The sequence below is a fragment of the Paenibacillus silviterrae genome (genome assembly GCF_030167925.1).
GTDB classification, from domain to species: domain Bacteria; phylum Bacillota; class Bacilli; order Paenibacillales; family NBRC-103111; genus Paenibacillus_G; species Paenibacillus_G silviterrae.
Genome location: NZ_JASKUT010000001.1, coordinates 2,883,577 through 2,941,247, shown reverse-complemented (window position 1 = coordinate 2,941,247; position 57,671 = coordinate 2,883,577). Strand labels below are relative to the sequence as shown.

Sequence of the window (57,671 nt, the reverse complement as noted above, 5' to 3'; positions counted from 1 at the left end):
AACGCTCATAGAGGTCAGTAATAAACCGGTTGCGGCGTGCGAGATGCTTGTCCTCGCGCCATTGGTTGTAAATATCGTCTCGAACCTCTGCAGAGCAAACACTGTCCAGAATGTAAGAGTAGCTCTGGCTGTGAACGGCTTCCTGGAACGTCTGAACGGTGAGGCAAAGATTTACTTCAGGCGCCGTAATGTACTCATTGATGTTCGGCAGGTTGGCTGTTTGAAGCGAATCCAGGAAAATCAGGAAGCTGATGATTTTATCGTAGCTTTGGCGCTCTTCCGGCGACAGGAACTTGTAGTCCTTCGCATCCTGGGCCAAAGGAATTTCTTCGGGGATCCAGAAGTTGTTCATCATAGTACGGTACATTTTGGTAGCCCAATCGTACTTCACGTTGTTGAGCTCAATCAGGTTGGTTGTGTTTCCGCCGATCATGCGGCGCTTGCCCCAGTCACGGTCGCCATCCTCGTTAAAAAGCTTTTTCTTTTGCAAATCCAAGGCTGAGTCATCCCTTTCCATCCGCCTGTCTTGGCATCTCGTGACAAAGGCGGTCCTATTGTTACTTATACATCATGTAATGCAAGGGCCGCTTATCGTATGGGAAGTCCCCTGCCTAGCGGCAAGGGACTTCCTGATACAAGCACTACGTTAGAGTGACCCGTGATCACGTTGAACATTCGTTTCTCCAAGGCTGGCGCGATTTCAGCCGCGCCACTCCACTATTCCACTGCTCCGTCGATTGAAGTAGTGCTGGCTGGTGTGGAGAGGAATGTCCATTTGCCGCGAGTTTTGCACCCCATCCATACCTTCCAATCTAATCAAAGGATGGGGTGCAACTGTTTGAGCTTAGGGCAAATGGATATTTCCTCGGAACACCGGCGCGTAGCACTACTTCAATTGCCTTACGCCGAGCAGCTCACACAATCTTCCACTTCCAGGCTCTTATTGCGGCAGTAATATACGGTCTTCAAGCCGTGCTTCCATGCTGCCATGTAGAGCTCCAGGAATTCCTTCGCCGAAAGCTCCGGAGTAATGTACAGGTTGAACGACTGCGACTGGTCGATATGGCGCTGGCGGGCGCCGGCTGCCTTGATGCTCCAGTGCTGGTCGATGCGATGCGCTTCCTTGTAAAACCACATGGTCTCCGGTCCGAGGTTCGGTGCCGTTTGCGGAATAACCGCGTTCTTCTTCTCTTCCACGAAAAACTTGTTGAAGATCGGATCGATCCCTGCGGTAGAGCCGGCGATCAGAGATGTCGAAGCCGTAGGGGCGATAGCGAACATCCAGCCGTTGCGGACGCCGTACTGCTTCACCTGCTCCTTCAGCTCCTGCCATTCGGAGCCGGTGTAGCCGCGCTGGTCGAAGTAGGAGCCATCCTGCCACTCGCTGCCTTCGAAAGCAGGGTAAGGGCCTTTTTCCTTAGCAATCTCCATGGAAGCCTTGATCGCGCAATAGTTCATCCACTCATAGATCTCGTTAGCCTTATCCACGTGCTCGTCGGATTCCCATTGAATCTTCATCTGAGCGAGCATTTGATGGTAGCCGCTGGAGCCGAGGCCGACGGCACGGTACTTCTTATTCGTAATTTCCGCTTGCGGAATCGGATAGTAGTTCAAGTCGATGACATTGTCCATCATGCGCATTTGGGTTGTAACTACGCGCTCAATGTCTTCCTTTGTATAGGTGCGTCCCAGATTCGTAGAGGACAGGTTGCACACGACGAAGTCGCCGCTCTTCATTTTGGTAGTAATAATGCCGTCTTCATGAGTGGTCTGCTCCAGCTCGGTGGCACTCATGTTTTGGCAAATTTCCGTACACAGGTTGGAGCAATAAATCATGCCTGCATGCTTGTTCGGATTCGCACGGTTGACCGTATCACGGAAGAACAGGAACGGCGTGCCGGTCTCGAAGGAGCTCGTCAAGATCCGCTTCATAATGTCAATGGCAGGAACCTCGTCCTTGGACAGCTTCTCGTCATTTACGCAATCCCAATAGCGCTGCTCGAATTCCTCACCCCACGAGTCTTCGATGGAATAGCCTTTCAGCTTGCGCACCTCGTGCGGATCGAACAGGTACCAGCTTTGACGCTCTTCGACAGCCTTCATGAAGATGTCCGGGATACAAACGCCAGGGAAGATGTCGTGCGCCTTCATGCGGTCGTCACCGTTGTTCGTCTTCAGGTTCAGGAAATCGAAAATATCCTTATGCCACACATCCAAATAGACGGCTACCGCACCGGAACGAACGCCGAGCTGGTCTACCGCGATCGCGGTATTGTTGTAATTTTTGATCCAAGGCACAACGCCACCGGCTACGTTCTTAAAGCCACGGATGTTCGAGCCGCGGCTGCGCACCTTGCCGACGTAGATGCCCATGCCGCCGCCATGCTTGGATACCTGTGCGAAGCTTTGATCGACGTTGTAAATACCCCAGAGGTTATCCGGAACGGTATCGATGAAGCAGCTGGACAGCTGGTGCAACGGCTTGCGTGCATTTGCGAGTGTCGGCGTTGCCACAGTCATCTCCAGCTTGCTGAGCACATCGTAGAATTGCTTGGCCCAGTGAAGCTTGTCCTGCTCCTTCATGGCCAGATGCATCGCTACGCCCATGAACAGCTCCTGGGGCAGCTCCAGCACTTCCTTGTCCAAGCCGCGAATGAGGTAGCGGTCGGATAAGGTTTTCAAACCGATATAATTTATCAGATAGTCGCGCTCAGGCTTAATATAAGCGCCTAGCTGAGAGATTTCGTCCTTGGTGTAATGCTCAAGAATATATTTGCCGTAGAGGCCCATATCCGTTAAGTAAGTAATGAGAGAATAAAGATCTCCATAGCCGAAGTGCCCGTATTTACGGTTCAGGCGGGCTTCTTTATAAAGATCGTAAGTAAGGAGCTTCGCGGCGACATATTGCCAGTTCGGTTGCTCGACGCTGGTTTTCTCTACCGCTACTTGGATCAGGAGACGCTGGATTTCTTTGGTGGTGATGCCGTTGCGGAATAAAGGCAGCAACGCGGTTTCGAGCTCGAGCGGGTCGCATTCCGGATAGCCCTCGCAGGCGAAATCGATAACCTTCTTCATTTTGGAGAATACTAGCTCTTCCTTCGTGCCGTCGCGTTTGACGATGATCATGAGTACTTATCTCCCTTTCCTTCGCAAATAAAAAGCATGCCCTCCGCCCGGGTGGCGGATACATGCAGATTGCCCTTCACTCTGGTTGTCGCTCATGCGTCTAGCGCATAAGTTCGTGCCGATATGACAAAAAATTACGAATCTCGGATTATCCTTCGTTATGCAGTCATAGTGAAATTAGTTTCCACACTGTTCCGTGACAGTCACACAATATATCGTAGGTCGTTGTTCCTAACAACACTATATATTGTTTCCGTCGAAGGCCGTAAGAAGAATTTACCTCATTTGCACCACCCCTGTCAATCTCTTAAATTTGCCTAAAATTTCGACATTTCGGTAGATTCCTAGGTGCATCAAGGGGTTTCGCCGATTCATGAAAATAAATGAAAATAAAAAAGGATCCGTCTCGGAAATATACCGAGCTCGAACCCTATACAAGCTAGCCGCCCCACCTGCGGCGGAACCGGAACAGCGCATACCCGGCGAAATTAAGAAGGGAGAACAGGAGCACCCATGCCAAGGAAAGTCTTCGTTGATGGTAGGCGGTAATGATTCCCCAAAGAGCGAACAGCACCCAATATACGGCGAAGAAGGGCAGACTCCAGCCCTGACGGTAGCCGGTATGCAGAGCAGGGTCTGTCTGAGATTGCATAGCCCATTCCGGACCGCTACCGCCGCCCGCGCCATGATATTCGTCGTATACCGCATCCCGCGGGTACAGATAGACCGCCTTCTCCAGCGCGGTAGGGAACGGATCCTCCAGCAGCGTTTCCGCGCGAAAGAGAGCGATATATTCGGTCCCGTACAAATTCTCGGAAGCCAGGCGATCGAGCTGCTCGCGCAGCTGCGGCGTGATTTCCGTTTGACCTTTAAGGAGCTCCCATACACCTGTATCCAGCTTGGATTTCTGAGCCATGTGCAGCTGCTCTTGAGCGAAGAAATATCCGAAGATCAAGACACCGATCAGAGCGAATGCCATTGACACATACAGCAGCCTGCGCGCGAACACATGCTGCACGGAGAGGGTACTCAGCATTTCATGCTGAAGCTGCTTCCCGCTGCCGAATCGCTCAAGAGCGAGCGACACGCCGGCCTCCTCCGATAGCCCCTCCTCCTGCAGCTCCTTTACGGCTTCCAGCAGATGGACTCGCATCTCCTCCTTGAGCTCCTCCAGTTCCTGGGGATCCCCCTCGAACCCTCGAAATACACTTTGTATGTAGTCTTCAATTCGAAGCTTTGTCTTGTCGTTCATTCCCGGCTCCTCCTTCGAAAAAAGTATCCATAATCTCGCGCATAAATCGCCACTCCGCCTGTTTCTGCAGGAAACGTTCTTCTCCGGGAGGGAGGAGGCGGTAATACTTGCGTCTCCCGCCCCCGGACTCGGCCTCCTCGCCCCAGAAAGCCTCGATATAGCCGTGCTTTTCCAGACGCTTTAGTGCAAGGTAAAGCGTTCCTTCCTTCAGCTCGAACTGTCCACGGCTCTTCTCGCGAACCCGCTTGGCGAGCTCGTAGCCATACATGGGCTTGTCCAGAAGGAGAGAGAGCAGCATCGAATCGATATTTCCTTTCAAAAGCTCCTTGTCAACCTCCACCGCCGTCAAACCTCGCCTTCATATGATTAAGTACATAATAATATAGAGTACCAAGTTATGCAACGGTTAAGTGTAAATTTGGTTTGTATCTCTGGAATATGCTACATTTATTATATTGAAGAGAGAGGAAGAGAAGGTATGCAGGAAAAAGATACCCTCATTCGTTTCGGTATTTCTATGCCGCAGACGTTAATGGAGCAGTTTGATGCGAGGATTGTCGAACAGGGTTACGATAACCGCTCGGAGGCAATTCGCGATCTGGTCCGCAAGGCGCTTCTTGAGCCTTCGCTGATCCGTGGGGATCAACTGGCGGCGGGGACTATCGTGATGGTGTACGACCACCACATCAGCGATTTGCCGATGGTGCTTACGGAGCTCCAGCACGATTACCATCGTGAGGTCAACTCTACCCTTCACATTCATCTGAATGCGAAGCAGTGTCTGGAGGTCATCGTCGTTCGCGGCATCGTTAGCCGTCTGCGCGAGCTCCAGCAAAGGATTCAGGTTCAGAAGGGCGTATATTATGCGGAATTATCCGTAACTCATGTGGAGGGCGGCATGGAGGATCATACCCACGACCATCCGCACTCGCATTCTCATCACCACGAACATCACCATGGACATGGCTATGGGCAAGGCCAAGGACATGAGGGGGAGCCGTCGTTATGAAGAAATATTTTACACGGGAGGAAGCTGACGCGCTTCTCCCGACAATTAAGCTGGACTTATACCAGATTCAGAAGGTAAAGCACCGCTTCGAGGCCAAGTACTCTCAGCTTAAGGCATTGAAAGCGCATGTGAAAAGGCATGGCATGACGGAGGGGGAGGATCCTTTCTTCACGCTGGAGGCAGAGCTCGAGTTTATGCAGATGGAGGCGGACACCCTGCTGCAGAGCTTCCGTATGAAGGGTGTGCAGCTGAAGGATATCGATTCCGGACTGATCGATTTCCCTGCGGTCATGAACGGGGGAGAGGTTCTGTTATGCTGGCGGCTTGGCGAGGAGCGGGTGGAGCATTATCATGGGATGCATGACGGCTTCGCCGGGCGGAAGAAGCTGACGGGGGATGCGCAGAATGAGACATAGCCGTATGGGAAGCACAGCAAAAATCGTAGGCAGATGGCTGCTTGTCATGCTCCTGGTCCTGATGGTTCCGATCGGGAGTCTCGCCGGCGGCACCGCTGCCGATGCGCATGCTTCGCTGCTCGAAGCCCTCCCTGCTGCCGATAGCGAACTCTCCAGCCCGCCGAAGCAGGTCGTTCTTACCTTTAATGAACGTCTGGAAGAAAGCTTGTATTCATTACGCGTACTGGACCGTAACAAAAAGAGCGTCACCGATCGACCACCGGTAATGAGCCAGAACCGCATGCAGCTCTCCCTGGAGCTTCCGCCGTTGAATCCAGGGACGTATGTCGTCACGTATCGCGTCATTTCCGCTGACGGACATCCGGTCGAGGGGACTTACGTTTTTGCCTCCGGCACCTCGCTGGACAAGCCGTCCGTAGGGGCAGCTCCGCAGCTGGAGCATACGCACAGGCAAGAGGGGGCACCGTTTCAATCTTCCGGCTGGAAGGATCAACTGACCTATGCCGTTCGAATCCTTTATTATTTCATACTCCTTTCCTTTACCGGATGGCTGCTCTGGCTCCGCTGGCTGCCGAAGGACGTTTCCGCGTCCGGCAAAGAGCGGCTCCAAGGCATAGGTACACGCCTGCAGCAGGCTTATCTGCTGGTGTTTATCGTATTTATGTGGGTACACTTATTTGCTCTCATTGGAGACGGCGGGCGTGAAGCGCTGCTCAGTCTCTTTACCCGTACGTCGATCGGTCCTGCGTGGCTGGGGGGCCTGATTCTGGCGCTAGTGTCCTTCCTTATGCTGCATAGAAGCAGCGTACTGGATTATATCTGGGTCGCTTTGGCGTGGTTCTGCAAGGCGCTGCTTGGTCACGCCGCCGCATTCGAACCCGTAGGCGAGACACTGACATTGGACTGGCTGCATTTGGCCTCCGCGTCCATATGGACAGGCGGGCTGCTGATGCTGCTATTCTTGTGGCGTTATAGCCGAGACGATGCGAAGCGGCTGTATCCTTCCTTCTCCGCCGTTGCGCTGCTTAGTATTCTGCTTCTAGCGGTATCCGGTGTGTTGTCGGTGTTTCTTTTTCTCCCGGATGTAAGGTATGTCGTGGAGACGGGCTGGGGTCAATTTGTTATAGCCAAAACCGTATTGGTTCTCGCCGTCGTTATGACTGCTTTCCTTATAAGAAGGGGGATCCGCAAGGGGGATGAACGGTCGCCCGGCGTCCTGATGATGGCCGATGGGGTGCTGATGAGTCTGATCGTGGTCATTGTCGGTATCTTCACTTACTTGTCTCCCTTGCCGCCGAACAAGCCGCTTCAATGGCATGTAATGGGGGAACGCATTCATATGACGACGCAGATAACGCCGAATGCACCGGGTGTGAACGATTTTACAGTCAAGGTATGGCTGCCTGAAGAGCTGGGGAAGCCGAAGCAGGTGATCCTTAAGCTGCAGGAGAGAAATTCTTCTAAGGAAATCGCTCCGCTTATGGTGCCTCTTCAGCCTGTGGAAGATACAAGCGCGGACGAATCCTACGGAATGCCCAAACATACGTACAAAGCGAGGGGGCCTTACTTGCCTTATCCAGGGCACTGGAAGGTGGAGGTTCGCGTTATGGATCGGGAAGACAATGAAACGGTGTACGAGCAAGAAATGCGCGTTTACTAAAATATGAAGTGTGAGGGCTCCTTTCGACAATATTCGAAGGAGTCTTTTGCTGTATTATTAGGACTTAGGAACTAAATGCTCGCTTGTCCTTTTATAATCCTAACGTTACAATAGAGATACTATTCGTTTTATATGAAGATGAGGGTCCCTATGTCGAAAATAACACGAGCAACATTCGTCGATACTTGGCAGCATTCTCCGCCGGAGCGACCCCAATTTCTTTGCTTATTGACGGTGCTGATCAGCACGGAATTGATTTTCCTGCTATTCCGGCATATGATCGGGCAGCCAGGCGATCGGCTGGATTATTTGGTATCTGCTGTGATCGCACTGCTATTGAGCGGTGTGCTTATGATAGGGGCAAAGCATGGCTCGTCTCGGGGCATTCGCTATATCCCGTTTTTGGTGCTGATTTTTGTGGGTATGGCAGGCGCTGAGATGGCGCTTCGGTTGAACGGCGGCATGGGCGGTGTTTCTAGGGGAGATTGGCTGGAGGCATCCGCGAGGCTTTTGATTACCGTTCCGCTTCTGTACTTTCTGTTCTCGGTTCTGAGACAGAGGGAGATTACGGAGCAGAAGCTCCATTACTTGTCACAGCATGACCAGCTGACCGGGCTGCCCAATCGAGGCATGTTCCAATCCATGGTGCAGAAGGCGATCAGTCAGGCTAAGCAAGATGATAGTATGCTCGGTGTCATGTTTATTGACTTGGACCGGTTTAAGAACATCAATGATACATTCGGTCATGAGATTGGCGACCAGCTGCTGATGGAGGCGGCGGAACGGCTCAGGCAAGGGCTGCACTCCACGGACTGGATATCGCGGCAGGGCGGCGACGAGTTCACGGTGGTGGCGGTCGAGTTGACGCATGAGGAGGATGCCGAGAAGGTTGCCCGTAAAATCATCGACCTGCTCAGCAGACCGTTCCGAATCGAAGGTCATGAGCTTCGGATCGGCTGCAGCATTGGAATTTCGCTTTATCCTTCGGATGGTGAAGACGCGGTAACGCTGATGAAAAATGCGGATACCGCTATGTATCGTGTGAAAGAGCAGGGGAAAAACCATTACATAAGGTATAAGCCGGAAATGAACGATTCCGTGATCCGCAAGCTGGTGCTGGAGGAGTGGCTCAACAAGGCGCTCGATCAGGAAGAATTTATGGTGTACTACCAGCCTCAGGTGGACATTGATGTCGGCGGCATTAACGGAATGGAGGCGCTTCTGCGCTGGAATCATCCGGGAGTCGGATATATTTCGCCGGCGGAGTTCATTCCTTTAGCGGAAGAGACGGGATTGATCGTTCCCATAGGCAAATGGGTGCTGCGCACCGCATGCCAACAGAATAAGGCTTGGCAGCGTGCCGGTTATGAGCCATTGAAGATTGCGGTGAACATTTCGCCGATTCAATTTTACCAGCAGGACTTCGTACAGGTTGTCGTTGATGCGCTGCGGGAGAGCGAGCTGGATCCTCAATATTTGGAGCTGGAGATCACGGAAGGCGTCGCCATGTACCAGGTGGATCAAGTGATTGAGAAGCTGAACGAGCTGCGGACGCTGGGAGTTCAAATTTCCATTGACGATTTCGGGACAGGTTACTCTTCCTTGACTTATCTGAAGAAGTTCCCGATTCAGAAGCTGAAGATTGCCCAGCAATTTGTCCGAGACGTTACGTTTGACGCGGACGATGCCGCGATCGTACAGGCGATCATGGCGCTGGCCCACAGCCTCAAGCTGAAGGTCATCGCGGAGGGTGTAGAGACGGAGGAGCAGCTGCAGTTCCTGACCGGGATGCGCTGCAAGGAAGTGCAGGGGTACATCTATAGCCGGCCAATTCCGGCTCAAGAATTTACTGCGCTGATGGAGCGCAGAAGTGCATAAGTGCGTAAGTGAGTAAGTGCATCAGGAATGGATAAGCGCCTTCGGATCCGGTAACAGCTGTGTGCTGCGGGTTCGGGAGGCGCTTTTTTTGTGTGCGGCGGGAGGAAATAGGTGGAGAGGATTGGGGGCCTATCCCTGTGGCTCAGAAGAGAGGTGTGTTGCAATTGCGTTTGGGTTTTATCCCGGTGGCTCAGAAGAGAGGGGTGTAGCAGTTGCGTTTGGGTCATATCCCTGTGGCTCAGAAGAGAGGGGTGTAGCAGTTGCGTTTGGGTCTTATCCCTGTGGCTCAGAAATAGATGGGTCGCAGTTGCGTTGGGGGCCTATCCCTGTGGCTCAGAAGAGAGGGGTGTAGCAGTTGCGTTGGGTGAATATCGCTATTGCTCAAATGTGTTGGAGAGGGGAGGATGGGTTCGTAGTGTAAAGGTGTCGGAAGCACATCAGCTTTTTCAAAATAACGATGAATCGCGCAAGTACGTGCTAAAGCGGAAAGAGACGAAATAATGGCAACTATGCGATAACAGACATCGAAAGTGCCAGAATAACACCAGCAGTAGCAAAAATGCGATTACACGCCGATTTTGGCTTCCCGGAGAGCGGAAAGAGATGAAATAAGGGCATATCTGCCACTACAGACATCGAAAGTGCCGGAATAACACCAGCAGTAGCAAAAATGCGATTACACACCGAGTTTGGCTTCCCGGAGAGCGGAAAGAGATGAAATAAGGTCATATCTGCCACTACAGGCACCGAAAGTGACGGAATAACACCAGTAGTAGCAGAACTGCGATTACACTCCGATTTGGCTTCCCGGATAGCGGAAAGAGACGAAACAAGGGCATATCTGCCACTACAGGCACCGAAAATGCCGGAATATCACCAGCAGTAGCAAAAATGCAATTACACAACCGAGTTAGGCTTCCTGGAGAGCGGAGGGTCCTACCCACCCCCTACCTCCCTGCCTGAACCCCCGAACCAGCCGCCTCGAGCGTACCCGCAGGTGCTGCTGCTTCCGAAGGCTGGAAGGCAAAGTACATAACCAAACGGCTGACCGCAATGACCACAAAGCAGCCCCACAGCGGAAGGACGGCGATCAAAGCACCGGCGAGCAGCGCCCCGACGGCATTACCTGCATTCATGACCAGCTGGAAGTCGGAAAAGTAAGCCATCTCCTTTTTGTGCTTGGCCGCCTCGTTCATCATGATGGAGTTGGAGGCTACCTCGTATATGGCCAGGCAAAGCCCCAGCCAGCCTTGCACGATGAGCAGCGCCCAGAAGGAATTGATCCATCCGTAGGGCAGCACGGCGGCCGCCAGACCGATGACAGCAACGCCGTACACCTTCATGACGCCGAACCGATCCATTGCCCGCCGAGCGACAGGGAGCATCAGTGTGGATACGATACCTGCGGTGACGACAAAGGAGGCGATCTGGGAATTGCTTAAACCGAGCTGATTGACATGGTAAATGATAAACAGCGGTGCAACCATAGCGGTGCCCACATGATTCAAGCCCATCCACCAGGTGCGGCGGTCGCATTCCTGAAACGGCTTCACCCAGGTGAGACGGATCGGTTGACGTTCCTTTGGCGCTAGCTCCGCAATGAGGGCCATCCCGGCGAAGGTAGCGGCACAGCCGACGAGCATAGAGATCACGTAATTTTTCGGGAACATCCACTGGAACGCATCGAGAAAATGGCCGATCGCAAAGCTGCCGATGGTGACGATGACGATCCCGATCATTTTCGTATTGCTGAAAATCTTGGGAAACTCCGCCGGCTCGACCCATCTTCGAAGGATCGCAGGCTGCTGCGCGCCGGTAACCATCACCGCTACGGCGTTGATCGACCAGAAGAACAGCAAATACGGTATGGGATTCGGCAGCAGCACGCTAAGAGCCATGGAGAGGAAAGCAAACTGCCGAATGTATCCGCTGACAAGAAAAACACCTCTGGTCACAGGCAGCTGCCGCGTTAGAAACGCAAGGGACAGTGCACAGAACAGAGGTGGCAAGGAGTTGGAAAGCGCGATTTCAAAATTGCTGGCCCCCAAACGGGCAATCAGCACTTGTAAGAACGTGAAGAAGCTAACGCTTTTCATATTTTGCAAAGCAGCATCCATATAGATTCGTGTCGATAGCTTCATTCTCATCAGAACCCTTCCGCGCAGTTGTACCTTCTGTATTCCCTAGCATACCGCGCGTGAGAGGGGATTCCCATGGACGTACCGACTGAAAACCATGGACTATCGTGCTTTAAAACGAAAACTAAGATTTGACTGCCTGCGGATGATTTTCTCCGACATAAGCGGCCGCCGAAGCATTGGAAATGACCTGCTCCGGACTTTTGCACCCGGGGATGACGGAGGTAACGGCCGGATGCTTCAAGCACCAGGCGAGCGCCCAGGTAGCCATATCCATGCCTTGCGGAACTTCATTCTCCCGAATGCGTTCGACCTCCTCGAGCTTCAGGCGGGTTTGCTCCTGATCATGGCGATGGCGCACATCGCTCTCGGAAAATACTGCGCCCGGCTTATACTTGCCGCTCAAGTAGCCGCTTGCCAGCGGTACGCGGGCCAACACGCCAAGATCCTGCGCCTGACAGGACGGGAAAACGCGCTCCTCCGGCTTGCGGTCCAACCGGTTGTATACGACCTGAATGGCCTTGGAACCGACCTTGGTGGAGTTTTCGGTTTGGTGCAAATTATCGTTGCTGCCGATGGAGGTGCCTAAATGGCGGATTTTCCCGGCTTGCACTTGTTTATCTAACAGAGTCCAGAGCTCGTCTTGGTCAAACGCCTCGTCCGTGCCCGAATGGAACTGATAAAGGTCGATATAGTCGGTTTGCAGCGCTTTCAGCGAAGCATCCAGCTGATCCAGCACCTGCTGCGGAGACCACTCCTGATCCCGTTCGAAATTCCGATGGAACTTATGACCGAACTTGGTGGCAATCACCCAATCCTCGCGGCGATGACGGGCCACGTAGCTCCCGATCAGCGCTTCCGACGTATGATCTCCATAACATTCCGCCGTGTCGATCAGATTGATGCCGGATTCCTTGGCTTGATTCAGAATCGCGTCAACCTCATCCTGTGTGAAAGGCTTGCCCCATTCCCCGCCGAATTGCCAGGTTCCTACGCCAATAACGGATACATGTAGCTCGGTTTTACCCAATCTGCGATATTTCATCAGTCGCCCTCCCGGATCTTTGTACTTCTCCTTCATTTAATACGATCTTCGCCGCAAAGTCAAAAAATGGATCCAGAAGCCGATAACAAATTTGACAATGGGTTTACATGATTTTTACAGGACATTAATAGTTCGTCTCTACAATAAGGTAGTAGCATAACCAATTATGGACTGGGGAGGAAAGGCTGACTTATGAAATGGTTCGTTCAATGTACATCCGCCTTAGTGGCGGCAGCGCTTGCAGTAACACCCGTAGCATCGGCATCGGCGGCCGACACCTCTGCTGTATGGACAAGCTCCGGCACAAGCGAGCTTACCGCGAAGCTGATTGCGCGTTATGACACAGGCTCCGGCGCCACAGGGGCAGAGATCGTACAATATGATGCCAAATCCAAGAGAGCTTTCGTTATTAACGGTGCCGAAAAATCGGTGGACATCGTCGATCTGTCCTCGCTAAAGTCAAATCCGTCAACCACTGTTGCGTTGTCGGAGGCGAAGCGAATTAAGCTGGAGTCGCTCAGCGGCCAGATCGCAGGGATCGGCGATATTACCAGCGTAGCGGTGAGCCCTAAGGGAGATTTTCTGGCACTTGCGCTGCCTGCAGCCGTTAAAACGGATCCCGGCAAGGTCGTCCTGCTCGGCATGGACGGAAGCCTCATCAGCTTTGTGGAAGTAGGGGCGCTTCCCGATATGGTTACTTTTACCCCGGATGGACATTATGTGCTTGTTGCCAACGAGGGTGAGCCGAACGACGATACCTCCATCGACCCGGAAGGATCGGTGTCCATTATTGATGTATCGGCGGGAGCCGACAAAGTAACTCAGGGCAGCGTGGTGCATGCGCTTTTTGACAATGATGCCATCATTGATGAGAAGGTCCGTAAGGCGAAGCCGGGTGCGACAGCAGCCCAAGATTTTGAGCCGGAATATATTGTTGTAGCGCCGGATAGCAAGACAGCCTACGTGTCGCTGCAGGAGGTGAACGCGGTAGCTGAGCTTGATTTGGCTGCAAAAGCTTTTACCAAGGTGACCTCGCTTGGAGTGAAGCAGCATTATAAGTTGGGCAACGGTCTGGATGCCTCTGACAAAGACAAGAAAATCAATATTCAGCCATGGCCGGTGCTCGGCATGTATATGCCGGACGGCATGGATGTGATGACCTTGAATGGGAAGACGTATCTCTTCACGGCCAATGAGGGCGATAGCAGGGACTATAAGGGCTTTTCCGAGGAGGCTCGTGTAGCTGACCTGAAAGATAAGCTTGCGCTTCAGGCGGCGAACTACCCGGGGCTTACCCAAAAGCAGCTCGATGAACTCTCCATAACAGCTGCCGACGATACCAAGCTCGGTCGTCTGAAGACGACGACAACGGCGGGAGTTAACGCAGATGGAAAATATGAGGCGATCTATACCTATGGGGCAAGGTCTTTCTCCATATGGGATGCGTCCACAATGACGCAGGTGTTCGACAGCGGAGATCAATTCGAGCAAACGCTGGCGGTTCAATACCCGAAGCAATTCAACGTTTCGAATGACAATAACAAATTCGACGACCGCAGCGACGATAAAGGTCCGGAGCCGGAGGACGTGAAGGTCGGCCGCATCGGTGATGAGGCTTATGCGTTTGTGGGCGTTGAGCGGATGGGCGGCATTTTCGTATACAATGTAACCGATCCGTTAAAGCCTCACTTCGCCACGTACTTTACCAGCCGGGATTTCTCCGGAGGGGAGAAGGACATCAAGGGCGAGAGCGGGCCGGAGGGACTCAAGTTCGTTTCTGCAGATCAAAGTCCTACGGGTAAGGCGCTGCTGCTTGTCGGCAACGAGGTTTCCGGTACGATGGGCGTGTATGAGCTGACGCAGGGCGATAAGGCTGCCAAGAAGACGATTACCATCCTGCATACGAATGATTCCCACGGCCGTGCGGAGGAAGCTTCTAATGATGGCATGGGCTTTGCCAAAATCGCAACGCTGGTACAGCACTATGAAAGCCAAAACCCGAACACGCTTCTCCTGGACGCGGGCGATACGTTCCATGGCACAACCTTCGCTACGCTTGTTCGCGGGGAGAGCATTGCCAGGGTCATGAACCAGACGGGGTATGATGCGATGGCAGCAGGAAACCATGATTTCAACTATGGCTATCAACGCTTGCTGGAGCTGGAGAAAATTGTAGAGTTCCCCATTCTCGCGGCCAATGTGCGGAAGGAAGCGGACAGTTCCCGGATTCTGAAGCCTTATGTGATTAAAGAGGTTAACGGCATTAAGCTTGGTATTCTCGGACTTTCTACGCCGGAAACCACTTATAAGACACACCCGAATAATGTAGCCGGCTTGAAGTTCGTCGATCCTGCTGTGGAAGCGAAACCCGTGGTGGAAGAACTGAAAAAGCAGAAGGTCGATGCGATCATCGCGGTCACTCACCTCGGCATTGACGAATCCAGTACCGATACCAGCATCAAGCTGGCCAAAGAGGTGCCGGGGATTGACCTCATCGTCGACGGCCACAGCCACAGCACGCTGGTGGAGGGAAAAACCGCCGACAATAACACCCTGATTGTAAGCGCAGGCGAATACACCAAGAATCTGGGCGTAGTCGAGCTGACGTTCGAAGGGAACAAGCTGGTTGGCAAAAAGGCACAGCTGGTTGCTAAGGATGCTGCCGGTCTTGTTATGCCTGATCAAGCGGTGGTAGGAACAATTAACGACATTAAGAAGGCGCAAGACGTTATTCTGAATGAAGTGATCGGCTCCGTACCGGTGAAGCTTGACGGAGATCGTGAGCTGGTACGCGTTCAAGAGACCAACCTCGGCAACCTGATCACCGATGCGATGCTGGATATGACGGGAGCGGATGTTGCCTTGACCAATGGCGGGGGCATACGAGCTTCGGTGGAAGCCGGTCAAGTAACCAAAGGAAGCATCATCACCGTGCTGCCGTTCGGCAACTATATCCAGACTAAAAAGGTTACGGGCGCAGAGTTGAAAGCGGCGCTAGAGGTGGGAGCTTCGGCGTATCCGAAATCGCTGGGAGGCTTTGCCCATGTCGGAGGCATGTCGTACTCCATCGATGAATCGAAGCCTGCGGGAAGCCGCGTTCACTCTGTGAAGGTGAAGGGGCAGCCGTTAGAGCTGGAGAAGTCATATGTGCTTGCGACCAACGATTTCCTTGCTGCCGGCGGCGACCAATATTCGTCTCTCAAGACGGCGCAGCACTTGGGCGACTTCCCGGCACTCGACGAAGCGTTGATTGCGTATATTCAGAAAAAAGGCGCGGTCTCCCCTGTGGTAGAAGGCCGTATTACGGTGAAGCCGGATCCTGCGGGAGCTGCATCGATTGCCCCTGCTCCTGCTGCTGGTTCGCAGCAAGAGTCTGCCGGCAGCGGCACCTACACCGTTCAGCCGGGCGATTATTTATTCGCCATTGCCCAGCGCTACGGTACGACATGGCAGGGGCTGCAGAAGTTAAATAAGCTGAACAATCCGCACTTGATTTATCCGGGGCAGATCATTCAGCTGCCATGAGTTAGCAAAGAACGGCCGCTTTCGGTTTATTTTGCCGAGGCGGTCGTTTTTTTTATGGGCGCTTTCCCTTTTTCACGTAAATAGCTACAATGGAAGTTGTTGTTCATCGTTGCACGGCCGGGCTGTGTTGCGTGGAATGGAATGAGAGGGGCGTGGGCGTTTTGATGAAGGTAGAGGACAGCGGGAAAGGGCTAGGGATGAGACCGTGGAAGGCCTATGGGCTTCTTGTGTTGTTTAACGTAGCGTTTACCGTACTGATTCAATATTGGGAGCGGTTACTCTATTGGTGTTTGGAGGGCAGGGTGCCTCCCATCCTTATCTTTGGATCAATAGGGTTGATCGCCGGCGCTTGGCTGCTGGGTAACCGGTTGATTGTTCGTCGCAGCTCTCTCGATTGGCGGAAGGGGATCGGAGCCGTGGCGTTGGTGGTGGCTATAGTGCTGCTGGACCCGTGGGTGCGCCCGTTATATATGAACCAGCTGGATAATCTGGCGATGTTTCAGTCGTTTCGGATTTTGGAATATTTTCGCAAGGGGTAGGACTGGACAATGAACTCGGAAGGCGATATAATGATGCTTACGTAACGCTTTCATTATCATCGCGCGGGTGTAGTTCAATGGTAGAACTCCAGCTTCCCAAGCTGGTGGCGTGGGTTCGATTCCCATCACCCGCTTAAAAGAAAAACCCTTGTATATCAAGGGTTTTTCTTTTTTCTGAGTCGTATGAGTACATAATTAGCTTTTGACTATTAATTAGAATAAAAACTCAACTAACAGAATAATTGAAGCGAATAATAAAAGAAGGACCCCCAAGCACATATTTCCAGTTCTTCTACCAAATGATTTATAAACAACAATCAAAATGATAGTAAAGAAACACAAAAGACCAAATACAAAAATAGAATACAGATTATCAAAAAAGAATAGTAGGAAGTAACCCTTAAATGGAAAGTGCATCACCGATAACCACCAATTATTCATGAAAGTACATATATTATAATCTATTATTTAGAACCGCAAGATGAACTTCCGAATGGAGTTGTTATATCATGGGCAAAGGTACATCAATAATCTTGCTCTTCTTAAGTTATATTATCACTAAATTATTAGTTTACATTAATAATCCATTTGGCATTATTTTTGGTGTCCCACTTACTCTATTCGAGAAATCAATTCCAATAATCGTAATTATTGTGACTAGTGTCATAACTTCTATCATTTTTATTACTAAGTATGATGTAACTGACATAAAGAGATTTTTGTTCATGAAGTGGATAGTGATTATTTTAATTACTGCAATAGATTTGGGACCTCATATCGTAGACGAAATAGAAAATAAAAGATATCTAAATAATACCGCAAAAAGCCGGCTACTGTCATCAATGACAAATAACCGGCCTTATTTCGTTACACCGTAAACTTGCCGACGGCGATTTTGACTTGCTCGGACGTCTGCTTCAGCCCTTGGGCGGAAGCAGCCATCCCATTCATGGTTTCCAGCTGCTGCTGAACGAATTCGGCTACGCCTTCCGCATAGCTGCGGGACTCCTGAGAAATTCGTGCCAATTCCTCCATCGTCGCTGCGATTTCCTCGGAGCCGGCTGACATTTCCTCGGTGGCTGCCGAAATTTCCTGAATTTGCGAGGTGATTCCCTGAACGGACCCTGCAATCCGATCGAAGCCGGCATGGGCTTCTTTGACGATAGCTGCTCCGTTCATTGCCTCATTGGCACCGGCCTGCATGCTCTCCGCTATGGACTCGGTATCTAGATTAATGTGACCGATGAGCTCGGCAATGGTTTCGGAGGAGCTCTTGGACTGCTCGGCCAGCTTGCGGATCTCGCCGGCTACTACGGCAAAGCCGCGCCCATGCTCGCCGGCCCTTGCCGCCTCAATCGAGGCGTTCAAGGACAGCAAGTTCGTTTGGGTGGAGATGTCCCCAATCACATCAACGATGCCCTTGATGTCAGCGGAGCGTTCCAGCAGCCGCTGCAGCTTCTGCACGGCTTCCTGGACGCTTGCGTTGATGCGCTCCATCTGCTCCACCGTTTCGGCCATGAGCTTCTGATTTACCGTCGTTTCCTCGGCGACGGAGTAAGCCTGCTGGCTCACTTCGCCTGCGGACTCGGCGATGCGCTGAACGCCGACGGTCATCTCGCTGATCGCACGCTTCGTCTCTTCCGTCGATTCGGATAAGGTGTGGGAGCCTGAGGCAATCTGCTTGACGGATTCGGCGATGTCCCGCGATGCGGCCAAGGTTTGGCTGCTGCCCTGCTGCATATCGTTCGAGGCGGCAACGACATTATGGGTTGACACGGCGATGTCTTTAAGCAGAGCCGACACGTTCGTAAGCATCGTATTGAAATTTCCCTTCAACCGACCGAACTCATCCGTACGCGTAACCTTCATCTGGAAGGAAAAGTCGCCGTTCGCCGCGCGGTTGGTCGCGTTCGTCAGCTCTCTCAGCGGACTGAGCTGCTTCGCGATGACATACCAGATTGTGGCCGAGAAAAGAATTCCAAAGGTTAGGGACATGCCTACCGACTTGATAATTTCCTTCTTTAGCAGCACCTTGATGTCATCGTAATTATAGTCTAGGCCGAAAATACCGATCACATTGTTCTTGCTGTCCGTAATTTTGGATAAGCTGCTGACGAATGTTCCGTTCTCGTCTGTATATGTATCGGTAATTGCCAATTCTGCATTGTTCAGCTGCTCAATGCCCGCTTTAAAGATGTCGGGAAGTTTGTAGCTGCTCATCGGAGGAAGTGCGGCAGCAAGCGAGCTGCTCGTGCCGATCATTTTTAGAAAGGGCTCCCCGTTCTTGGTTTCTACCTCCGGGAAAAAAACGTAAGCGTTCTCCACGAGCTCCTTTTGCGTCATGGAATCCAGTATGCTGGTAAGCGTCTTTACGTTGACATCGTCCTTTAAATCCGCTCCCGTCTTGCCTTTTTCCGCCACACCGCTAATGTAGGAACCGACCAGCTTAGCCGTAATAGCATCCGTTTCATGTATCGTTACGAGCTTGTTCATGTGCATCTGACGCATGGAGAAATAGGTGAACGACGCGGATGATAAGGAAAACACAAGCAGGATTACAAAGACCATGAGGGTCAGTTTTCGAGCGACGTTACGTGTAACCGTACCGAACATGAATAAATCCTCCCAACCGAGATTTCTGTCGAATTATTAAAAATAATGTCGAATAATGTATTTTGATGTAATTCTATCATCCGCAGCTGCTATCCGTAAAGAGAAATATTGTAAATAGATCCTAAAATCTGTTTAATCATGACATTGTGCGGAATGGTACTTATCTGTTAAAAAGCAAAAGCCTTAACCCGACAATCGGGCTAAGGCCTTCTCCTAGTTCATCTAGTTACTCGGCAGGGAAAACGAATCGCACACCTTGGCGATAAAGCTCCTCATGCAGAGCGGCAATCGGCACATCCTGCAGCGTGCAGCCGCTGTCGATTGCGAGGGAAGCGGCAACGCCGGCAGCCTGGCCGAGCGCATAGCAGGTGGCTTGCACGCGCATCGACGACATGGCGACATGCGTGGCGGAAATGGCGCGGCCGGCCACAAGCACGCCGTCCAGCCCCTTCGGGAGCATGCAGCGGTACGGAATGTCGTAGCCGTCGATATCGCGCTCATCCGTGACCTTGGCACCGTCCGGACTGTGGATATCGATCTCGTAGTTGGTCTGCGCAACAACGTCGGCAAATCTTCTTCCCGAAGTAAGGTCCTCCTCGGTCAGCGTGTAATGACCGACGATCTGGTTGGTTTCTCTGACGCCCGTCTGGCTTCCGATGTGAGACAAAATGTAGTTCTCGAAGCCGTTGCGCTGCAGGTAATGAGCGACGGAGAACACTTGGCGGAGCGATTCCTGCTCGGCGAAGCTGACGTCGTCGATTTTTGCGCCGTTCCCTTTCACCCGGGTCATGTTGACAAGCAGCGTGCCGTCTCCCATCCGCTCCCAATACAAATGACGGCCTTGCGGCAGGTCCTCGACCTTTTCATAATAATAACAGCCTTCCGGCAAGTAGAGCTCTGTCTTTTGGCCTGTGTTTTGCATCATAAACATGAGTGTCATCGGCTGTGTCAATCCGTCGCCATCACGCCCCGAGGCATACGCTGCGCCGGCGTCGATAGCAACCCGCGCATCACCCGTACAGTCCAGAAACACCGCGCCTTCCACGGCGCGCAAGCCTTCGCGGGTATTGACGATCACCGCTTTGACACGGCCATCTTCGGTAACGGCCGAAACGAAGGACATGTGATAGCATACCTTGACGTTCTCCTGCTCCAGCTTCCGGTTCAAATAATAGCGGAGGCGAAAGGGAGAAAACTGCGGGGCCGTATTCAAATCTTGTCCTTCCGGGACATGCTCCTTGATCATTTCCGTGACGATCTCCCGGTAGATTCCCGTGACGTTGCCTACCTTCATAAAAATGCTCACGTTCCCGAGCGTACCCATGCCGCCAAGCTGTGCGGATTGCTCCAGCACAATGACTTTCTTGCCGCTTCGGGCTCCCGAGAGGGCAGCGGCCACTCCTGCGGGACCTCCTCCAACAACGACCAGATCGGCGCGGTCATACACCGGGATATCCCGTTTCAGTTCATAGGTTGTCGACATCACTTCAACAGCTCCTTCGCTCATTTTGCAAACAGTATAGCATTCATTTTTGTTGAGTTTTAGTTACATTTTACTTACACTAATGGAAGTGAAGCTGAAGGAGGTGGGAAGCGATGCGAAGGAGCAAGCCGGTGACCTTGAAGGATATCGCTGCGGAGCTGCAGCTGACCGTTCATACGGTTTCAAAGGCGCTGAGGGGACTGCCCGGCATGTCGGAGCGGACGCGGCAGGAGGTAATCGAGAAGGCGAAGGAGCTAGGCTACCATACGAAAGAACAGGAACGCAGCATGGCGGTTGAAAGGATCCCCTATCATTCGGTTAAGCAGCGAAGATTCATGATGCTTCTGAATGAGGATTCCCACTTTAACCGGTTGATGCTGACGGGGGTACAGGAACGGATGATCGAATTCGGACATTCGGTTGTTCCGGTTGTCGTGCCTCCAGCCTCTTCCGTCAAGCTGTTCCGGGAATGGATGAAGCGTCATGAGCTCGATTATTGCGACGGCCTCTTTTTGAGCCCGGCCCTTCCGCTCCCAGCGGAATCGGAGCTGCTCTCGCAGCCGGTTCCCAAGCTCATGCTTAACTTCCCGCCGCATACAGTGGAGGTGGACAGCGTCGTCTGGGACGTATATCACGCCGTTCATTAGTCGGTTCGGCACTTCATCTCCAAGGGGCACCGCCGGATCATGTATGTCGGAGATATCGAGTCGCACCGCGGCTTTCGGCTGCGCTGGCAGGCCTTTCAGGAAGCGATGAACGAAGCGGGACTTACGGTTGATCCGAAGGCCCACATGACGGCGCCGCCCTCAACGAAGGAACAGTGGATCGAGGAGCTGCGAGAGAAGCTGATTGAAACAAAGCCGACGGCCATTCTTTGCGCGCTGCAGCGAGACCCTGCCTGGTTCTACTACGCATGCAGCACAATCGGGCTGTCCATCCCGGAGGACGTATCCCTCGTCAGTCTGGAGCATGAGCGGCCGTCCTTTTTCCCCGAGCTGACGCGCCCGATATTGCTCGTCAAGGAAGCGGGTGAACGCGCAGCCGAGCGCATGCTCTGGAGAATCGCCAACCCGGGAGCGCCCTATGAGCATATTCGCCTGCAGGGGGCTTTTTACGAAGGAGAAACGGTGAGGGCAGTAAAGGGTAAGCGTTAGCGTCATCTTATGTGATATTGGAGATGACGTCTTTTATCCGCACCGGACAATTTTTGCTCCACCTGCCGTCCGGTCGGACGTTTCTTGCCTTCCCCCCGCAGCTTGTCCTTCTACTCGTAGCCCCGGTCCATGAAAACAAGAACTGTCGGTTTTGCAATCGGGCGTTTTCTTTTACAATGAAGATAGGCTGTATATGAGCAAGATGCTGCCGGCAGAGGAGGGGGGACCCATGAAGAACTGGTTGAACCGCTGGAGACGATGGTTTGATTTGGGTCGTGACAGACGCAGCGGGACCTATCTGCAGCGGCTGATTTGGGTCGGGTGCTTGTCGGTATGCATACCGATTATGATTGCGGGACTGGTGTATTACCAGGTTTCGATGGAGCGGACCAGGGAGCAGATTATTGGCGAGAGCCAATCTTCGCTCGTACTGGCCAAGGACCGGGCGGAGCGGATGCTTCAGGGGATTGAGAAGGACTCGCTGCAGCTGGCGGCGGACCCGATCATCACGGATTTGTTCGCCGGGCGGATTCAAGATATGCCGCTGATCTGGCATCTGGGTCTGGTCAACAAGATTACGCTGGTCAAGAATGCGAATGATTTCATTAAAGAAATTTATTTCTACAGCACGCTGGAAAGCGTCGTTCTGACGAACAATTACGGCTCCATGGAGCTGGATCAATATAAATACAAGGCGGACATTCAGCAGCTGATGAACGATGCAAGCCTGACCAGGTGGACCTACTTGCCCGCGAGCAGACAGGAGGGCTTGATCACGTTTGTCCGCAAGGTGCCTGTCGGCTCGAGCAGTAATGCACAGGGCATCTTGGGGCTTCAGGTGGACATTGGAGCGATTATTCGCTTCCTGCCCGAGGAGGCGGCGGTCATTCCCATGGGCAAGGAGCTGGTGTTCCTCAGCACGATCGGTCATCTTAAGCTCGGGGAGAGCCTTGGCAATCTGGAGTCATGGGCCGGTTACGAGACGATTGCAGCTTCCGAGGACAGCATCGGCAGCTTCTATGAGACCCGGCAGGATGGAAGCAAAGCGCACGTCTCGTATATGAAAAGCATGTTCGGGCGCACGTATGTCTCCGTCATTCCGGAGGATCTTATTGCGGACAAATTGGCGTGGATTCGGGTGCTGACGATTACAGCGCTGCTTTTCATCATCGCGCTCGCCGCCATGTTTACGTATTTCAGCACGAAGCGGGTGTACAGCCCGATTGAACAGCTGATCAAGCACAGCAGATCGGTTGGGGCCGGACGCATCCAAGGAAGCGAGAACGAGCTCGAATATATTCGGGCCTGCCTCGATTACTTGAACAAGGAATCCCAAAGGCTCGGCAAATATATGGAGAAGGTGCAGCCGACCTTGCGGGAGCGCTGCCTGCAGCAGCTGGTAAACGGCGATTATATTCTTAGCGACGCGCTGCTTCATGATTGCGAAACGTACGGACTGACGGTGAAGGCAACGTACGGGGTCATGGTCGTCGAGGTGGAGAATGCCATCAGGGAAACCCGGTTTCTGCCGAGCGACAAGCCGATTATTGCGTTTACGCTGGCCAATGTCATTCAGGAGCTCATGGAGAAAAATCCGGATCTGCAGGGCTACGTTTTTCCCTATGAGGGAAGAGGCGTAGGCCTCATTCGATGGGACGATATGGAGGAGCAGGGCAAGCTGCCGCAGCGGATGATCGCCTTCGCCCAATCGGTATGCGATTCGCTGCAGAGCTACTTGTCCTTCGAGGTATCCGTGGGCATCGGACGCTGTTACTCCCATATCGCGGACGTGCCGGTATCGTACAAAGAAGCGGTCGTTGCGCTGCAATACCGGATTTACCAGGATACGGCTTCGATTCTGTACATTGAGGATTTGGAAAGCTCGAAAACCCGTTCGGTCTTCCGCTACCCAAGGGAGCTGGAAGGGGCGATTGTCGACTCGCTGTCCAAAGGGGAAACGAAGCTGGCGGAGCAGTCGCTCGAGAAGTTCACGAAAGCGCTGCAGCAGTCGCAGTCGTATCATTTTATCCACCAAAGCTATTCGGTTCTGCTGTCCGCCATTATTACTTCCTTGGAGAAGCAGGGCGGCAGCATTCTTGATATCCTGGAGCACAATCTGTTCGGCCAGCTGGAGGGCAAGCGAACCTCGAGAGACATCATCGATTGGTTCACTGGAGTGCTGTTCCCGCTGCATAAGCGATTGACGGAGGAAACGTTGAACGATAACGGGCAGTCGGCGATCCGCCAAATCTGCCAGCATATTCGCGAGCACTGCAGGGAGGACTTAACGCTGGTGCAGTGCGCCGAGCTTGTCGGGATGAGTCCGTCGTACGTCAGCCGGCTGTTCAAAAAGGAAATGGGAATCAACTTCCTCGACTTCGTCGTGGAATGCAAGGTGGAGGAGGTCAAGCGGCTGCTGCTGGAGACGGACCAGAGCATCAGTGAGATCGCGGGCATCATCGGCTATTCGGAGCGGAATCTTACCCGCATTTTCCAACGCAAGGTGCAAATGACTCCAAGTATGTTCCGATCCGCATACCGGTAATATCGTAAGCTCATCGGGGCCTGACTTATGTCGGGCCTCGATTTTTTGTGTTCCAAAGGCCGGCTGCCGGGCACAAGACAGATTTTGACCTGCTCCCGCCGGAGCTTGTTTAAAGCAAGGATTGTCGCTATGCTGCCATGTTCGGCTGTCTTATGATGAGCTCACAGGGGGAAACGTTCATCCCGGACTAACCGAAAGAGGTGCATAGAAATGATCGAGACTTCCAGAGCCCGACCCCGCCCGACGGCAGCGGCTGCCCCCCGGCAAGGCTATTGGTCCCGGCTCCGGGACCGCATGCTGCAGCATAAATACATTTACCTGCTGGCGCTGCCGGGCATCCTTTATTTTATTGTTTTCAAGTTTGTGCCCATGTGGGGGCTGCTGCTCGCCTTTAAGGATTACAACCCTTACAGCGGCTTCTGGGGCAGCGAATGGATCGGGCTGAAGCATTTTACCGAGCTCTTTGGCGACAGCAACTTCTATATCATGCTGAGAAACACGTTTGCCATCAATATTTTCGGACTGGTCTTTATGTTTCCACTTCCTATTATTTTGGCGCTGATGCTCAATGAAGTGCGTCACGAGACCTTTAAGCGGATCAATCAGTCCATTGTGTACCTGCCGCATTTTCTATCCTGGGTCGTTGTGGCGAGTATGACGTTCTTTATCCTTTCGACGGATGTAGGGATCATCAACAAGCTGATTACGGAATCCGGAGGCGAGAGCATCGCGTTCTTATCGAACCCAAATTACTTCTGGGGGCTCATTACGGCGCAGAACATGTGGAAGGAAGCGGGCTGGGGGACGATCATTTTCCTGGCGGCAATGGCGGGAGTCGATCCCCAGCGGTATGAGGCGGCTGTAGTAGACGGGGCGAACCGGTGGAGGCAAATTTGGCACGTCACGCTGCCGGCGATCCGGCCGACGATCCTGATCTTGCTCATTCTGCGGCTCGGTCAAATGGCGGATGTGGGCTTCGAGCAAATCCTGCTGATGATCAATCCGCTCGTCATTTCCATGGCGGAGGTATTCGATACCTATGCTTACACCCAAGGGATTCTCAAGGGTCAGATCAGCGCCGGGGTTACGGTAGGCATGTTCAAAGGAGTGGTTGGCTTCGTGCTGGTAATGACCTCCAACTATATCGTGAAAAAGCTCGGACACGAAGGAATCTATTAACAAGGAGGAGGAGCTGCCATGAGCTTTGTTACGCGGAAAAGAAAGCTGGAGCTGTTCGATTATGTCAACTACACGCTCCTTGCCCTCATTTCTCTCGTATGTGTATTCCCGTTCTTCTATGTATTCAGCGTTTCGTTTACGGACCCGGAAGCTTATGTGCCGCTGGAATTTTACATCTTTCCGGAGCAATGGTCGTTGTCCGCTTACAAGTACATTTTATCGACCAACAGCTTCTTGAATGCGCTGAAGAGCACGACGTTTATTACCGTCGTAGGAACGGTGCTGAATCTGGTGGTTTCATTCTCTCTCGCTTACGCGCTGACGAAAAAAACGATGCCCGGACGTGGGCTGATGCTGAGCGCAGTTATCTTTACGCTCGTATTCAGCGCCGGGATCGTGCCGAGCTACCTTCTGATTAAGCAGCTCGGTCTGCTGAATTCCTACTGGGCGCTGATCTGGCCGTCGCTTACGAATGCGTGGAGCCTGCTTGTCATCAAGAGCTTCATGGAATCGCTTCCTGGCGAGCTGGAGGATGCGGCTAAGATCGACGGCTGCTCCGATATGGGGGTGTTCCTGCGCATTGTTCTTCCGTTGTCCCTGCCGGCGATTGCGGCATTCACGTTATTTTTTGCCGTATCCCACTGGAATACGTACTTCAATGCGCTCATTTATATTTCCGATTCCAAAAAGTGGACGCTTCAGGTGCTCGTCAAAACGCTCGTCATTGATTCGGATACCATTGGCGTCGGGCAATCAGGAGGCGGGGACGACAGGCTGGTGCCGCAGGAGACTATTCGCATGGCCTCGATCATGATGGCGATGGGCCCGATTCTCGTCGTCTATCCGTTTCTGCAAAAGCATTTTGCCAAGGGAGTGATGCTGGGCTCGGTTAAGGGATAGCCGGTAGTGCAGTTCAAATTCAGCGGGTACCGAATCAGCCGAGCTGACGGACCCCCATTCAGGAGGAAGCTATGAGCGTAGAACGCAAAGCATGGTGGCAAAGGCCGCTGCGTGTCATCCAACCGAACCTGCAGGTGCGGGATACCGGATTGATCGATCCGGAGCAGCTGGCGGAGCAAATGAAGAGCATGGGGGGCAATACGATTGTCTTTAATGTCGGGGGGATCTATGCCTGGTACCCGACCAAGGTGCCGTACCATACGGTGAACGAGCATCTGCCGGCATCGTTTGACCTACTAAGGGCGGTGATCGAGGAGTGTCACAAGAGGGACATCCGCTTTATCGCCCGGCTCGACTTCAGTAAGGCCGAGGATTCGGCTTACTTGAGCCGGCCCGAGTGGTTTGCGCGCCAAGCGGACGGCGAGCCCTTGGTCATCGGGGCCAAGAGGCCGGGCCCGTGGTCGCTGCTGATGTCGACCTGCATTAACAGCGCTTACCGCAATGAGGCCGTGGCCATCCCTGTACTGGAGGAGGTGCTGCAAGGATACGATGTGGACGGCATCTTCTTTAATGCACCGGGTTATGTCACCTGCCATTGCGAGGGCTGCCGGAGGAAGTACCGGACCGTATACGGCAGAGAACTGCCGCAGGACGCTAAGGAATTCGCGCCGGAGTGGGCATCGACTTGCATGAGAGACAACATGGATAACCTGTACAGCATTATTAAGAAGACCCGCCCCGAAGTCCCGATGATCCTGTACTACAATTTGTACAAGGACAATTTGTTTGACCGTGCGCAAACGACGGATATGCTTTGCACCGAGCCGCAGGATATTTTGTCGCTCGGCCACCGTCACATCCCCGAGTTCTGGAAGCCTGCGCTGAGCATCAAGCTGGGCAGGTCGCTGCCGGAGCGTCCGGCTCCGTTCGGCATTGTGCACTCCAGCCCCGGGATGGATTGGCGTCATACGGGACTGCCTCCGGCCGAATACCGCTTCTGGCTGTCGCAAATTCCTGCGCATGGCGGGAGCATCTGGCATTCACTGACGGGGATCCCGGAGACCATTACCGATAAGCGGATTTTGGAGGTCGTGTCTGAGTTCAACCGGAATGTGGAGAAGGTAGAGAACTACATGGAGGATGCGCAAACGGTAGCGCAGGTAGCCCTCATGTGGACGGCGGACGCTTCAGCGGAGGGCTGGGCAGACGGGCTGATTGCCCGGCAAATTTTATTCGATGTGCTGCTGCTGGAGCAGGCGACGCCGGAAAGGCTGCAGAGGTATAAGGCTCTTGTCATTCCTGAAGGTATGAGCTATACCGACGAATTCCTGGAGGCGATTACAGCCTATGTGAACGCGGGCGGACAGATTTTGGCGGAGGGGGCGATACCGGAGCGGAGAGAGCTGCTATCCCTGTTAGGGATTTCACGGGAGCTATACGGCAGCGAGTATTTGACGGCATCGTATTTGCGGTTCGAGGGCGACAGCAATCCGCTGCAAAAGGGCCTGGAGCAAACGGAGCTCATTGCGCATTGCGGCAAGGTGATCTATACCCGTCCGGCCGATGCGGGCACGGAGGTGCTGGCGACACTGGTACCGCCGTTCTCACCGATGGAAAGTGTAGGAGCGCCTCCGGAGCGGGCGTCGCTTGCCGTCAGCCATACCGACATTCCGCTTGCCCTGCGTGCCGCTTCCGGCAAAGGCCATGCGCTGTACTTCCCGTTCTCGCTCAGTCATCTCATCAATGAGTTTAAGCTGGATGAGCATTACCGGCTGCTGGCGAACGCCATCGATCTGGCGCTTGGCGATGAGAAGCTCTTGGAGACGAGTCACTACCAAGGGCTGCAGGTGACGGCCTTTGAGAAGGGCTCCGACATCCTGATCCATCTGGTCAACGGCGCGGGCCGGCGGCCGCTCTCGACCGAGCTGCCACTGTACGGCATCCAGGCGAAGCTGCGTTTGAACGGAAAAAGCGTCAAATCCGTCCGGCAGCTGATTGCAGGAGAGTCGCCAGCCTATTCCGTCAACGAGGGGATGCTCCATGTGGAAGTGCCGGAGCTGCGGATTTGGGAATGCCTGCTCATCGAAACAGAGGAATCGTGATATGATCATGAATAACGAAGGCTTTACTAGTGCCGGTCAAGACCAACCATAATCCTTAAGGGGGATGTCATATATGAAAGCATTCAAGAAAAGCACGGCAACCGTTTCCTGTCTCGTAGCTGTATCCATGCTGGCTGCTTGTTCCGGATCGAATGAACCGGGGAAAGCGGGGACAACGGGCGGAACGAAGACCGATAACGGACCGCTGACAATCAAAATATTTGCCGGCTTGTATAACGAAGTGCCAGATATGAACAACGCGTACTGGACGGAGTGGCAGAAGCGCACGAACAGCAAGCTCGACATCGAATGGGTCCCGGACGGCGACCTGAAGACGAAGGCGGATCTGCTGTTCGCTTCTGCGGATCTTCCCGAGGTTGTGGCTTCCCCTGATTCCACATGGCCGACACTGCGCAGTGCGATCAAGAACGGTGCCTTCTGGGATCTCACTCCGTTCCTGGGGGATCTCAGCGAATATCCGAATCTGAAGAAGAATATGGCCCCGGACTGGCAGAAGTACTTGTCCGTCGACGGCAAAATTTACGCGGTGCCGCGCTCCCGTTCCCGGATTGATAACGGCATCAAAATCCGCAAGGATTGGCTCGACAAGCTGAACATCCCTGTGCCGACCACGCTGGATGAATACGCCGCTGCCTTGAAGAAGATCATCGACAGCGATCCGGACGGCAACGGCAAGAAGGATACGCTCGGATTGATCGGCCACGGCGTCATTATCAGCGATGGGGACGATGCCTTCGCCGCCGGCTTCGGTGCTCTGGATCCGACCTACAACAGCGAGGGCGGCATGATCGATAAGCGGCTGACTCCGCAATATACCGAGATGGTCAATTGGTTCCGCGGACTGTATACCGACGGCGTGCTGTCGAAGGAGTTCGCGGTCATGAAGAAAACGCAGGCCGAGGAGCTGTATAAGACCGGCCGTGCGGCCTCCTACGCGCGAAGCGTATGGTGGGATAAGGAATGGGAGGATTCGATCAGCAAGACGCAGCCGAATCCGAAGATTCTCAATCTGACCCTGAAGGGGCCGAAGGACAATGCGATCGTTCTGTCAACGGGAGTATCCGGAGGGTATTACATCAGCAAGAAGGTGCCTGAGGCTAAGGTGAAGCAGCTGCTGAAATATTTTGACTACACGGCTTCCGATGAAATGACCGACTTCGGCTATTACGGCATTGAGGGCGTACACCATAAGGTGGTCGGCGGGCAAAAGGTATTGACGGACCAAGGCGTCAAGGAAGTCAATACGACAAGCAAGGGCGCAGGCGTGCTCGCTTATGCGAAGTGGGGCAAGGTGGAGAGCGCCTCCGGCGACAAGGCCTACAACGATGCGAAGAAAAAGGAAGTCGAGCAGTACGACACGATTGGCAAGGTCGATCCGTTCCGCTACGTGTATTCCCCGACCTTCAACAGCATCTGGCCGAAGTATGAGAGCGAGTTTAAATCGATGGTGACCAAAGCAATCGTAAGCCAAATCTCCATGGACGAGTTCAAGGCTTATGTGGAGAAGCTGAACAATATGCCCGAGATGAAGAAAGCGTTCCAGGAAAATGCTGAAGCCTACAAGGAATTTCACAAAAAATAATACGGCTGTGCTTAGGCGGTTACCGGGGGAGTCCCCGGTAACCGTTTTACGACGAGGGGAGGAAAAGGGACATGGCTTGGTGGACAACGAACAGGCTGCGCCTGATTCAAAATAATTTGCGCGAATCCGATGCCAATCTGGATGTGGACTTGTTAATAACGCAGCTGAAGGAACTATCCGCGAACGTACTGATGATGAATGCCGGGGGGATTGTGGCCTTTTACCCGACGGAGCTTGAATATCATTACCGGGCTGCCGGCCAACGCAAGGATTTGCTTCAGGAGGCTGTGGAGAAGGCGCATGCGAACGGCATGAGGTTTATCGCGCGTTTCGATTTCAGCAAGGCGCATGAATCGATCTTCGCGAAGCGGCCGGAATGGTTCTACCGGACACGGGAGGGAAAGGAGGTCAACTATCACGGGATCGTGCATACGTGCGTCAATAGCTTTTACCAACAGGAATATTCGTTGCAGGTTATCGATGAGGTGCTTACCCGGTACGAAGTGGACGGCATTTTCTTCAACATGTTCGGGTACCAGACAAGGGACTATAGCGGGAGGCATTACGGGATTTGCTTCTGCGAAAGCTGTCAGGCCGGGTTTAGGGAATTCAGCGGCGGCATGGAGCTGCCGGAGACGGAAAGCCTCGATGATCCTGTGTACCGGTTGTACAAGGAGTTCCAAGACGTGACGGTGAAACAGATCCTAGATCGTATCCATGAGCTCGTCAAAAGTAAGGACAGGGAGATCGCCATCTCTACCTATAACGAGTACAAGGTCGATATTGTCCGCAAGGAGTCGAATACGGACATTCACCGGCCGCATCCCGTCTGGCTGTACTCCGCCTCGGAGAACGTACAGTCGCTGGAGGACAGCTGGGACGATAAGCTCGTCAGCAACTGCAGCATCAACGCGATTGATTTGGTTCACCGCTTCACGGGCGTTTCCAACCATGAAATCAATATTCGTCTGAAGGAAGGGCTGGCCAGCGGTTCGGGTCTCGACTTCTGCATCATCGGTGTATTCGACGATTATCCGGACAGGGAGAACCTGCCGACCGTCGCCGACATTTTCAAGTATCACAAGGACAATGAGCGGTATTACGGGCAGTTTCACTCCATGGCGGATGTGGCGCTGGTGAAGCCGGGACGGCCGGTGCAGAAGCACAGGAAGGAATATTTCGGCTTGTACAAAATGCTGAAGGAGGAGCACATCCTCTTCGACGTCATTCACCAGAACACGCTTGCCGCCAACGCAGAGCGTCTTAAGGGCTACCGGGCCATCCTTATTCCGGATACGGCCGGTTTCTCCTCGGAGGAGCTGAAAGTGCTGGAGCTGGCACATGAGCAGGGTGTTAGCCTGCTGGCTACAGGAGGAGCCTTTACCGAAGGGGCAGAGGAGCAGGCATTCTTGCGGCGCATATTCTATGTGAGCGTGGAGGGTGCACATCACTACCATCAGGAGGCGGCCTACCTCTGGACGGAAGACAAGCAAGTGTTCCCTCGGTTTCCGGAGCGGGATTGGATTTTTCTCGACGGGCCGTTCCACCGGCTTCAGCCGGAAGCGGGTGCGGTACGTCAGCTGCCGCTCGTGGAGCCTACGACCTATGGTCCGCCGGAGCGGGCGTTCGGACACCGCATCTCGGAGCAAGCGGCGGGAGCCCAGGTTGCGGCAAAGACGAAGGGAAGAGCCATAATCCTTCCGTGGCAGCCCGGTACGCTGTATTACCAGCACGGCTTCGCCGACCATAAACACGTGGTGCTTGACCTTCTGGAGCAAGCGGCAGAGGGGCCGTGGAAGCTTAGTACGAATGCTCCTCCTTCTGTGGAGGTGTTTTTCCACAGGCTGGATGACGGCGCGTATTTGCTCCATCTGCTCAATCTGTCCGGGTTTAACGGCGTAACGTATTTCGAGCCGCTTCCGGTGTACGGAATCGAGCTGTCGCTTCGCGGGCTGGGAGATTGTCAAGGGGCTGAGAATTTGGTGACGAAGTCGAAGGTAGATTATACTAACACGGATCGGGCAATAACAATTCGGCTGGGGGAGCTGAAGGATTTTGCAGCGATTGTGATTCGGACGTAACGGCGCTGCATGTCCAGAGTGCTGCTATAAAACGGCAAGCTCTCGGTGTCGCCCGAGGTACGGCTCATTTCAGCGCTAGCTTGCTGGCCGCCGCGTGACCCATAAGGGGACGCAAAGCTGCTTAAAGTGCAGAAGCGCAAAAACCCGTGATCCCAAACAAAATTCTTGATATTTATATGGAATATGGTTTTATTTCCTACGGCCCGTTGGAAACGCGTAATGGCAGATGTGCGATTACAGGTATCCAGCGGGCCGAGAATGGTGAGTGTAGGGGCAAATTTGCGATTAGACTGACCGTATGGCCGGTATTTCGTGCTCTATGGCTCGGATAATGGCAGATGTGCGATTACAGGTATCCAGCGGGCTGAAAATGGTGAGTGTAGCGGCAAATTTGCGATTAGACTGACCGTATGGCCGGTATTTCGTGCTCTATGGCTCGGATACTCGGATAATGGCAGATGTGCGATTAGAGGTATCCAGCGGGCTGAAAATGGTGAGTGTAGCGGCAAATTTGCGATTAGACTGACCGTATGGCCGGTATTTCGTGCTCTATGGCTCGGATAATGGCAGATGTGCGATTACAGGTATCCAGCGGGCTGAGAATGGTGAGTGCAGCGGCAAATTTGCGATTAGGCTGACTAGTTGAGTGGTATTTCGTGCTCTATGGCTCGGATACTCGGATAATGGCAGATGTGCGATTACAGGTATCCAGCGGGCTGAGAATGGTGAGTGTAGTGGCAAATTTGCGATTAGACTGGCCGTATGGCCGGTATTTCGTGCTCTATGGCTCGGATAATAGCAGATGTGCGATTACAGGTATCCAGCGGGCTGAGAATGGTGAGTGTAGTGGCAAATTTGCGATTAGGCGGCTGACCGTATGGCCGGTATTTCATGCTCTATGGCTCGGATAATGGCAGATGCGCGATTAGGTGGGACCGTAGGTTAGCTTTTGTTCATACCAAAGTGTGTTGTCGCCGTGCTCCAACTAGCTGCGCTTCCCTGCTCGGGAGGGCGCTCTAACAAAAAAAAGCCCTTGGCAAGATGCCAAGGGTTTTTGGTTACGATATTATTTACCGGTAATCACAATATCCCACTCGTGGATTTCGTATTTTCTCGCGCCTTCGATAACGAACGGATCGTTCTCCGCCAAGGACTTGGCTTCCTCTTCGGATTCGGCCATATAAATGACCAGTCCGCCCCAGCCGTCTACAAAGCGGCCGTTGGCAAAAATTTTGCCTTCGCTGCGCTTTTGCTCCAGGTAGTCGAGATGCTGGGGGCGGAATGTCTGGCTCTTCTCCGCATCGAGCATAGGCAGGAAGCATGCAAAGTACTTCATTGATTATTCCCTCCGTTAACTTTGGTTTGTTGGAACAAATACATCGCGGACATGTCCTTCTCGGCGAGCTCGGTCTGCTTCACATCGCTTAGCAGCTGCAGCGCTTTGGCTCCCATCGGCAGCTCCAGCTTCAGCTCGCCGGCCACCTGCTGCACCAAGGCGACATCCTTATGCAGCAGCTTCAGGGCAAAGCCCGCTTCGAACTGATCCTTGGCGATGAAGCTGTTGTAATGCCGGTCGAGGATGCGGCTTTGGGCGAAGCTGTTGCTTAAAATTTGAACCAGAGTATCCAAATTGGCACCCAGCTGCTGTCCGAGCACCAGTGCTTCGCTCGCCGCCTGGGTATGGATGCCGACCATCAGCTGGTTGATCAGCTTCACCACGGTGCCGCTGCCCACGTCGCCGACAAGGTATATATTTTTGCCAAGCGCCTCGAGCAGCGGCTTCACGGACTCGAACACCTCCGCCTTGCCGCCGACCATGATGCTGAGCGTGGCCGATACCGCACCCGCAGTACCGCCGCTGACAGGGGCATCCAAGAACTCCATGCCTTTCGCCTGAGCGGCAGCGGCAATTTTCTTGTTCAGGTCCGGGGATACCGTACTGAAATCGATAAGGATGAGACCGGGACGTCCGTTAGGTACAATGCCGTTCTCTCCAAGATACACCTGTTCCACATCCTGAGGCAAGGGGAGGCAGGTCGTGAGCACTTCCATTTCCTGACTTAACGCCTGCAGCGAAAGCCCTGTTCTACCGCCGGCCTCGGCGAAGCGCTGCTCCGCCCCGGGGCTCCGGTTCAAGCCGTATACCTCAAAGCCCGCCTTGGTTAAATTGGTTGCCATTGGCAAGCCCATGTTGCCGAGTCCGATAAAACCTACTTTTGTCATGGTTATAGCCTCCCGTTTTAGTTAAGTAATCTTGCAATACTGCGTACCCGATCGTATAAATACGTCTCGGCGTTTGCCATGCAGTCCTCCAATGTCACCGGCTCGGGGACGATGGAGAAGACGGCCCGAAAATGGTCCAGCAGCTTCTCGGCCTCAGAGCCAAGGCTGCCTGAGATGAGCAGCGCGGGGACCCCTGCGGCTCGGGCCAATCCGGCGACGTGAATCGGGAGCTTACCGTAAAGCGTTTGGTGATCGCTTCGGCCTTCGCCGGTAATGACCCAGTCCGCCCCCGCGATGTGCTCGCTCAGCTTGACGGCCTCGCCCAGCACCTCCGCGCCGGGCTTCAGCTTTGCGCCAAGCACCAGCATGGCGAAGCCAAGTCCCCCTGCCGCACCGGCGCCGGGCTGCAGGCTGAGTCCGGGCTGTCCCAGATGTCCCTCGACCAAGGCTGCATAGGCTTGCATGGCTGATTCCAGCGCTTGCAGCTGCTCCGGGGTCGCTCCTTTCTGAGGACCGAATACATACGTCGCTCCTCTTTCGCCGCAGAGCGGGTTTCTGACATCACACGCGACCTGGATCTCACAGTCCTTCAGCCGGGCGTCCAGTCCCGACATTTCGACCGATCGTATGTCCGCGAGCGAGCCGCCGAAGCCGTCTACGGGCTTCCCGAATCCATCAAGGAATCGACCGCCTAACGCTTGAAGCATGCCTACCCCGCCGTCGTTCGTTGCGCTTCCCCCGAGTCCGAGGATGAAGCGGCGGTGACCCTGGTCCATGGCCGCCTGCAGCATTTCGCCGATGCCCCGCGAAGTGGTTTTCGTCGGGTCCCTCAGAGCGGGGGGAACCATCGTCAGGCCGCAGATGCCCGCTGCCTCCAGTACGGCCGTTCCGTCCGGAAGCAGGCCGAAGCGGGCCTCGTCAAGCTCCCCCAAGGGTCCCCTTACCGTTAAGGGAACGAGAGCTCCGTCTGTGGCGGCCACCAGCGTATCCACCGTGCCTTCGCCTCCGTCGGCGATGGGAATGACTGTCACGACGGCGTGGGGAACCTCCCGTAGAATCGCCTGCTTCATGATGGTACCCGCCTCCAGGGAAGAGAGGCTGCCCTTGAAAGAGTCCGGCGCAATGACAACGTTCATGTGGGTGACTCCCTTTCTTTGAATATATCGTTATTATAGCTTGGCTTGTAGTCCAAAGTCTTTATGGTCAGCAAACAAAAAGAACGAAAGATATACTTTCAATTTTGGTGATTTTGCTAAATAATAAGGATATAAGGTGAGGTGATCCGGTATGCTGACCCGCGAATTGGCGCAAGAGATCGTGCAAGAGACGATGAGACGCTTGAACCGCAATATCAACATTATGGACGACAACGGCAGCATTATTGCAAGCGGGGATGCGTCTCGGCTGGATACGTATCATGAAGCGGCCGCAGAGGTCATCCGTACGGGGCGCACATTGGTCATTACGCCGGACAACCAAGATCAGTGGCGGGGAGTGAACGTCGGTGTCAATCTCCCCATCGTGTTTCAGAATCGTACGGTCGGCGTCATCGGTGTCACAGGGTCTCCTGAGGAGATTTTGCCCTATGGGGAGCTTGTCAAAATGACGACAGAAATGATGCTGAAGCAAAATTATTTGAAGCTTCAAACGGAGTGGCAGCAAATAGCGATGGATATTGCGGTGGAGGAGCTCATTCGTGCGGAGAACCAAGACCTGCAGGGTGCGCTGCATCGGCTGGATGCGCTCAAAATCGCCATGAAGCCGCCCTACCAGCTGGCTGTTATTTCTCTACAGAACAGAACGTCGCAAACCCAGACGATGCTTCATCTTGCGGAGACGGTTATGGGAGATACGCGGCTGGTCAGCAGCTTTCTCAATGTCCATACGTGGGTCATCGTCTTTTACGGCAGAGGGGAGTCCCGTGTACGAAGCTGCATGGAACGGCTGCAGGAGCTGTTCCGTAAGACGGGAATCGAAGCGAAGTCCGGCGTAAGCTCTTCCGTGCGGTCTTTGGAGGATGTATCGTTTGCCTATCATGAGGCGTGCACGGCACTTAAGCTCGGATTGAAGCAGGGGAGAGAGCTTACCGGTTATCTCGAGGTGGAAACGGAGGCGCTACTCAGCGAGGCGCCGGCCGAGTCCAAAGCGAGGTTTATGGAGCGGCTTTTGCCGAAGCTGCCCGAGAAGCTGCTCGAGACGCTCCAGGTATTTCTCGAATGCAACCTGAGCATCGCAAGAGCGGCAGAACGGCTGGAGGTTCATCGCAATACGCTCGTCTACCGTCTGGCCCAGGTAAAAGAAGCGACCGGCTACGATCCGCAGCTTTTTCAGGATGCCATTTCGCTGCAATTCCTCGTCTGGCTCAAGGAGGATGGCGTGCAGCACGAACAAACCGCCCGTTCCTGACGGCACAGGAAGGGCGGTTCTTGTTATTCCCCTCTGGTAGGGGAATGCTTCAGAATTGTATCCTCTTGATAAGAAGCGCCGCCAAAATACAGCGTCCCGATAGGACGAGGCTTAGGCAGCAATGCTTCTTCCACGGGATTTCCCGTGTGATCCAAATAGGCATCCACAGCGATATGGTCGTGGTATAGGCAGATATCATCGGTAAACTCCTCCGTTTCAATCCGTAGTGCCGTAGCCTCCCATGGTTCCAAATCTCTACCATCCATCTGTACCGGAAGACGATGAACCTCTACCTTCGGCATCAGCGAGCCGTAAGGAACAATGACGGTTTCCAGGGCGGCCCGCCCCGATGCGGACAGCGACCGCCTCACAACCGGATTGACCTTGTATTCGCCATTCAGGAAGAGGAGGCCGGACTCAAGCATCAGACGATCGTCTTCCGAGTGCCGTCCGGTAGGGAAGACCAGAAGCGCATTGGCCTCGGCCATATTCGTGCGTACCTGCCGGCTGCCCCAATCAGCCGTGCTTTCCCCGACAGGGAGATGAAAGTATTGATCATAACGATGCTGCGCATTGGCCTCGAACAAATCGACAACGAGCCAATACCGGTTTTTGACGAAGAGCACTTTGCGCGTGTGGATAACCGGGTCTTCGTAACGGGTATAGCCATAGTGACTGGCGGTAAAATAATCGTATTGCCCGTTGGTGCGCACATCCCAAATTTTACATGCTGCGGTAGGCGGACTGTTCCAATGCAGACTGCGGACATGCTGGTCCTCTCCGTCGACGACAACCGTATTATGAGCGCGGGTGGAAACAATATATTTGCGCTCCTTGTTCCATTCGAACAGTCCCATCCCCGAATCGGCAATCAGCTCCCGGCCGTTCGCATAGAGAACGAAGCTGAGCGCATCGGAATGCGCATGGCCGTTGATGCCGACGCCGGCCCGCATCGCCATATGCATTGCGTTACGGCTCCAATTTTCCCTGGACACGAGATAGCCTCCGATGGGAAAGCAGGCCAAGGTGTCACGGGGAGGCACGGCCTCGAGCCGGTTATACCGCTCCGCCGCCCCGGGACCCAGTCTCCATAGGAGGGAGAACGGAAGCTTTTCATGTCCTACATACTTGAAGTCTCCCCGCTCGAATAAATAAGCTCCCAGGCTCATCACGCTGCGAAGCTCGTTCTCCGAATGCAGATCCGTATCTCCGAAGCGGGCGAGCTGACCGTCCGGCGTGATCAAGTGCATCATCACGGCAAACATCGATTCCAGGATTTCGTTATATTGCCCCGTCGGCAGCTCCAGCGCACGGAACAGAGGCACCAATTCATACAAATCCCGCATGACGACCAGATGGTAGTTGGGACTGGCCTCGAACTGGACCCCGTCCTCGTAGACGTTCTGACGAATGTACCCCGGCAATTCTCCCAGCCCGTACGCAAGCCACTGCTTCGAGACCTTAAGCTCCGGCAGGAGCAGCGCCACCTGGATTAAGCCGCGCAGCTGCATGCACACATGATTCCCGTGGCTCGCATGGTACTTGCGCACATAGTCGCCGTGCTGATGAAAGGATTTGATCATCTTCATTTTGACTTCCGGGGTAAAGGAAGGGGAGCCAAAGAAGGTGATGAACGCCTCCGGCAGCATAAACAACCGGACCCCCACCGACAATGGGTCCCAAGTGCAGTGCTGCACCCGGAATGTGCCGTTAACCGGCGTCGGACAATCTTCGATGAAGTGATCCATCATCTTATTGAAGCATTCGGCGTATTTTTCATCCCCGGTTAAGCAGTAAGCCCTCGATAAGTGCTTCACGTAGACGAAGCGGGTCAGATGCAGCTGGTATTGCGAGCTATCATACAGCCAGCTGTTCCAGTCATAGGCGCCTTTGCCGAAATTTACCCGTTTTCCCTTGGGGAGCGGCAGGCTACCTTCCGTAATGAGGTCCGCTTCTCGGATCGCCTGCAGGGCTTCTTCATCCAGGCTATAAGCTTCCTGGGCATAGGCCATGAGCTCTGGCACCGCTTGTACGCCGAAGTAGTAGCGTTTGACCGTGTCCTGCGTTATGAGATGCAAGTAAGCATCGCGGGCTTCCTCCGCCTTCCCGGACAGGATTAGGCGACGTACGTCCTCCATCCCGGGCCGGTTCAGATCCAGCTCATCCCGCAGGAAATCCTCATCCGTCATAAGGGGCTTGGTATAGTCAGGGTTATGCCGAAGCTCTTTATAGCCCATAGATATCATTAGGGTTCACCTTCGTTTTCAACATAGTAGCCCATCGGCAGCCTTATTCCTTGATCGATCCGAGCATGGCGCCTTTGGCAAAATATTTTTGCAGGAACGGATATACCGCTACGATCGGCAGCATGGCCAGCAAAATCGCCGCATTTTGAACGTTGGGGCCCAAATTGGCCGCCATTTGCGCATCCAGAGCGGCATCCGTAGAGATGTTGGAGGCACTGATCGCCACCATCTGTCTCAGCAACGGCTGGATCGGCCACTTGGACGGGTCGTTCAAATAAATGACTGCGGAGAAAAACTCATTCCAATATTGCACCATAAAGAAAAGGGCGAATGTGGCGATGATCGGCTTGGAGAGCGGGATCACAACCGAGAACAGGATCCGGAATTCTCCCGCCCCGTCGATTCGGGCCGCTTCATCCAGGCTTTCGGGCAGGCTTTGGAAGAACGAACGGATTACCATGATATTGAAGGCGCCGGTCGCTGCAGGCAGGATGATGGCCCAGTACGAATCGATCAGCCCCAGGCTTCTCACAACCAGATACGAAGGAATCATGCCGCCGTGAAAGATCATGGTAAAAAATATAAATAATAGCATGAATTTGCGGCCGGGCACGAATTTCTTCGACAGGGCATATGCCAAGGTAATAGAAATTACCAGATTTACGCACGTCCCGATGGCCGTAATGTACACCGAATTTTTAACGGAGGTAAGGAAGGTTTGCGCCTGCAGCAAGTAGTAATAAGCATCCAAAGACCATTCCTTCGGCCATATAAAGAAGCTTCCGGCCATCGAATAGGCAGGCGGGCTGAAGGAAACGGCAATGATATAGAGAAAAGGCAAAATCACCGTCAAGCAGATCAGTAGGATGATGACCGTCAGCAGACTGTCAAACCAGGTTACTTTTGCATTCATTAAGGTCCACTCCTGTCTAGAAAATGCCTTCTTCACCGAGCCATTTGGCAACATAGTTGGCCGCCAGCACCAGGATCAGACTTGCTACCGATTTGAACATGCCTACGGTAATGGCGAAGCTGTAATTGAACTGCTCCAGCCCGATATGGTACACGAACAAATCGAATACATTGGAAACCTCCTGATTCAAGCTGTTGGTCATCAGGAAAATTTGCATGAAGTTCGAATCCAGTGATGACCCGAGCCGCAGCAGCAGCAAAATTACGATCGTGCTTTTGATCCCCGGGAGCGTGATATTCCAAATGTTCTGAAGCCGGTTCGCCCCGTCCACCTTAGCCGCTTCGTAAAGCTCCGGGTTAATCCCCGCCAGCGCAGCAAGGAAGATGATCGTTCCCCAGCCGGCATCCTTCCAGATGGACTGCAGCACGATCAAGGGCCGAAACCACTCGTTGCTTACCAGGAAGAGCGCGTTGCCGTTAAACCATTGCTCCAAATAGTGATTAATGACGCCGGAAGGCCCGAAGAAGGAGATGGTGATCCCGTAGATGACTACCCAAGACAAAAAATGGGGAAGATAAACAATGGTTTGGGATAAACGCTTGAACAGCTGCAGTCTCACCTCATTGAGCATGAGAGCCAGCAGGATCGTAAAGGGAAAATACACCGCCAAATTGAGAAAGCTGATCAAAAGCGTATTGTTTAGCAAATGAAAGAAATCCGACGTGCTGAAAAACTGCCTAAAATTGTCCAGTCCGACCCAGGGGCTGTCCCAAATACCGATGAAGGGACTATAATCCTTAAACGCCAGCACTAGTCCCCACATCGGAACGTAGTGAAATAAAATAAAGTAAACCAGGCCCGGGGCAGCGATTAAATAAAAGGGCCAAAGCTGCTGAAATCGATGTATTCGCAAGGTTCTCTCCATGAGCTGCGCACTCCTCTCCCTCAATGCGGATACGAAAAAGGGGGAGGGCTCCCCCTTTTGTGCACCCGCTTTTATTTACGATCCTCGTTATATTGGTCCAGAAGCTCCTTCGTGATTTGTGCGCCCAAGCCGTTCGACCAAGTATCGATTTCCTTCTGCACGTCGTCCCACTTGGCTTCGCCCAGCACGTATTTGGTCATCGCGGCGCTCATTTTCTTGTAGGTGTCCGGATTTTTGCTGGAGGTTTGCGAGCTGTAGCTTAAGAACGGATTCTCAATACCGAATTTGCTGATGGTATCCAAGGAAGCCTTTTGTTTTTGTAAAATGGCCGGATCCTTGGAACTCGCATAAACATAAGGGTCTACCCGGTTCTGCAGAACGAATTGAGACGGCTTGTCCAAATCGTACTGCTTTTTCTGCTCCTCGGTCTGAACGGCAATACCGTTCTTGAACTCACTGGAATGAATACCGGTAACTCCCGCCTTGGAGAAGGCCACATTGTCCTCCGATGCGCTGAAATCAAGGAAGTCTACGATCTTCTGAACCTTCTCCTTCGGTACGGAGCTTGGAATGGCCCACAGTCCGTAGTAGCCGCCGATCACTGCTACACCTTTCTTGCCTCCGGCGCCTTCCAAGATGTCAATGATCGCAATTTCCGCCTTCGGGTCCACTTGCTGCAGCTTCGCTAGGTTTGCCTCAGCCATATCGCTCACGTTACCTGCGAACACTCCGGCGACGCCGGCCAGAAACTTGCTTCGCGACTGCTGCTGGTTTTTCAGAACAGGTGCGTCCTTATCGATGAGTCCCTTGCTCCAGGCATCCTTCATCCAATCCAGGTAAGCCTTATATTCCGGTGTGAGGAAGTCGCGGACCGGTTTCCCGTTATCGAGCTTCCATGTGTTCGGAATACCGAAGGCGAATTGAAGCGGCAGCACGCCGGAAAAAGGTCCCGGTGATGCGGCGCCGTCCACGCCGAAGACGGTATACGGAATCGTTTTGCCTCCGCCTGCCGGATCGTTCTCCTTGAACACGGTCAATGCCTTGGTCAACTCATCCAAAGTTTTCGGTAAGGGGAGATTGTACTTATCCAGCCAGTCCTTCCGGATCAGTAGGCTGGCTTCTCCACCGCCGTAAAGGCCGCGAGGTCTTGGAATCCCGTAAATTTTCCCTTGTACCTTCGTATTGTTCCATACAGCAGCTTCGATCTGATTAATATTTTTGGCATTTTTCAAATACGGGGTCAGATCATGGAAGGCTCCCATTTTGACCAAATTCATAAACTTGTCATCCTTGCCTCCGTCCAGTAGAAGCAGATCATAGGAATTTCCTGCCGAAATGGCAACCGAGAGCTTGTCCTTGTATGCTTCGGAGGGCACGAAAGTGACGTCGAGCTTTACGTTTCCGCGTTTCTCGATATCCTCCAAGGCCTTATTGTTATCCACGGCCGGAGGGTTTCCGAACAAAATGGTCAGCGCCTTAATGGATGCGGGCTGCGAGGAGGCTGCCGGTTGATTGGATTCGCCTCCCGGCGCCGCCGATTTGCCGCCGGAGCAGCCCGAGAGTGCGGCGGTCATTAGGACCGAAACTGCCGTTACAGGTAAGAGTACTTTTTTGAAAGACATGGTCATCCCCCATTTATCGTTATTTATTTACGCTGCAGCATGCTTGCAATTTGGATTATAGAAGATCATGCGACACGACAACATGACCGATTCAAGCGAATGTGTCACCATTCTTACGATTTGTCGAATTAGCGGTAGGCTCCCGCCAGTCCATTGTACTATAATCATGAAGAAGCTTCGTAATTCAAAGGAGCAAATAATTATTGACGGAAGTGGTCTGCATGTCTCCGTTTATTCAGTTTTTGACGCGAAGCTTTTATATCAGGATGATTCTTGTAATGCTGGCCGTTTCCCTTATTCCGCTGCTGGTTTTGTCATATATTTCGATAGCCGTTTCAGGCGATACGGTCGAGAAGCAGGTGAACCGGCTGAATGCCCAGCTGGTCAATCAGGTTGTGGACCGTGTGGAGCTGACCATGACGCGCTTTAGGGAACTAAGCGAACAATATTCGCGGATTTCCTCGATCCAGAGTGCGCTGGTGTCCCCCTCCGAGCACTATTTTGAAGAGGTGGTGCGCAAGAAAGACTTGATCTCCGTGCTCAGTACCGCTTCAGCCGTCATCGGCAATGTCGAAGGACTTCAGGTTTACTCTGCGATTACCGGGGAGGTGCTCTCCTCGGATGACGCCCCTTTCAAGCTGGATAGCTCGCCTTATAAGCCGCTGGTTGAGCATTTTCTCGCTTCGGGGAGCTCGGGGATGTTTTTGGATAAGAGCTCGATGCCTCAGCTGAGGCTGCTGCAAAACTCCACGTATTACATCGGCCGCATTCCGTTTGAGCCGTATGAGGAGATGAAGGGCGTTCTGCTGATTTCGATGAGCAACGAGCAATATAGGCACCAGATCGACAATATTCAGCTGGGCTCCAATGGGTCCATTTCCTTGCTGACGCCGCAGGGTCAGACGATCGCCACCACCAGCAAGCTGAGCAGGACGGAGGATGACGCGCGAATCCAGCATATTTTGCAGCAATGGACCTCCCTCGGCAAGCCCAATCAATTCGGCCTGGAGTCGTCCATTATTTCCGTGAAACAGACGGAGACCTTCGATAAATGGATCGTCATTTCGGAAATTCCGTCCAGGGAGCTGCTCCAGAACACGGATATCATACGCAAGACGGTTACCTATTTTCTGTTCTTGCTCGTTGCTGTAGGTGTACTTTCCGTTTTCGGGTTCGGGTACCGTCTGTATCGGCCGCTTCAAGCGGTCAAACGACAGGTCGAAGCGATCAAAAAGGGGCGGTTCGACGCTCGCGTGACGCATTTTGCCAACAATGAAATCGGAGAGCTCGGGCGTATGCTGAACTCTATGGCCGTACGCATTCAGGATTTGCTGGACGATCTTCAAAATTCGGAGGATTTGAAGCGGAGGCTCGAAATCCGGGCGCTCCAGTCGCAGATTAATCCGCATTTCATGTACAACATGCTGAATACGATCCGGATGTTTGCAATGCTGAAGGATTACGAAAAGATCAATACGATTATGGGGCGTATGGTATCGCTTCTCCGTTACTCCATGGAGAACTTTGATCAGACCGTGCGGCTTCAGCAAGAGCTGGATTACCTCGAGGACTATATCGGGCTTCTCAATATGCGCTACAAGTGTCAAACCTTCCTGCTCGCAGAGGTCGAAGAGCCGTTTCGGAGCATGCAAATCCCGAAGCTGAGCTTGCAGCCCTTAATTGAAAATGCCGTATTCCACGGGATCCTGCCCCGGAAGACGGCGGAAGGCCACATTCGTGTACGAGTGCACCGGTCTGAGGATCAGGAGCATGTGATCATGGATGTGGAGGATGACGGGGTTGGAGTGGACGCTGCCGAGCTGGAGAAGCTTCGAGTTCAGCTCCTGCTGGAGGATTACCGTGAAAGCATAGGTCTGCACAATGCCTGCATGCGGATACAGCTGATGTTCGGCAAGGAAGTCCGAATTGAGCTGAGCAGTGCGCCGATGGAGGGCCTGCGCATTCGCTTCGTTCTGCCGCTGGAGCATATTCGAGTGAAGGAGGCGCCTCATGAACAACTATAAAGTACTGCTGGTCGAGGATGAGGTTCCGGCAAGAACCGTCTTTCGGCACATGATTGAGGAACGGGATGATTTGTTTACCCTCATTGGCGAAGCGGAGGACGGCCGCGAAGGACTGGAGCTGTTTCTGACGCTGAAGCCGCAGCTGATCGTCACCGATATCACGATGCCGGGGATGAACGGGCTGGAGATGCTGCACGAAATTGAACAAAGCGGACAGCCTCAGCCGCAAATCGTCATACTCACGTGTCATCAGGACTTCCACTATGCACAGCAGGCTATTCACCTGAAGGCCTCCGCCTATCTGATCAAGGACGATTGCCTTACGGATCCGTCACTCCTTGCCCGCACCCTTGAGGAGCTCGCAAACAAGGTAGTGTCGGAGGACGAAACCCGGGAGCAGCAGCAGCTGATGGAGCAGAAGCTCCGCTCTAACGAAATCGAGATTGAGCAGAGCCGGTTTCTGGAGATGCTGCGCGACCCTGCGTCCGAGGCCAAGTGGGTGGCTGAGCTGGAAGCGGGCCAGCTCCCCGTAACCGGCGGAAGATGCGGCGCGCTGCTGCTGGAGTTTGACCGCAGCACCCTGCGCTTCCCGATCGATCAGCTGGAGGAGCTGAGGCTGTGGCAATTTGCCGGAGTGAACGTATTGAAGGAGCTCCTCGGAAACCGCGGTGCCAATAAAGTGATTGCTCTGGATAAGGGCCGCTTCCTGGCCGTATACGCTGCAGGACGGACGCAAGAGGATAGCGGCATATTGGAGCAAGTCCTTCAATCCTTTTCCGCTTATTTGAAAATGAATTGCTTTGCGCTTCAGGGTAGTCTCAAGCAGGGGGCAGGAGAGCTGTGTGCCGATTTGAAGAGGCTGGCGTTAGCTCCGTACCCGTTTTTTTACCGTAATAACGCTTCCGTTACCGGCGAGCAGTGGGAGAAGCTGAACGGCTTCCGGCATATTCCCGAGCGTTACAGCCGCTTCTGGGTTAAGGTATTGAAGCAGGCGCTGCTTGAGCCGCACCTGAGCGCCGCGGCATTGGAGCAGGAGCGCAGCTCGTTCTACGGGCAAGCCGTAGAGCATTCGTGGGACCCTGAGCAGATCAAATCGATCTACTTACGGATATTTCTGGATATCAGTCCGTATTTCACGGATGCTGGGGGAGGGGCGGATGTGGAGGCTGCGTTCCGCAGGGAGCTGGGACAGTGCCAAACCTTTGATTCCGTTCACGACTGTGTCTTTAAATACTTTCGCAAGCTGCAGCTGCTGCAGGGGGACGGCAGGAAGATGGATCTTTCCATCTCGAGAATGATTCAGCGCATGCGGGAGGATTTGAGCTATCCCTACAAGCTGGAGGAAATGGCCGCTACCATGAACTACAGTGTCCCCTACTTCAGCAGCATGTTCAAGAAGGCTACGGGGGAGAGCTTTATGCAGTATTTGACCCGCATCCGGGTGGAGAAGGCAAAGCTGCTGCTGCTCACCACCGACCTGAAAACCTTCGAGATTGCAGAAGCTATCGGATTTGAAAATTATCGTTCGTTTAATCGGATATTTAAAAAGGAAGCCGGCGTCACGCCTTCGGATTTCCGAAAGAATGGGACGCCGGCCGATTGAGGCCAAGGGGTCTGCAACTTTTCACAGAATCATGACGTTTCATTCAGTAAGAAACCTCTGACGGGAGTGATCATGGTGAGGAAGTTCGTTCTCGGCCTCGTTTGCGGGATCGGCCTGACGGCTGCCACCGCGGTGTATGCTTCGGACCTGGTCCAAGTATACTTATTTCCATCGAAGTACGTCATCAATGGACAGTTGAAGGAGCCGGACGGCGAATACGCGACCTTGAATCACAACGGGCATGCGTACGTCCCTGTACGTTGGGTTGCCGAGAACCTGGGTAAGCTCGTCAAATACGAGCAGGCTAACCAAACCATAACGATCGAAGATACCAATCTGAGTAAACCCATTGTACTGGATAAGGATTTTCTTACGATTGTCTCCAAAGGGAAAATCAAAGGGATTGAGTATGGCATAGGAGCAAACCGGGAGGAAGTCATCCGGCAATGGGGAGAACCCCATCAAGCAGGGTTATGGCAGACGTCTTACCTGAGATGGCACCATTACTACTATTTCTTCTGGGAGCCGGAAGGAAACGCCGGAGCGATTCGGGTTGCGGGCGACGCTATTCCTTATCGCTTGCCGGAGGTGAGGGAGCTTCTCGGAAAGCCTACGATGGGAGAAGGCGAAGGCGTTGACGGGGGATGGTCCTATGTATATCAAGCCGGGGAGTATCAGGTGTTTTTCCATGCGGATTCGGCAGAGGGGAAGGTCACCTACATCACATTGAAGAAAAAATAACGATACAGCCCTCGGTCTCTTTTTTGAGAAGTGCCGAGGGCTTTCTTGAACCATGAGCCATTGCCGCACGCATATCGTTCCCCTGATCATGAAGGATACGACCATCGTTAGGGATATATGGAATATTTGGATGGGAGTGGAGGCGGTGAAAAGCATGCAAAAGCATCAGTTGGGCCTGCTGGGCTTGGTTATTTTCATTTTGCTTAGTGCTTGGTGCCCATGGCTCACGGAATCGGCTGCGGAACTGCGGGTTCTAGATGCCTTTCAATCCGGTCAAAAGGGGATGACGGACGGCTGCGGCTTTGCGTGTAAGGACTGCGGAAGCAAGCGGGCGGAGAAACGGATGTTTGGCTATTTCGTAGATATCGAATATGCATGCGGGCTGTTGCCGAAGGACGCGCCGGAATATCACAGAACGGAGCGGAAATTCGTTACGGTTCTAGGCACGGTGCACCCGGTAGGGGCTCGGTAATTCGCGTTGGAAAAGGAGGAGAAGCAACGTGTCATACAATCTTGGATCGGGGATCGTATCTTTGGTATCCTTGCTGATTAGCTTGCTGGTGATCTATGCATTGTTTAGTGTCATTAACTATATCAATTGGAAAAGGCGGCATGACCGGGAGATGGCTGAGAAGCTGGATCGCATCATAGAACTGCTTGACGGCAAAGAGGTACGTTAGCCTGCAGCCGCTGCTTTGCAGGAATAACGGATTATGAGGGACTTATTCGCCAGGATAGGCCTGTTTGGAGGCAAATAGCGGATTTCCAAGGACTTATTTTCCTGAAAATAGGCCCGGTTTCCCTCAAAAAGCCCGATTCGGCTCGAAATAACGCCCTCAAAATCCGTTAATGCACTGAGAAGCAGCGTTACCTGGCACAATAAGTCCCCGAAAATCCGTTATTGTCCGTTCCGCTAATTGCTTGGCACCTTATCCCCATCGCTCAGCAAGCCAAATCTGCAATCAACAGCGATTAACGGATTATGAGGGACTTATTTTCCTGGATAGGCCAGGTTGGAGGTGAATAGCGGATTCCCGGGGATTTATTTTGCTGAAAATAGGTCCGATAGCCCTCAAAAGCCCGATTCGGCTCGAAATAACGCCCTCAGAATCCGTTAATGCACTGAGAAGCAGCGTTACCTGGCACAATAAGTCCCCGAAAGTCCGTTATTGTCCGTTCCGCTAATTGCTTGGCACCTTATCCCCATCGCTCAGCAAGCCAAATCTGCCACCAACAGCGATTAACGGATTATAAGGGACTTATTCGCCAGGATAGGCCTGTTTGGAGGCGAATAGCGGATTTCCAAGGACTTATTTTCCTGAAAATAGGTCAATTGCCCTAAAAAAGCCCGATTCGGCTAGCAATAACGCCCTCAGAATCCGTTAATGCACTGAGAAGCAGCGTTACCCGGCACAATAAGTCCCCGAAAGTCCGTTATATTCTATTACGCAGCTCCCGCCCTTATCCCACTCGCCCCCTCCTTTTGCCCGCCCTTTTCTGAGCCAAGGGGATAAGGCCAATAGAGTTCGCCGCCCCCATGTCAGACGGCTCCGCCAACTTGATTTTCAAAACATCTGAGAGTATCGTTTGTAATAAAACGAACTTACGAAAAGGGAGAGCACAATCATGACGTTTGGACAACAGCTGCAGCACCTGAGGAAGCAGCGGGATATGACCCTGCGCAAGCTTGCGGAGAAAAGCGGGGTCAGCTACTCGCTCATCCAATCAATAGAGCGGGACGAGCGGGTTCCGACCAAGGAAGCGATCCTTTCCCTGGCCAGGGCACTGCAGTATGATCAACCCGAGGAGCTGCTGCGATTGGCCGGCTATTGATGGCCGCCCCGGCCATCCTTCGCTTTAAGTTATCACCCTCGACCTATCCCCGGTTCCCCGGAAACCTAAGCTTGCTATGCTCAAACACCCCCTCGTTACCTAAAACGTCAATCGGATGACTTCCCCTCCCCGGAACGGCATCTTATCCTTTCGTTTTCCAGAAGCCATGCGTTCCCGGCAGCAATCCGTTCGGCCCGCTACGCCCACTCCGCTGATAAGGGGACGGCCAATAGAGCCCTTCTCTTCTACAAAGACCATAAGATTTTCTCCCTTATCATAAGATTGGGATATAAAAAAGCGTTTCCATTGCTCAGGAAAGGATGGCGCATACTGCGTTCCTTGCCTTGGTCATGACCGCTATGGCGGCGTAGTTATCAATAAGCCGGGATCAGGGAAGAACGTTTTCCTGTTTCCCGGCTTTTTAGCGCTGCGGCTGGTTCAATTTTCCACAGGGTATGACATTTATCATATATACGCATTGACGTTTATGACTATTGTGAATAAGTACCAGCTCCTATAATAAAACTATAACCTAGTTTGTCATACGCCCGGACTACGGTCCTGAGCGTCGAATCGAGGAGGAAAACGACCCATGCAGCATCCGAACATCGCCCAATTAAAGAAGGCCGTCGCACCTTATGAGAAAACCGACACAAAGGCGAGCGTCCGGCAAATGCTTAACACCATAGTGCCTTTAGTGCTGCTTTGGTATGGAGCCTATCTGAGCTTGTCCGTTTCCTATTGGCTCACCTTGCCGCTGGCAATTACAGCTGCCGGTTTTGTGGTCCGCACGTTTATTATATTCCATGATTGCTGTCATCAATCGTTTTTCAAAAGCCGGCTGGCTAATGACGTCGTAGGCACACTGACCGGCGTGCTGACGCTGTTCCCTTACGAGCAGTGGAAAAATGAGCATGCGATTCATCACGCCTCCAGCAGCAACTTGGATAAGCGCGGCGTCGGCGATGTCTGGATTATGACGGTTGACGAGTATGTGGCCGCCTCCTTCTGGCGTCGTATGACCTATCGGATTTATCGGAATCCCCTGCTGATGTTTGCCTTCGGCCCGATTTATATTACAGCCGTTGCCTATCGCTTTAACCGCAAAGGCGCACGCCGCAAGGAACGCATCAATAATTATCTCACCAATGTGCTGATCGCAGCTCTATATACCGCGTTGATCATGACGGTAGGCTGGCAATCGTTCCTGCTGGTGCAAGGTCCCGTCGTTTTCGTTTCCGCTTTACTGGGCATTTGGCTTTTCTATGTGCAGCATACGTTCGAAGACTCCTACTTCGAGAACGAGGAAGAGTGGAGCTACGTGAAAGCCGCCGTCGAAGGCAGCTCGTTCTATAAGCTTCCGAAGCTGCTGCAATGGATCACTGGGAACATCGGATTTCATCATGTGCATCACTTAAGCCCGAAGGTGCCGAACTATTTGCTGGAGAAGGCGCATGAGGAGACGCCGCCGCTGCAGAAGGCAACGACGATCACTCTCCGCACCAGCTTGAAGTCTCTTCGCTACCGTCTGTGGGATGAGAAGAACAAAGGCTTCGTCAGCTTCGGCGACATCAAGCACATGACCTCCCGGGATGCGGTGAAGGTTCGCCGCGCCAGCTTGCAAGGTGAATAACCCTGTCCTACAATGGAGGTACAGGCATGCCAGCAGTGCCGGAAAAGGATGGACCGCCATGCAAAAATGGTATCAAATTTTTCAGCGAAGCACAGGCCTAAGCCCGTATGTGTGGGTCGTGTTCTATATTTTACCGTTCTACTTCATCTTCCGCTCGTCGTCTCCCTATGAGATAGCGAGCGGAATTGCCATGATTATTTTATTTTTCATATGTTATGTCTTATCCTTCGTGTCCCGCGGCTGGCTCGTTTATTTCTGGACCGGCGTGCAGGTGCTGATCTCGATTGCGATGACTTTGTTGTTCGGATACGTGTATTTTTCCTTGTTTCTGGCGTTTTTTATCGGGAACATTCAGAATCGCGTGGCCTTCTTCACGCTTTATTCCATTCACCTGGTCAGCACCTTCGTCACGATCAATGTGGGGTTTGTCAAGCAAACGTCCGTATTCATTACCCAGCTTCCCTTTGTTCTGGTCTGCTTGATCGCCGTGATTCTTCTTCCCTTCACAACCTATTCGCGAAATAAAAGGGATAAGCTGCAGGGCCAGCTGGAGGATGCGAACAAACGAATCTCCGAGCTGGTGAAGCTGGAGGAGCGGCAAAGGATCGCCCGGGATTTGCACGATACGCTAGGGCAGAAGCTTTCGCTCATCGGGCTGAAGAGTGATTTGGCCGGCAAGCTTCTGACTATGAACCCGAGCGGGGCGCAGCATGAGCTGGACGAGATTCGCCAGACCGCCCGTATTGCGCTCAAGGAGGTCAGGGAGATGGTGACCCAGATGCGCGGTACCCGGCTGGAGGATGAAATGTTCCGCGTTAAGCAGATTCTCAAGGCTGCGGACATTGAATTCACGCTTGACGGAGATCCTCAGCTGCTGAGCACGTCGCTGATGACGGAGAATGTACTCAGCATGTGTCTGAAGGAAGCGATCACCAACGTGGTGAAGCACAGCCAGGCTTCCGAATGCTCCGTCGTCATTCAGCCTTCTGCGAAGGAGCTCGTTTTGCGGGTGAAGGACAACGGGGTAGGTATTGCCGGAGAGACCGTTTGTTTTCGGGGCAACGGATTGAGAGGAATGAGAGAACGGCTGGAGTTCGTAAACGGATGTATGGAGATTGCCGGGGATAACGGGACGACCGTTACCATTACCGTACCGAATGTGCATCAGGCACAGGATAAGGAGGCAGGCACCTTATGATACGTATCGTAATTGCGGAGGATCAGCGCATGCTGCTCGGCGCTCTCGCATCTTTGCTGGAGCTGGAGCCCGATATGACGGTCGTGGGACGTGCCGCGAACGGAGAAGAGGCGGTCAAGCTGGTGAAGCAGCTGAAACCGGACATTTGCATCATGGATATCGAGATGCCGGCCAAGAGCGGATTGGATGCAGCCGAGGAACTGCGCGGGTCCGGCTGCAAAGTGATGATCCTGACGACCTTCGCCCGCCCCGGCTATTTCGAGCGGGCGCTTCGTGCCGGGGCCCACGGCTACCTGCTGAAGGATAGCCCCAGCGAGGAGCTGGCCAGCTCCATCCGCAGCATCATGGCTGGACGGCGCATTTTCGCTCCCGAGCTTGTCGATGACGCTTACGCGGAGGAGAACCCGCTGACGGAGCGGGAGAGAGAAGTTCTCGGGCTGATGGCCGACGGCAAGAATACAAAGGAAATCGCTAGTCAGCTGTATCTCACGACGGGAACGGTGCGGAACTATATTTCCGTGATCCTCGACAAGCTGGATGTGACCAACCGGGTCGAGGCGATCAAGCGGTTTACCGAAAAAGGCTGGTTTAAGTAAAAGCCGGAGCAAGTGTCCATTCGTTGGGCACGGGCTCCGGTTTTTTAACGATAAAGAATGTTTAAGTTGGCTAAAGCTTTAAAGCCCTGCAACATTCTTTACCAAGAAAACCTACCTCTGAAACGCGGTCGCTCATCTTTGAAAGGCCTCGATAGAGGTTTTCTTATTCTCCCGAGGTGACACGGGTCGGCCCGAGCAGGTGAAGCCGCTTGTCAATTGCCGATCCAACGCTGCGAATAAAAAAGGAGACGGAGTCTCTACAAGCTAAGAGCATGTAGGGCTTCAGTCTCCATGAATTCGTTCTTACTTTCCTTCCGCTTCTTCGATTTCCAGGCATGCCATGACGAATGGGGCGAAGCCCTTCGGATCGTCGCGACGGATCGGTTCACTGATGTAGTATTCGAAGGAGCCGTCGCGGTACGGCTTGTTGCCGAGACCGGCTACGCTGCAGATGCCGTTCAGATGCATCGATCCATCCTCGTCCTTCTCGACGTAGCGGTCCAGCAAGCCCTGATGCGCTTTGCGGGCCGCATTCAGCGCCCAACCGCCAAGATAGCCCTTATTGGCGCCTTTGGCCAGCGCACAGGTGAACATGGACGAGCAGGAAGCCTCCAGGTAGTTGCCTTTGCGATACCCTTGATCTACCACTTGATACCAGAGGCCGCTTTCTTCATCCTGGAATTTTACGATCGCTTCCGACAGACGATAGAAGATGCCGATGATGAGGCCGCGCTTCGGATGATCGAGCGGCAGGAAGTCGAGCACATCAACGATAGCCATCACGTACCAGCCTAAGGCGCGTCCCCAGAAATGCGGAGAAAGACCGGTCACGGAGTCCGCCCAGCGCTCTTCCTTGCTCTCATCCCAGCCGTGATAGAGCAGACCGGTGCGAGGGTCGCGGGAGACGCGCTCCATGAGAATGATTTCGTTGGCTACATCGTCATACCAGTGGTGGTCACCGAAGGTATGTGCGTACTGAGCCAGCAGAGGAGAGGTCATGTAGACGCCGTCCAGCCACATTTGGAAAGGATAAATTTTCTTATGCCACAGTCCGCCTTCGCTGGTGCGGGGATGGCTTTTCATTTGTGTCACAAGCAGTTCGATCGCTTTGCGATACTTTTCCTTGCCGGTTTCCGCGTAAAGCACGAATAGGGACTTCCCTTGATTGATCATATCTACGTTGTATTCGTTCAGCTCGTAAGTCGCGATGGAGCCGTCCTCTTGAATGAACAGGTCGTTGTTCTCCTGAATATAACGGAGATATTTGTCGTCCCCCGTACGGCGCCACATCCGTTCGAAGGCTGTCAGGATCGTACCGTTCTCGTAGTTCCAGCAGCGTCTTTTCTGAAAAGGCATGTCCGATACAAGCGGATACTGCTGCATGAAGGATTCGGACATAATGGATGACCATGGCTTATTCGTAGTCAAGAATGTTCCCTCCCAAAGGATCTGTATACCATCATGTTATCGTATCCATTATTGGGAATACAATGCTCCGATGATCACTTTGCGCAACTTCAAATGAGATGATTATCCCGGTTACTCCGTGAAAAATAAGCAACCGCCCCTCGCTCGAAGGACGGCTGCTCGTTTCGTAATTATACGTTGCTGATGTATTGGTTCAGTGTTGCTTTGATCAATTCCAGTCGGCCGGATTGGTTTACGATCGGGTTGTTCTGCAGCGCGTAAGCCTCGAGTGTCTTGAAGTTTGCCTTGCCGGATACGATGTCCGCGCCGATGCCGGACTTGTAGGAAGCGTAGCGTGTATCGAGAATTTGCTCGAATACGCGGTCCTCGATCAGCTTGGCGGCAACCTGCAGGCCTCTTGCAAAAGCATCCATACCGGCGATATGCGCGTAAACGACGTCGATCGGTTCGAAGGACGTACGGCGAACCTTCGCGTCGAAGTTCACGCCGCCGCGGCCGATGCCGCCTTCGTTAAGCAAGATCTCGTACATGGCCAGCGTCGTGGAGTACAGATCTGTCGGGAACTCATCGGTATCCCAGCCGAGCAGCATGTCGCCCTGGTTGGCGTCGATGGAGCCAAGCACTCCGTTGATTCGGGATACGCGGAGCTCGTGCTCGAACGTGTGACCCGCCAGCGTTGCGTGGTTCGCTTCGATATTCAGCTTGAAGTAAGGCAGCAGATCGTATTGGCGCAGGAACGACAGCGTAGTAGCCGCGTCAAAATCGTACTGATGCTTCGAAGGCTCCTTCGGCTTAGGCTCGATCAGGAATTGGGCGTCGAAGCCGATTTCCTTCGCGTAGTCGACCGCCATGTGCAGGAAGCGGGCCAGGTTATCGAGCTCCAAGCCGAGATCAGTGTTGAGCAGCGTTTCGTAGCCCTCGCGGCCGCCCCAAAACACGTAGTTCTCAGCGCCCAGCTCTTTCCCGTGCTCCAGAGCCTTCTTCACCTGCGCCGCGGCGTAGGCGAATACGTCTGCGTTGTTCGAAGTCGATGCGCCGTGTACGAAGCGCGGGTTAGCGAACATGTTGGCCGTATTCCAGAGCAGCTTCTTGCCCGATGCCTTCATGTTGTCTTTAATCAAAGCGACGATGGCGTCGAGGTTCTTGTTTGTTTCTTGCAGCGTATCGCCTTCAGGAGCGATATCGCGGTCATGGAAGGCGAAGTAGTCGACATCCAGAATGTTCAACAGTTCGAAGCAGGCCTCTACACGTGCCTTGGCGAGGTCCATACCGGAAAATTTATCCCAATCCCGGATCGCTGTGCCCGCGCCGAACGGGTCGGAGCCGGAGCCTGTGAATGCGTGCCAGTAAGCAACAGCGAAGCGAAGGTGCTCGCGCATGCTTTTGCCAAGAACGACTTGGTCCGGGTTGTAGTACTTAAAGGAAAGCGGGTTGGTCGATTGTCTGCCTTCAAATTGAATCCTCGATACGTTGCCAAAGTAACTCACAGAGCATCCCTCCGGATATAATGAAATGATGACCGTTCCGCAGCCCGATCGCCGCGGACGAAACGCTTACAAATCCCATTCTAGCATGCTTTGGTTACTTTGTAAATTGATTAAACAAACTTAGTTCGTGCAAAGTGATGTCGATTCATGCTAGAATCGAAGCAAGAATGATAGGCAGAGGGTCGGAGGCAGCAGATGAAGCAAACCGGGGATTTAACTTTGGTAAAACGTATGAATAAATCGATCGTGCTGAATCATATCCGATTTGATTCGCCGATCTCACGCGCGAGAATCGCCGAGCTGACCGGATTGACTAAGGCAACGGTATCGAGTCTGGTGGCGGAATGGATTGAGAGCGGGCTGGTCCGGGAGATCGGGGAAGGCGCCTCGAGCGGGGGGCGCAAGCCGGTGATGCTGGTTTTCGATGCGTCGGCAGCCTATGTGGTTGGAGTCGATCTGGGGACCGATTATGTACTGGCGGTGCTGACGGATTTGAACGGCAATGTGGTGGAGGAGTCCCGCTCGAAGCATGAGAATGAATCGGTCGATGCGGTGATCGATGCGGTGAATGAGAGCATTCGGGAGGTGGCTGGACGCGTGCCGGATAGCCGCTACGGCGTCGTCGGCATCGGCATCGGCATCCCGGGGATCAGCGATGAAGAGGGGAATGTGTTGTTCGCGCCGAATCTCGGCTGGGAGAATGTGCCTCTGCAGCAGCGGATCTCAGAGGAATTCGGCCTGCCGGTCGTGATCGAGAATGAAGCGAACGCCGGAGCTGTCGGGGAACAGCGCTTCGGGGCGGCACAGGACTCGAGCTTCCTCGTGTATGTCAGTATCGGCAGCGGGATCGGCACGGGCATTCTTATCAAGGGTGAGCTGTTCCGCGGCTCCACCGGGTTTTCCGGCGAGCTCGGACATGTAACGATCGAGCATAACGGCAAGCCGTGCCGCTGCGGGAACGCAGGCTGCTGGGAGCTGTATGCCTCGGAGAAGGCGCTTGTGGAGGATGCTCGCAATGCGATCCCCGGCGTCAAAGTGGACGCACTGCTGCAGCTGGCGGCGGATGGAGAGCCCGCAGCAATAGAAGCCTTCGGCAGGCTCGGGCGATATTTAGGAATCGGAATGGTTAACATCATTAATGGTTTTAATCCTGAATCGATTGTGATCGGAGGACGGCTCGCCACAGCGGAGGCTTGGCTAAAGGAGCCGATCCGGGAAGTGATCGAAAGCCGCTCGCTCCCGTATCCGAGAGCATCACTTAAAGTGCAGTTCTCCAGCCTTGGTATGAGGTCTACCGTGCTGGGCGTATGCTCGCTAGCGATCACTCGCTTTTTTGCCGGGGCGACAGCGGAGTAATTTAGGAATAAGACCACGGCGAGTGCTTAAGGGTGGTTATGTCCTTTCCTAGCATACGTTAAGCAACCCAAGCTTGCTTATTATTCTCAAGCGCCTCCGGGTTACGGTAGTTCACATACAATAAGCTCACACCGTGGTCTTATCACACGCGATTGCGGGTACAAGGTGAAATAAGCACATAAGCTTGCTTAATCCCACTTGGCTTGTTTCATCCTTGTCTTGAATCGGGAAGCGTGTAAGAACGAATCCGAGTCGTTCCGGAGGCGGGCCGCAAGAGATCCAGCTGGGCGAGCCTCCGAAGCAGCTTTCCTGCATGATTTCGGCTAACGCGCAGCCGCTGTGCAACCGTTGTCGGGGTTAGGGCTTCGTGATGATATCCTGCGATACGCAGCACTTCTTTTTCCTCCAGTGTTAGCTCCAAAACCGTTTGGCTCTCGCTAAACCAGCATCCCATCATTTGCAGAATCAGCTGTTGGCACCTCCGAGGTTTATCTTTGATTTCATCATAAGCAAATCGCAGCACCTTCCATCCATCTAGGACAAGGTGGTTTTGCCGTGTCAGCTGATCCGCAAACTGCCACCGATTCAAATCGCTATGATGCGCCTTGTAGCCGTCGATTTCGATACAGATCAAATGAACGCCACGAATATAGGCAAAATCCAGATATCGAATGCCATCTTTAAAGTCCGAAACAGGATATTCCGGAAACAGATCATCAAAATCGGCGAATTGCAGGCCACCGCACCCGCTCAAGGAATGCTTTTTCCGCATAACGATGTCCCTCAAGGAGCCTCCTCAATGACTCCCCCGATCTGGATTGCAGCGGAGACTCCATAAATTTTTCATAGCTCGCTTCAAATGACATGAAAACTCCTCCTAAACGGGTCCACAGCACTCAGAGAAAAAGAAAGGACCGCCCTTCTCCTTCCGGAGAGAGCGGTCCGTGTGCTTCACGACCTGTAGTCTTATAGTTCCCATTCTACTATGATAGGCTAATGAAAGCAATCCTACGATGATTTACCCAGCAAGACCACGAAATCCACCGTTATCGCTGTCCCGCAAAGCTGCAGAGCTTTTTGCCGCTGCTGCTCCGTAACCCCCCAGGACAGGGGCGTCATGTCAACTAAGGAGTCGAGCAGCTGAGGGTCTAGGTTCACATGATAGCGAATCTGCCGCACCTCGCTGAGC

At 53.3% G+C, this 57,671-nt stretch carries 45 protein-coding genes and 1 tRNA gene (2 of these 46 only partly in view); 26 read left to right on the top strand and 20 right to left on the bottom strand.

The window, feature by feature from the left end; genetic code table 11:
* The 4 genes from QMO62_RS13445 to QMO62_RS13430 form a co-directional block, all read right to left on the bottom strand.
* Positions 1-496, bottom strand: the beginning of a protein-coding gene (locus QMO62_RS13445) for a ribonucleotide-diphosphate reductase subunit beta (protein ID WP_284641578.1). The gene continues 542 nt to the left of window position 1, outside the view; 496 of the gene's 1,038 nt are visible here — the first part of the coding sequence; its start codon is at positions 494-496; its stop codon lies beyond the left edge, outside the window.
* A 404-nt stretch (positions 497-900) separates the two neighbouring features.
* A complete protein-coding gene (locus QMO62_RS13440; RefSeq protein ID WP_284641576.1) occupies positions 901-3,126 on the bottom strand; it encodes a ribonucleoside-diphosphate reductase subunit alpha in 2,226 nt (741 codons plus the stop codon).
* A gap of 439 nt (positions 3,127-3,565) precedes the next feature.
* On the bottom strand, positions 3,566-4,378 hold the full coding sequence (locus QMO62_RS13435) for a permease prefix domain 1-containing protein (protein ID WP_284641574.1): 813 nt from the start codon (positions 4,376-4,378) through the stop codon (positions 3,566-3,568).
* On the bottom strand, positions 4,350-4,718 hold the full coding sequence (locus QMO62_RS13430) for a PadR family transcriptional regulator (RefSeq protein ID WP_284644941.1): 369 nt from the start codon (positions 4,716-4,718) through the stop codon (positions 4,350-4,352). The genes QMO62_RS13435 and QMO62_RS13430 overlap by 29 nt, the downstream gene beginning before the upstream one ends.
* A 138-nt stretch (positions 4,719-4,856) precedes the next feature.
* On the opposite strand from QMO62_RS13430, the gene nikR reads away from it, so the two are divergent.
* From nikR to QMO62_RS13410, 4 genes are all read left to right on the top strand, one after another.
* A complete protein-coding gene (gene nikR, locus QMO62_RS13425) occupies positions 4,857-5,387 on the top strand; it encodes a nickel-responsive transcriptional regulator NikR (protein WP_284641572.1) in 531 nt (176 codons plus the stop codon).
* On the top strand, positions 5,384-5,803 hold the full coding sequence (locus tag QMO62_RS13420) for a DUF2203 domain-containing protein (protein WP_284641570.1): 420 nt from the start codon (positions 5,384-5,386) through the stop codon (positions 5,801-5,803). The genes nikR and QMO62_RS13420 overlap by 4 nt, the downstream gene beginning before the upstream one ends.
* A gap of 4 nt (positions 5,804-5,807) precedes the next feature.
* The gene (locus QMO62_RS13415) at positions 5,808-7,463 is read left to right on the top strand and encodes a copper resistance CopC/CopD family protein (protein WP_284641569.1); all 1,656 of its coding nucleotides are present in this window, start codon (positions 5,808-5,810) and stop codon (positions 7,461-7,463) included.
* A gap of 150 nt (positions 7,464-7,613) precedes the next feature.
* The gene (locus tag QMO62_RS13410) at positions 7,614-9,341 is read left to right on the top strand and encodes a putative bifunctional diguanylate cyclase/phosphodiesterase (protein WP_284641568.1); all 1,728 of its coding nucleotides are present in this window, start codon (positions 7,614-7,616) and stop codon (positions 9,339-9,341) included.
* A gap of 947 nt (positions 9,342-10,288) precedes the next feature.
* On the opposite strand, the gene QMO62_RS13405 is transcribed toward QMO62_RS13410, so the two are convergent.
* Positions 10,289-11,488: an MFS transporter gene (locus tag QMO62_RS13405; protein WP_284641567.1), complete on the bottom strand. Its 1,200-nt coding sequence runs from the start codon at positions 11,486-11,488 to the stop codon at positions 10,289-10,291.
* Between the two features lie 115 nt (positions 11,489-11,603).
* Positions 11,604-12,524, bottom strand: a complete 921-nt coding sequence (locus tag QMO62_RS13400) for an aldo/keto reductase (RefSeq protein WP_284641565.1) — start codon at positions 12,522-12,524, stop codon at positions 11,604-11,606.
* Between the two features lie 192 nt (positions 12,525-12,716).
* Here QMO62_RS13400 and QMO62_RS13395 point away from each other — a divergent pair, with 192 nt between their 5' ends.
* The 3 genes from QMO62_RS13395 (at position 12,717) to QMO62_RS13385 (ending at position 16,722) form a co-directional block, all read left to right on the top strand.
* The gene (locus tag QMO62_RS13395; RefSeq protein WP_284641563.1) at positions 12,717-16,049 is read left to right on the top strand and encodes a choice-of-anchor I family protein; all 3,333 of its coding nucleotides are present in this window, start codon (positions 12,717-12,719) and stop codon (positions 16,047-16,049) included.
* Positions 16,050-16,210: 161 nt separating this feature from the next.
* Positions 16,211-16,588 (top strand): hypothetical protein, encoded by a 378-nt coding sequence (locus QMO62_RS13390; protein WP_284641561.1) that lies wholly within the window; start codon positions 16,211-16,213, stop codon positions 16,586-16,588.
* A 63-nt stretch (positions 16,589-16,651) separates the two neighbouring features.
* Positions 16,652-16,722 (top strand) — tRNA-Gly (locus QMO62_RS13385).
* 733 nt (positions 16,723-17,455) lie between these two features.
* Here QMO62_RS13385 and QMO62_RS13380 read toward each other — a convergent pair.
* Together QMO62_RS13380 and QMO62_RS13375 are read right to left on the bottom strand one after the other, a co-directional pair.
* On the bottom strand, positions 17,456-19,201 hold the full coding sequence (locus tag QMO62_RS13380) for a methyl-accepting chemotaxis protein (protein WP_284641558.1): 1,746 nt from the start codon (positions 19,199-19,201) through the stop codon (positions 17,456-17,458).
* A gap of 226 nt (positions 19,202-19,427) precedes the next feature.
* Positions 19,428-20,684 carry an FAD-dependent oxidoreductase gene (locus QMO62_RS13375; protein ID WP_284644940.1) on the bottom strand — a complete coding sequence of 419 codons (1,257 nt, stop codon included), beginning with the start codon at positions 20,682-20,684 and terminating at the stop codon, positions 19,428-19,430.
* A gap of 113 nt (positions 20,685-20,797) precedes the next feature.
* Between QMO62_RS13375 and QMO62_RS13370 the strand changes: the two genes are divergently transcribed.
* The 8 genes from QMO62_RS13370 to QMO62_RS13335 all read left to right on the top strand — a co-directional run bounded on the left by QMO62_RS13370 (position 20,798) and on the right by QMO62_RS13335 (position 32,248).
* Positions 20,798-21,331, top strand: a complete 534-nt coding sequence (locus QMO62_RS13370; protein WP_284641556.1) for a LacI family DNA-binding transcriptional regulator — start codon at positions 20,798-20,800, stop codon at positions 21,329-21,331.
* A gap of 15 nt (positions 21,332-21,346) precedes the next feature.
* On the top strand, positions 21,347-21,838 hold the full coding sequence (locus tag QMO62_RS13365; RefSeq protein ID WP_284644939.1) for a substrate-binding domain-containing protein: 492 nt from the start codon (positions 21,347-21,349) through the stop codon (positions 21,836-21,838).
* A 229-nt stretch (positions 21,839-22,067) separates the two neighbouring features.
* Positions 22,068-24,383 carry a helix-turn-helix domain-containing protein gene (locus tag QMO62_RS13360; RefSeq protein ID WP_284641554.1) on the top strand — a complete coding sequence of 772 codons (2,316 nt, stop codon included), beginning with the start codon at positions 22,068-22,070 and terminating at the stop codon, positions 24,381-24,383.
* A 210-nt stretch (positions 24,384-24,593) separates the two neighbouring features.
* On the top strand, positions 24,594-25,562 hold the full coding sequence (locus tag QMO62_RS13355; protein ID WP_284641552.1) for an ABC transporter permease: 969 nt from the start codon (positions 24,594-24,596) through the stop codon (positions 25,560-25,562).
* 18 nt (positions 25,563-25,580) lie between these two features.
* Positions 25,581-26,462, top strand: coding sequence for a carbohydrate ABC transporter permease (locus QMO62_RS13350; RefSeq protein WP_284641550.1), 882 nt, complete (start codon positions 25,581-25,583; stop codon positions 26,460-26,462).
* Positions 26,463-26,533: 71 nt separating this feature from the next.
* Positions 26,534-28,564, top strand: coding sequence for an alpha-amylase family protein (locus QMO62_RS13345; RefSeq protein WP_284641548.1), 2,031 nt, complete (start codon positions 26,534-26,536; stop codon positions 28,562-28,564).
* 73 nt (positions 28,565-28,637) lie between these two features.
* A complete protein-coding gene (locus tag QMO62_RS13340) occupies positions 28,638-30,167 on the top strand; it encodes a type 2 periplasmic-binding domain-containing protein (RefSeq protein WP_284641546.1) in 1,530 nt (509 codons plus the stop codon).
* Between the two features lie 71 nt (positions 30,168-30,238).
* Positions 30,239-32,248: a family 10 glycosylhydrolase gene (locus QMO62_RS13335; RefSeq protein ID WP_284641544.1), complete on the top strand. Its 2,010-nt coding sequence runs from the start codon at positions 30,239-30,241 to the stop codon at positions 32,246-32,248.
* 1,066 nt (positions 32,249-33,314) lie between these two features.
* Here the strand turns inward: QMO62_RS13335 and QMO62_RS13330 are convergent.
* Genes QMO62_RS13330 through QMO62_RS13320 form a run of 3 tightly spaced genes read right to left on the bottom strand, consistent with a single transcriptional unit; the run spans position 33,315 to position 35,607 of the window.
* A complete protein-coding gene (locus QMO62_RS13330; RefSeq protein WP_284641542.1) occupies positions 33,315-33,584 on the bottom strand; it encodes a YciI family protein in 270 nt (89 codons plus the stop codon).
* Positions 33,581-34,471 carry an NAD(P)-dependent oxidoreductase gene (locus tag QMO62_RS13325; RefSeq protein WP_284641540.1) on the bottom strand — a complete coding sequence of 297 codons (891 nt, stop codon included), beginning with the start codon at positions 34,469-34,471 and terminating at the stop codon, positions 33,581-33,583. The genes QMO62_RS13330 and QMO62_RS13325 overlap by 4 nt, the downstream gene beginning before the upstream one ends.
* Before the next feature lie 17 nt (positions 34,472-34,488).
* Entirely contained in the window at positions 34,489-35,607 is a 1,119-nt protein-coding gene (locus tag QMO62_RS13320; protein ID WP_284641538.1) for a glycerate kinase family protein, read from the bottom strand.
* A gap of 151 nt (positions 35,608-35,758) precedes the next feature.
* Here QMO62_RS13320 and QMO62_RS13315 point away from each other — a divergent pair, with 151 nt between their 5' ends.
* The gene (locus QMO62_RS13315) at positions 35,759-36,877 is read left to right on the top strand and encodes a CdaR family transcriptional regulator (RefSeq protein WP_284641536.1); all 1,119 of its coding nucleotides are present in this window, start codon (positions 35,759-35,761) and stop codon (positions 36,875-36,877) included.
* A gap of 23 nt (positions 36,878-36,900) precedes the next feature.
* Here QMO62_RS13315 and QMO62_RS13310 read toward each other — a convergent pair whose 3' ends face one another.
* From QMO62_RS13310 to QMO62_RS13295, 4 genes are all read right to left on the bottom strand, one after another.
* Complete coding sequence (locus QMO62_RS13310) at positions 36,901-39,114, bottom strand: alginate lyase family protein (protein WP_284641534.1); 2,214 nt, start codon at positions 39,112-39,114, stop codon at positions 36,901-36,903.
* 52 nt (positions 39,115-39,166) lie between these two features.
* Positions 39,167-40,036: a carbohydrate ABC transporter permease gene (locus QMO62_RS13305; protein WP_284641531.1), complete on the bottom strand. Its 870-nt coding sequence runs from the start codon at positions 40,034-40,036 to the stop codon at positions 39,167-39,169.
* Positions 40,037-40,052: 16 nt separating this feature from the next.
* On the bottom strand, positions 40,053-40,961 hold the full coding sequence (locus QMO62_RS13300) for an ABC transporter permease (RefSeq protein ID WP_284641529.1): 909 nt from the start codon (positions 40,959-40,961) through the stop codon (positions 40,053-40,055).
* A 71-nt stretch (positions 40,962-41,032) separates the two neighbouring features.
* Positions 41,033-42,583 (bottom strand): extracellular solute-binding protein, encoded by a 1,551-nt coding sequence (locus tag QMO62_RS13295; protein WP_284641527.1) that lies wholly within the window; start codon positions 42,581-42,583, stop codon positions 41,033-41,035.
* Between the two features lie 212 nt (positions 42,584-42,795).
* On the opposite strand from QMO62_RS13295, the gene QMO62_RS13290 reads away from it, so the two are divergent.
* From QMO62_RS13290 to QMO62_RS13265, 6 genes are all read left to right on the top strand, one after another.
* Positions 42,796-44,607, top strand: a complete 1,812-nt coding sequence (locus tag QMO62_RS13290; protein ID WP_284644938.1) for a cache domain-containing sensor histidine kinase — start codon at positions 42,796-42,798, stop codon at positions 44,605-44,607.
* The gene (locus QMO62_RS13285; RefSeq protein ID WP_284641525.1) at positions 44,594-46,210 is read left to right on the top strand and encodes a helix-turn-helix domain-containing protein; all 1,617 of its coding nucleotides are present in this window, start codon (positions 44,594-44,596) and stop codon (positions 46,208-46,210) included. The genes QMO62_RS13290 and QMO62_RS13285 overlap by 14 nt, the downstream gene beginning before the upstream one ends.
* 75 nt (positions 46,211-46,285) lie before the next feature.
* Positions 46,286-46,951 (top strand): stalk domain-containing protein, encoded by a 666-nt coding sequence (locus QMO62_RS13280; RefSeq protein WP_284641522.1) that lies wholly within the window; start codon positions 46,286-46,288, stop codon positions 46,949-46,951.
* A 52-nt stretch (positions 46,952-47,003) separates the two neighbouring features.
* A complete protein-coding gene (locus QMO62_RS13275) occupies positions 47,004-47,423 on the top strand; it encodes a hypothetical protein (protein WP_284641520.1) in 420 nt (139 codons plus the stop codon).
* A 28-nt stretch (positions 47,424-47,451) separates the two neighbouring features.
* The gene (locus QMO62_RS13270; protein ID WP_284641518.1) at positions 47,452-47,631 is read left to right on the top strand and encodes a DUF4083 family protein; all 180 of its coding nucleotides are present in this window, start codon (positions 47,452-47,454) and stop codon (positions 47,629-47,631) included.
* Positions 47,632-48,577: 946 nt separating this feature from the next.
* A complete protein-coding gene (locus QMO62_RS13265) occupies positions 48,578-48,784 on the top strand; it encodes a helix-turn-helix domain-containing protein (protein WP_284641515.1) in 207 nt (68 codons plus the stop codon).
* 99 nt (positions 48,785-48,883) lie between these two features.
* On the opposite strand, the gene QMO62_RS13260 is transcribed toward QMO62_RS13265, so the two are convergent.
* Positions 48,884-49,042, bottom strand: coding sequence for a hypothetical protein (locus tag QMO62_RS13260; protein ID WP_284641513.1), 159 nt, complete (start codon positions 49,040-49,042; stop codon positions 48,884-48,886).
* A 334-nt stretch (positions 49,043-49,376) separates the two neighbouring features.
* On the opposite strand from QMO62_RS13260, the gene desA reads away from it, so the two are divergent.
* The 3 genes from desA to QMO62_RS13245 are packed head-to-tail and all read left to right on the top strand — an operon-like array spanning position 49,377 to position 52,211.
* Entirely contained in the window at positions 49,377-50,417 is a 1,041-nt protein-coding gene (desA, locus tag QMO62_RS13255; RefSeq protein ID WP_284641511.1) for a Delta(5) desaturase DesA, read from the top strand.
* 58 nt (positions 50,418-50,475) lie between these two features.
* Positions 50,476-51,615: a sensor histidine kinase gene (locus QMO62_RS13250; RefSeq protein WP_284641508.1), complete on the top strand. Its 1,140-nt coding sequence runs from the start codon at positions 50,476-50,478 to the stop codon at positions 51,613-51,615.
* Positions 51,612-52,211 carry a response regulator transcription factor gene (locus QMO62_RS13245; RefSeq protein WP_284641506.1) on the top strand — a complete coding sequence of 200 codons (600 nt, stop codon included), beginning with the start codon at positions 51,612-51,614 and terminating at the stop codon, positions 52,209-52,211. Before QMO62_RS13250 ends, QMO62_RS13245 begins: the two co-directional genes overlap by 4 nt.
* A 303-nt stretch (positions 52,212-52,514) precedes the next feature.
* On the opposite strand, the gene QMO62_RS13240 is transcribed toward QMO62_RS13245, so the two are convergent.
* Together QMO62_RS13240 and xylA are read right to left on the bottom strand one after the other, a co-directional pair.
* A complete protein-coding gene (locus tag QMO62_RS13240; RefSeq protein WP_372516718.1) occupies positions 52,515-53,609 on the bottom strand; it encodes a glycoside hydrolase family 88/105 protein in 1,095 nt (364 codons plus the stop codon).
* 200 nt (positions 53,610-53,809) lie between these two features.
* On the bottom strand, positions 53,810-55,126 hold the full coding sequence (gene xylA, locus QMO62_RS13235) for a xylose isomerase (RefSeq protein WP_284641502.1): 1,317 nt from the start codon (positions 55,124-55,126) through the stop codon (positions 53,810-53,812).
* Positions 55,127-55,321: 195 nt separating this feature from the next.
* On the opposite strand from xylA, the gene QMO62_RS13230 reads away from it, so the two are divergent.
* A complete protein-coding gene (locus QMO62_RS13230) occupies positions 55,322-56,482 on the top strand; it encodes an ROK family transcriptional regulator (protein ID WP_284641500.1) in 1,161 nt (386 codons plus the stop codon).
* Positions 56,483-56,690: 208 nt separating this feature from the next.
* Here QMO62_RS13230 and QMO62_RS13225 read toward each other — a convergent pair whose 3' ends face one another.
* Both QMO62_RS13225 and QMO62_RS13220 read right to left on the bottom strand, forming a co-directional pair.
* Positions 56,691-57,254, bottom strand: coding sequence for a DUF559 domain-containing protein (locus QMO62_RS13225; RefSeq protein WP_284641498.1), 564 nt, complete (start codon positions 57,252-57,254; stop codon positions 56,691-56,693).
* Between the two features lie 236 nt (positions 57,255-57,490).
* Positions 57,491-57,671, bottom strand: partial view of a putative RNA methyltransferase gene (locus tag QMO62_RS13220; protein WP_284641496.1) — the end only. 704 nt of this gene lie beyond the right edge of the window; only the last 181 of its 885 coding nucleotides appear in the window; its start codon lies off the right edge, out of view; it ends in the stop codon at positions 57,491-57,493.

What these genes read in the sequence shown, in the direction of transcription:
- QMO62_RS13440 (WP_284641576.1), bottom strand. Translation starts at nt 3,126, where the DNA reads ATGATCATCGTCAAACGCGACGGCACGAAGGAAGAGCTAGTATTCTCC.
- QMO62_RS13435 (WP_284641574.1), bottom strand. Translation starts at nt 4,378, where the DNA reads ATGAACGACAAGACAAAGCTTCGAATTGAAGACTACATACAAAGTGTA.
- nikR (WP_284641572.1), top strand. Translation starts at nt 4,857, where the DNA reads ATGCAGGAAAAAGATACCCTCATTCGTTTCGGTATTTCTATGCCGCAG.
- QMO62_RS13420 (WP_284641570.1), top strand. Translation starts at nt 5,384, where the DNA reads ATGAAGAAATATTTTACACGGGAGGAAGCTGACGCGCTTCTCCCGACA.
- QMO62_RS13415 (WP_284641569.1), top strand. Translation starts at nt 5,808, where the DNA reads ATGGGAAGCACAGCAAAAATCGTAGGCAGATGGCTGCTTGTCATGCTC.
- QMO62_RS13410 (WP_284641568.1), top strand. Translation starts at nt 7,614, where the DNA reads ATGTCGAAAATAACACGAGCAACATTCGTCGATACTTGGCAGCATTCT.
- QMO62_RS13405 (WP_284641567.1), bottom strand. Translation starts at nt 11,488, where the DNA reads ATGAGAATGAAGCTATCGACACGAATCTATATGGATGCTGCTTTGCAA.
- QMO62_RS13400 (WP_284641565.1), bottom strand. Translation starts at nt 12,524, where the DNA reads ATGAAATATCGCAGATTGGGTAAAACCGAGCTACATGTATCCGTTATT.
- QMO62_RS13395 (WP_284641563.1), top strand. Translation starts at nt 12,717, where the DNA reads ATGAAATGGTTCGTTCAATGTACATCCGCCTTAGTGGCGGCAGCGCTT.
- QMO62_RS13380 (WP_284641558.1), bottom strand. Translation starts at nt 19,201, where the DNA reads ATGTTCGGTACGGTTACACGTAACGTCGCTCGAAAACTGACCCTCATG.
- QMO62_RS13375 (WP_284644940.1), bottom strand. Translation starts at nt 20,684, where the DNA reads ATGTCGACAACCTATGAACTGAAACGGGATATCCCGGTGTATGACCGC.
- QMO62_RS13370 (WP_284641556.1), top strand. Translation starts at nt 20,798, where the DNA reads ATGCGAAGGAGCAAGCCGGTGACCTTGAAGGATATCGCTGCGGAGCTG.
- QMO62_RS13360 (WP_284641554.1), top strand. Translation starts at nt 22,068, where the DNA reads ATGAAGAACTGGTTGAACCGCTGGAGACGATGGTTTGATTTGGGTCGT.
- QMO62_RS13355 (WP_284641552.1), top strand. Translation starts at nt 24,594, where the DNA reads ATGATCGAGACTTCCAGAGCCCGACCCCGCCCGACGGCAGCGGCTGCC.
- QMO62_RS13350 (WP_284641550.1), top strand. Translation starts at nt 25,581, where the DNA reads ATGAGCTTTGTTACGCGGAAAAGAAAGCTGGAGCTGTTCGATTATGTC.
- QMO62_RS13345 (WP_284641548.1), top strand. Translation starts at nt 26,534, where the DNA reads ATGAGCGTAGAACGCAAAGCATGGTGGCAAAGGCCGCTGCGTGTCATC.
- QMO62_RS13340 (WP_284641546.1), top strand. Translation starts at nt 28,638, where the DNA reads ATGAAAGCATTCAAGAAAAGCACGGCAACCGTTTCCTGTCTCGTAGCT.
- QMO62_RS13335 (WP_284641544.1), top strand. Translation starts at nt 30,239, where the DNA reads ATGGCTTGGTGGACAACGAACAGGCTGCGCCTGATTCAAAATAATTTG.
- QMO62_RS13330 (WP_284641542.1), bottom strand. Translation starts at nt 33,584, where the DNA reads ATGAAGTACTTTGCATGCTTCCTGCCTATGCTCGATGCGGAGAAGAGC.
- QMO62_RS13325 (WP_284641540.1), bottom strand. Translation starts at nt 34,471, where the DNA reads ATGACAAAAGTAGGTTTTATCGGACTCGGCAACATGGGCTTGCCAATG.
- QMO62_RS13320 (WP_284641538.1), bottom strand. Translation starts at nt 35,607, where the DNA reads ATGAACGTTGTCATTGCGCCGGACTCTTTCAAGGGCAGCCTCTCTTCC.
- QMO62_RS13315 (WP_284641536.1), top strand. Translation starts at nt 35,759, where the DNA reads ATGCTGACCCGCGAATTGGCGCAAGAGATCGTGCAAGAGACGATGAGA.
- QMO62_RS13310 (WP_284641534.1), bottom strand. Translation starts at nt 39,114, where the DNA reads ATGGGCTATAAAGAGCTTCGGCATAACCCTGACTATACCAAGCCCCTT.
- QMO62_RS13305 (WP_284641531.1), bottom strand. Translation starts at nt 40,036, where the DNA reads ATGAATGCAAAAGTAACCTGGTTTGACAGTCTGCTGACGGTCATCATC.
- QMO62_RS13300 (WP_284641529.1), bottom strand. Translation starts at nt 40,961, where the DNA reads ATGGAGAGAACCTTGCGAATACATCGATTTCAGCAGCTTTGGCCCTTT.
- QMO62_RS13295 (WP_284641527.1), bottom strand. Translation starts at nt 42,583, where the DNA reads ATGTCTTTCAAAAAAGTACTCTTACCTGTAACGGCAGTTTCGGTCCTA.
- QMO62_RS13285 (WP_284641525.1), top strand. Translation starts at nt 44,594, where the DNA reads ATGAACAACTATAAAGTACTGCTGGTCGAGGATGAGGTTCCGGCAAGA.
- QMO62_RS13275 (WP_284641520.1), top strand. Translation starts at nt 47,004, where the DNA reads ATGAGCCATTGCCGCACGCATATCGTTCCCCTGATCATGAAGGATACG.
- QMO62_RS13265 (WP_284641515.1), top strand. Translation starts at nt 48,578, where the DNA reads ATGACGTTTGGACAACAGCTGCAGCACCTGAGGAAGCAGCGGGATATG.
- QMO62_RS13260 (WP_284641513.1), bottom strand. Translation starts at nt 49,042, where the DNA reads ATGGTCTTTGTAGAAGAGAAGGGCTCTATTGGCCGTCCCCTTATCAGC.
- desA (WP_284641511.1), top strand. Translation starts at nt 49,377, where the DNA reads ATGCAGCATCCGAACATCGCCCAATTAAAGAAGGCCGTCGCACCTTAT.
- QMO62_RS13250 (WP_284641508.1), top strand. Translation starts at nt 50,476, where the DNA reads ATGCAAAAATGGTATCAAATTTTTCAGCGAAGCACAGGCCTAAGCCCG.
- QMO62_RS13245 (WP_284641506.1), top strand. Translation starts at nt 51,612, where the DNA reads ATGATACGTATCGTAATTGCGGAGGATCAGCGCATGCTGCTCGGCGCT.
- QMO62_RS13240 (WP_372516718.1), bottom strand. Translation starts at nt 53,609, where the DNA reads ATGTCCGAATCCTTCATGCAGCAGTATCCGCTTGTATCGGACATGCCT.
- QMO62_RS13230 (WP_284641500.1), top strand. Translation starts at nt 55,322, where the DNA reads ATGAAGCAAACCGGGGATTTAACTTTGGTAAAACGTATGAATAAATCG.
- QMO62_RS13225 (WP_284641498.1), bottom strand. Translation starts at nt 57,254, where the DNA reads ATGCGGAAAAAGCATTCCTTGAGCGGGTGCGGTGGCCTGCAATTCGCC.